Genomic DNA, 57,671 nt, shown 5'->3' with positions numbered 1-57,671 from the left:
AGCCCATCTGCTTTGGAAATCAGCTGGGTAAGGGTCATCCCCTCCTCTAAGGCGAAAATTCCTGGTCGCATCAGTGCACCAGATGCTTGAACTCTATTTTCGAATCTATTCAAAATTTGTCCAACTCTAAATACATCTCCATCCTGAGGCATAAATAATTCGAAATTGACCACATCAACATCTTCTACTTTGAATTCAGCATCTGTTTTCCGGGTCACTGTCAACCTTTCTTTATAAGCTTCAGATTTAAATCCACCTGCGAAGGCTATAATATCTGCTATGGTTTCCCTAGATTTCACTTCGAATAGTCCTTCTCTTCTTACCGGCCCCATGATTTCGACTCTATTTCTCACTGGTGGAACGATTATCACGTCATTATCTCTGAGGGTGATATTTGAAGTATTTTGCCCCTTGATAATAAAATCATAAATATCAATTTCAGTGAGAAGCTTGCTGTCTCTATATACTTGAATATGTCTAAAAGAACCATTTTCGTTTGGTCCTCCTGCTGCAAATAGCGCATTAAAAGGTGAAGAAAATGAAGGTAAAGTATAATTACCCGGTTTATTCAGTTCACCTGCCATTGCAATGTTGACGGTTCGGATATCTCCCAATCTCAATTCCATATAAGTATTCGGGTCACTTCCTGCAAGACCTGAATAGATTTTAGTCAAGGCTAATTTAATTCTTGAAGTTGCAGCTGAGATTGTAGAACCTCCTACCTGAATTGGGCCAACATTAGGAATAAGGATTCTTCCCTCTGGGCTTACTTGTAGGTCATAAGATTGAGAAGAAGCACCATAAATATCAATCAAGAGTTGGTCTCCCCCACCGATAGAATAATTTTGAGGTGTAGGTATATTAAGGCTTGGGTTAAAATTGAGTTCTTTGTTATGAAATAGTGTATAACCAAAGATTTTCTTTTGTAATGGAGTTAGATTTTTATAAGGGTCTTCATACCTATTTTCTTCAAAATCAAACCCGAAGTCTTCATCCATTCCTTCCACTTGTCTGCCCTGAGTCCTTTTCTCTTGAGTATCCTCTTTTGAGAATCTTCTTCCACTTCTAATAGCAGAAATTCGCTGTTGGAGTTTGGAAATTTCACCAGCAGGCATCCCACGTTCGCGAGCCAAAGCGAAAAGCTGTTGTTCGTTCATGCCTGAAGACTCCGATCTCTTTATCAACTCTTCCACTTGAGCATCAGAAAGGTTATCTACTTTAATAGAACCAATATCAGAGATGGATTGAGCTACCACGATACTTTGTATAAAGAAAAACAAAAGTGGGAGGAAGTATTTTTTTAACATAGAATTATTTGATAAGGGCATGGGAAATGATTTGACCACGAATTATTATGATTATGCGAATTTTTTAAAGTCAGGCTATAAGATGGATTAATCAATTAAATATAAGTAAAACTGAGAAACCACCGATGAAATTAATTGAGCTGAAGCTCGGGGATTATACGAAACGGTGACCACGAATTATTCGAATTGTACGAATTTTTAGGAAGTTTGACTTTTGATTTTGGATGCTTCAAGCTAACAATTGAACTAATTGGTTATTTATAAATTATTTGAGCTGAAGCTCGGGGATTATACGAAACGGTGACCACGAATTATTTGAATTGTACGAATTATGGAGGTATTTGATTTTTTGCTCTTGGATGCCCAATGTTTTTGATTGAACTCCTTGGTTTTTTTATTTATTAATTGAGCTGAAGCTCGGGAATTATGCTAAAGTAGACTATTGACTAAATATCTTACTTACAAAACAATCCTTTTATATTCTAATGACAAAGCACCGAAATTTATTAGAATCCCTAACTTAAATCCTGTTGCTTTTAAATAATTGAATATTTGAGAAGTATGTTCAGGTGACAGTTCAGATATCGCTTTCAGTTCCAAAATTATTTTATCGTAGCAAATGAAATCTGCAACAAAATATTTAGAAAGCATTCTATTTTTATAGTCAATTGGAAGTGATGCTTCCCTTAAATATGGAATTTTATATGCAGCAAGTTCAATTTCAAGTGCTTCTTGATATACACTTTCCAAAAATCCCTTACCTAGTTCTTTATGAACTTCCATGGCAGCTCCTATGATGTTGTATGATTCATTTTTATAGATTAAACCCATATTTATATCCGATGAATATCATATTGAGTTTACAAAATATTAAAATAGGTTAATTAGTTAAATTCGAATAATCCGTGGTTAATTTTCAATAAGTGGTAACAGCTTCGCCCGGTCGGTCACAGGAGTGCCTAGCGGGAGGGGCTAATAAGAAACAGGAAGATAGGAAAAAAATCAGTCCTGTATTTGATAGATCAAGAGTGCTTCTGGATCGGTGATATTTTGTTGTATTTTAAAGCTTACTTTTTTATGAATCAAATTCTGAAGTTTGTCTGAGATGGTTTCCAAATACTCTTCATTCAAATCGCAACCTGTAATTTGAACCTCAATGATACCTGAGTCAATACCTCTGGCATAATCGCCTACAAGAGCTACTTGATAAACTTTTCCCATTCTCTCCAAAACTGTTGCCAAGAGTTTGTCAAGGCCTAAATATTTTCTTATCAGGTCTTGGATATTGGAAAAGAAAGGATGGTGAATATTGGCTTGGTAATCGATTTTGTTTTTATCAGCCACTTTAAGCAAATAACCTGCTTCAGACAGGTTATTCAATTCTTTTCTTATGGCGTTCGTAGATTCTCCAAATTCATCGGCAAGACCTCGCAAATGTCCTTGATTTTTAGGGTTGCTAAAAAACTTAATTAAAAGTTTCAGTCTAGTCTTGGAAGTGATCAAAGATTCTAACATGAAAAGATTTCGAATACCGAGTAACAAAAGTACTCGCTTGAATATAAATAGCAAAGGAAATATTTAGATATTTTGGTTATATGGTTATTGGGTTAATTGGTTAATTAGGTTAAAAGAGGTTAAAGGGGAAAGGGTTATTTTTTTGGCCACAAAGAGCGCGAAGAAGCACAAAGGGCTCGAAGTGGTTATTTGGTTATTTGCTTAATTGATGTGCTGTTTGAGAGATTCAGTTAAACAAATAAGCAATTAAACGATTAAACTTTAGTTGGTTATTTGAAAAAAAATAGGGAAAAGGAGAAAGGTTAAGTGTTCTCGCTAAGGGCGGTAAGGAGCAAAGAACGCAAAAGGTTGAATTGAGTTGACTGAGTTAATTAAGTGATTCGTTAACTAAGGGAATTGGGTAATTGAATAACTGAGTAATTGGTTAGAAGGTGTAAGAGATTAAAGGGTTAAAATAGATTAAAGGGAAAAGGGTTATTTTTTTGGCCACAAAGAGCGCGAAGGAACACAAAGGACTCGAAGTGGTTATTTGCTTATTTGGTTATTTGCTTAATTGATGTGCTGTTTGAGAGATTCAGTTAAACAAATAAGCAATTAAACGATTAAACTTTGGTTGGTTATTTGAAAAAGAATAAGGAAAAGGAGAAAGGTTAAGTGTTCTCGCTAAGGGCGGTAAGGGGCAAAGAACGCAAAAGGTTGAATTGAGTTATTGAAGTGATTTGTTAACTAGGGATTGGACAATTGAGTAAATGGGTAATTGGTTAGAAAGTTTAAGAGATTAAAAGGTTAAAAGGGTTAATTGGTTATGTGCTTAACTGATTAGGGACAGGGTTAAATTAGAAAGGAAAAAAGAGATCAAAAATCTTTTAATTACACCGAGATCCGCAGAGGAGGCACAGAGCTTCACCGAGGATAAAGGAAAGATAAAAGCAAAAGTAAGAAGAGTGAAAATAGATGAAATTTCGGATTTTCAGAACGCTCAATCTTGTGCCTCGAAATTATATAGATTTTCGTTTTTGGAGATAAAAAACCGCTTGTAAATTCTATTGAAATTTTTTCAAGAGAATAATTATCTTTGATTTTAAGGCTTGTGTATTAAGGCCAAAAAACTTAAAATCAAATAATCATCCTCAGAATATGAAATTAAAATCTTTACTCTTAACGCTGTTGGTTTGCTTTCAGCTATCAGTGCTTTTTGCGCGGGAAAATCAAGGTTATTATATGCATCCAGATATTCACAGGGATGTAATTGTTTTTGTGGCAGAAGGTGATATTTGGAAAGTAGCAAGTGAAGGTGGTCAAGCTAGTAGGTTAACCACACATCCTGGAGAAGAGCGCTTTCCAAAAATTTCTCCTGATGGAAAATGGGTTGCTTATGCTGCTTCCTATGAAGGACCAACGGAAGTTTATCTGATTCCTATCCAAGGAGGGATTCCGAAAAGATTGACTTATGAGGCCTCCCCATCTGTTCCAACGGCGTGGAAATCCGCCACTGAATTGGCCTATGTGACCAATCAATATGCTACTTTACCTAGACTTCATACAATTACCATTGATATTGAAACGGGAAAAAGTACCACACTACCATTGGAAATGGCTGCGGAAGGGAGTTTCTCGGATGACGGTAACACGTACTTTTTTGTAAGACCAACATTTCATAACAACGTCACCAAGCGTTATGAAGGAGGTACAGCAAGACAGGTTTGGAAATATACAAATGGTGATGAAGAAGCCATTAAACTTACTAAGAATTACAAAGGTGAAGATCATCACCCAACTTATCATGAAGGCCGTGTTTACTTTTTATCTTCCCGAGATGGGATAGTGAATGTTTGGTCTATGAATGTGGATGGTGAAGACTTGAAGCAACATACCCAACAAGAGCACTATGATGTGAGAGAAGCTTCATTTTCAGAAGGGAAAATCGCATATCGAGTTGGTGCTGATATCCATATTTTTGATATTAAAAGTGGTGAAGATCAGAAGTTAGCTGTTTCCTTGAATTCTGACTTTGACCAAATGCGTGAGAAATGGGTTGACAATCCTGAAAGTTACATTACTGGAATTTCTGTAAGTAATGAGGGTGACAAAGTAGCTCTAACAGCTAGAGGGAGATCTTTTATTTTCCCTACAAAGCAAGGAAGAAGAGTGAGATTAGATAGAAAAGATGGCGTTCGCTTGAGAGATGCTACCTTCTCAGTAGACGGTAAGGAAATTTTTGTGTTTTCCGATGAAAGCGGTGAATTTGAAATTCATCAGTACAATGCTTTAGGATTGGATACTGGGAAGAAAATTACCAGTAATGGAAATACACTAAGATTTAACCTTACTCCATCACCTGATGTAAAAAAACTAGCTTTTACTGATTTGAACAAAGACTTATGGGTTTTAGATTTGGCCTCAGGAAAGCAAGTCAAAGCCTCCACAAATCGAGAAGGTGTGAGCGGGTCTTTTGTTTGGTCACCTGACAGCCAATGGATCGCTTTTTCTCAATCTGCATCCAATACTTTTAATCAGATCTTCGCTTTTAAAGTGAGTTCAGAAAAACATATTGCCATTACTTCGGACAGAGCAAACAGCGTCTATCCACAATGGAGCACAGATGGAAACTGGATCTATTTCATGTCTGACAGGAATTTTGAAACGAGGGTAAATTCACCTTGGGGAACAAGACAGCCTGAGCCTTTCTGGGAAAAGCAGATGAAAATCTATCACATTTCTCTCAAAAAAGACTTGGTTTCACCTTTTCATTACAATCATGAATTAAAAAAAGAGGAGAAAAAAGCTGAGGGTGAAGTTCAAGTTGTGATAGAAGAGGAAGGTTTGATGCAGCGATTGAGAGAAGTGCCTGTTCCAGCTGGAAATTACAGCAATTTGGTTTTGACAGACAAGGCACTTTATTACCAAAGTGAGGCAAATGGAGGTGGAAAGAATTCAATCATGATGACGCCATTAAGTTCTAAGGTAGAACAAAAAGTATTTGCTGACAATATTCGTCGATTTGTTACTTCAGCTAATAATAAATACATGTTGATTACTGTTGGAAGCAACCATCATGTAGTGGAGATCAAAACTTCTCCAGTTGGTGATTTGGCAGAGAGCAAATTGGATTTAAGTAATTGGAAATTTTCAATTGATCCCAGAGAAGATTGGAGGCAGTTATACAGAGATGCATGGAGAATGGAGCGAGATTACTATTATGACCCAAACATGCATGGAGTGGATTGGGACAAAATGTACGAAAAATATCTTCCTTTAGCTGAAAGAGTGACGAGTAGAGCTGAACTTTCAGATGTAATTGGAGAATTAATTGGGGAATTGAGTGTGCTACATACAAGTGTTGGTGGCGGAGATTTAAGGAGAGGAGATGAACAGATCAACCTTGGTCTTTTAGGCGCAAGATTTTCCAAAAATGAAATGTTGAAAGGGTTTCAAGTAGATTATATTTATCAAAGTGATCCAGACTATCCGGATGAAATGTCACCACTCTCCCATCCCGACATCCAAATCAATGTTGGAGATGTAATTACTCATGTTGATGGTCAGGAAGTATTGGCTGCTTCTGATATTAATTATTATTTGAGGGATAAGGCTGGGCAGCAAGTTAGACTGAGTTTGGTTTCTGAAAAAGGAGCAAAGCTAGAAGATAGAATTATCATTCCGATGAATTCAAGAGCTGAGTCAAACTTGAGATATAATGATTGGGAATATTCACGAAGACTAGCCGCTGAAGAAGCTTCAGATGGAGCTATTGGATACGTTCACCTGAGAGCAATGACAGGTTCTGATATCAGCCAATGGTACAGAGATTTCTATCCACAGTTCAAAAAATCGGGATTGATCATTGATGTAAGAAATAATAGAGGTGGGAATATCGATAGTTTTATCTTAGAAAAATTGATGCGTGAAGCGTTCTTTTATTGGAAAAACAGAGAAGGAGAACCCTATTGGAACATGCAATATGCTTTCAGAGGTCATCTTGTGTTGTTGGTTGATGAATTTACAGCATCAGACGGGGAAGCTTTTGCCGAAGGTTTTAGAAGGTTGAATTTAGGCAAATCCATCGGAGCGAGAACTTGGGGAGGGGAAGTTTGGCTTTCCGGCTCCAATACCCTTTCTGACAATGGTGTAGCTAGGGCACCTATGATGGGTGTGTATGGAGAAGAGGGCGAGTGGCTGATTGAAGGGGAAGGTTTTATTCCAGATATAGAGGTGATCAATTTACCCAAAGCCACTTTCGAAGGAAAGGATGCTCAATTAGATGCTGCAATCAAGCATTTGAAAGAATTGATCAAAGAAGACCCAAGAACAGTTCCAAGTCCTCCTGCTTATCCTGATAAGTCTTTTAGGAACAACTGAGAGAAAGGATGAAGGCTGAAAAAGGGTTAATTGGTTAATTGGGTTGAATTGGTTCAATGAGGGAAAAGGAAAAAGGAGATTGAATTGGCAACAAAGAGCTCGAAGTGGTTAGTTGCTTATTTGGTTAATTGCTTTAATTGATGTGCTTCTTGAGAGATTCAGTTAAGCAAATAAGCAGTTAAACAATGAAACAACCTTTGATTGTTAGTTAAAAAAAATAGGTAAAAGGTAAAAGTCTATAAAAAACCCCGATGAAACTAGCTGTTTCAACGGGGTTTTATAATTTCAAAAGTGTTATTCTGGATTACTTCCTCATTTTTTTGAAGGCATTGATCAAGCCATTAGTAGAGGAATCGTGGGAAGTAACTTCTTGGTTACCATGAAGCTCTGGAAGGATTGCGTTGGCTAGAACTTTTCCTAGCTCAACTCCCCACTGATCGAAACTCAGGATATTCCAAATCACACCTTGAACAAATATTTTATGTTCGTACATCGCAATAAGTTGCCCAAGTGTATAAGGATTGATTTCATTTACTAAAATGGAATTTGTAGGTCTGTTCCCCTCAAAAACACGGTGGTTGACAATTTTATCAATTTCTTCATTTGACTTTCCTGCTTTTTGCATTTCTGAAAGCACTTCTTCATAAGATTTGCCATTCATTAAAGCCTCAGTTTGTGCAAAGAAATTTGAAAGCAATTTCACATGATGATCTCCAATTGGATTATGGGAATTGGCAGGAGCGATAAAATCACAAGGGATCAAGTGTGTTCCTTGATGAATCAATTGATAAAAGGCATGTTGTCCATTTGTCCCTGGTTCTCCCCAAATGATCGGTCCTGTTGCATAATTCACCTTCTCTCCTGCCCTACTGATATATTTGCCATTGGACTCCATATTTCCTTGTTGGAAGTAAGCAGCGAATCTATGCAAATATTGGTCGTAGGGTAAAATTGCCTCAGAAGTAGCTCCAAGGAAATTAGTATTCCAAATTCCTATCAATGCCAATATCACAGGGATGTTATTTTCAAATTCAGCAGTTCTGAAATGCTTATCCATGGAATGTGCACCTGCCAACAGCTTTTCGAAATTTTCAAACCCAATCGCACAAGCAATTGGTAATCCGATAGCGGACCAAAGTGAGTATCTTCCCCCTACCCAGTCCCAAAAAGCAAACATATTTTTAGTGTCAATTCCAAATTCTGCCACAGACTTGGCATTTGTTGAAAGCGCTACAAAATGTTTGGCAACAGCATTTTCATCTTTTGCTGCTTCTAAAAACCAATTTCTAGCAGTATGCGCATTGGTCATAGTTTCCTGTGTTGTGAAGGTTTTTGAAGCAATAAAAAATAAGGTTGTCTCTGGATCGACCTTTTTTAAAGTTTCAGCTATGTGTGTTCCATCTACATTAGATACAAAATAAATCTCAAGACCTTCCTTTTGATAAGGCTTAAGGGCCTCAGTTACCATCACAGGCCCAAGGTCTGAGCCTCCTATTCCAATGTTTACCAAGGATGTGATAGGTTTCCCGGTATAGCCTAGCCATGTTCCATTCTGGATTTGATCGGCAAAAGCTTTCATTTGCTCCAATACCTTATTGATTTCAGGCATCACATCTTGTCCTTCGAAAAGAACAGGGTTATTGCTCCTATTTCTTAAAGCGGTGTGAAGAACAGCTCTATTTTCTGTCAAATTGATTTTTTCTCCAGAAAACATCTGCTCAATTGCTGACTTTAAGTCAACTTCCCTTGCAAGATCAAAAAGAGAGGTTTTGATAGGATCATTAATTCTATTTTTGGAGTAATCGAGTAGAATATCTTCCAATTGGATGGAATAATCTTTAAACCTATCTGAATTGACAAAAAGTGATTTTATCGTTGTTTGTTCATTGTCTTTTGCAAGTTTGCTCAAGTTTGCCCAAGCTTTAGTTTGTGTGGGGTTGATTTTATTCATAATTTTTGATTTAATAGGATTACAAAAATAGGGTTAAAATTTGAAAGGGTAAAAGTAGAGATTATTCTGGGAAAGAGGAATGCGGTGGATTTAGTTATTTGGTTGATTAGGGGATTGGGTTATTTGGTTATTTGGTTAACTGGTTAACTGGTTATTTGATTATATGAGTTACTTGGGAATTAGGAAAAGGTTAAGCCCGCCCTCCCAAAGTGAGGAAATCACGGCGGGTAGACTTTTAAGTGTTAAAATCGTTAATTGGTAGACTGAGTGATTGGGGAATGGTTAATTAGGTTATTTGCTTATTTGCTTAACTGATTATTTGGTTGATTAGGTTATTGGGGAATTGAGTGTTTATTTGCTAGTTCAAAGGCAAAACCAAATTCAATTCCATTGGAGTTGGTGAATCGATACGATTAATACCCATTTTCCCTCATTGTAATGCTAATCGAGATTTATTCCCATTCGGAAATTTTTCACTGACTTCTACTTCATCTCGACGGCAGTAGAGATCTCTTCTCCTTTAAAAGGAAAGGGGGTTAAAAATAAATTTACACTGTAAAAGTACAAATTGAGATTTCTTCCCATAATTCTATGATGCCAAATACCAGAATTACGATATGAGTCACTCTTAGTACTTTGTACAGTTTAGCTAATACCTGTAAATGCCTTGGTCTCTTTTTTTCTTGAAAAGATTGCGAAGCAGAGATCCAGTTAGCGCACTAAATCCACCCAAAAGAAAGCCCAAAATCCCTGTAGCTACCAACAACAGATTACTTTCTCCAATTCCCATCAATTCAGCCATTTTATCAGGCAGTGACGAGTTTGTTTGAACAGCAATATAAAAGGCTTGAAAAAGCCATACCAATCCAAAGGATAAACCTCCTGCAAAGAAAGAGATCGCTCCATTTCCACCAACTAAATACGCAAGAATAAATACTCCTATCATCAGAATAGGATAGGAAAAGAAAGGTCCTAAAAACAGCATAAATAAAGCTGAAAATACTAATAAGGCTATAAATCGTATCATGATTGAGGTTTCAAGGTGGTTGTAAATAAAACTTGCTGCTGATCGGTAGCTTTTCTTAACTTGAAATCAACATACTCCCCATTAGCCCATTTCTTTAAGAAGGTATCATAGAATTTACTTCCTGGATTACCAGATTGACCACCAGGATAAATCCCGAAAGCGGTAGGCTGCTCTCCGAGTTCAACTACCATTCTCCAGCTTGCTCCATGTCTTTCGGAGGTTGCATTTAAGATGCTAGCTCCTCCACCAGTTTGGATCCCTTGATATGAAAAGGATTTGAAATTCGGAACAAGATGCTGAACAGTTGTATTTTTGAAAGTAGCCCATGTAAGCTCTCCTTTTTCAGATTTTAATTTCTCCACAGCTACAATCATAGAGTCGAGACTTCCCAAAACATGATCAACTGCCGTTTCTAATTTGTCGGTATTTTTTATGTCAAAGAGAGAACTTTCTGGCTCATTTTGAAGCAGTTTGACTGTTTGGTATTTATGTGGAAGCACCACAGGCTTATTTGAATTGATCAATTCTTCCCAAACACTTCTATTCAAATACCTCCACCACAAATCAAAAAGGGTGGGTTGTGTTTGGCTTGGATGAGTATAAAAATCCCATGCAAGTAGTGATTTCAGGTATTCAGATGTTGGATTCCCTTGAGCTATCAATGAATCTGCTTGAATCAAGTTCAACATCACAGGAAGAACTTCAGCAGCATGCAAATGATAGTTATCAAATTGCAACATCATCATATCCTCAATTCGGATATTTTCCATCAGTCTCAACCTTTCATTCAATCTTCTATTTCTATAATGTTCAAAACTATTGTCAAAAACATAATATGGATAAGAAGGATCGACTGAATGCTGATTGGCTGAAGAGACAAATCCTCTTTCAGGATTGAGCGTAGCAGCATTGTGTTCATTTGGGATAAATTCTTTCCATTCCATTCTAGGATCATTTCCATCCATCAAGAATTTACCTTGATCTACCCATTTGAGCGGGAATTTACCTTGAACTTTAATTGCTATATCGCCTTCATTTGAGGCAAAAACAAAATTTTGAGCTGGAGAAGTGTAATGATTTAAAGCTTCAATATAATCGTCATGATTTTGCCCTTTATTCAAAAGTAGAAATGTTTTTTGCTCGTTGGAAGGAAGATGCGCTGTCCATTTGAGTGCAAAATTCACATCCTGACGCTCTGCTCTGAAGTTTTTATCATAGACGATCGGTCCGTGATGCGTGTACACTACTGTATCTATAAAAGTGGCTTGCCCTTTTATCTTAATTTCCTCAATTCTAAATGTACTTTGAATCCATTGGTCATTGTACAAATATTCAATTCTATCAGTTTGCTTGAATTGAATGGCATACCAGTCTCTTGTATCCCTTGTAGCATTTGTAACCCCCCAAGCAATATTTTCATTGAAACCTGAAATAATCCCCAAAGCTCCAGGTAGGGTTGCCCCTTTGACGCTGTATTCTGGAGTAGTGAGCTGCATGGCATACCAAAGCGATGGCAAGTTCAATGCTAAATGTGGATCATTGGCTAAAATTGGTTTCCCACTTTGGGTTTTTGAGCCAGACACCGCCCAATTGTTAGAACCTATTCCAGGTTCAGGTTGCGGCATTGTTTTTACAAAAATATCTTCCTCTGGATAATTGATGCTGTCAGGACGACTTATTTGAAGAGGTTCAAAATCCCATGCCTTTTCTGCTTCTATCACCGGATCATTTTCTTCGGGAAAAAGTGGAAATAACTTATTCAATAACTCTTCTCCTAGCATCTTTCTCAAATTGGTGTACTCCAAATCTCTATCTCCTACAAGCATGTCAGCCATATATTTGAGAAGTAAAATAGATTTGTATGCTGACCAATTTTCAGGTCTATAATTAAGGATTTTATATTCAATAGGCAGTCTTGCTTCAGAGAGCTCGTTGATGTATAAATTCACACCTTCCGCATAGGCATTAAGAAGCTTGAGTGATTCTGGATCGGCAGTTTCAAGATATCGTAATCCTTGTTCCGCTGCGAATGGGAGACCTTTTCTTCTCGTCATTCGGTCAAGATCTAATGCGATCGGACCTACGATTTCAGATACTCTCCCTGCTGCCGCCCTGGTTTGAAATTCCATTTGCCAAAGTCGGTGTTGCGCAGTGACATATCCTTGAGCCCTGTAAAGGTCTTCTTCATTTTCAGCAAAAATATGTGGAATCAAATCTTCATCATAGGTGATGGTGACAGCAGAAATAAGTCCATCGAAAGTGATTTCATCTTCAGCAATTTGGTCCTCAGCAAATGAATTCTGCCAAAACCCATGATTTGGATCAAGTAATTTTCCTAAAGGTGGAATAGAGCCAAACTGGAGTGAAAGAGCTACGCCAAGAGAAAGGGTGATGATCAAGGCAAAAGCAAAACCGATGTATTTCATAAAGCGATTTTAATAAGCTGTCAAGATAGAAAATTTTGAGAAGGAAATAAATAGAGAAAGGGATAATTGGGGAATTGATTTGGCTCGCAAAGGAGTTTAGCTGAGGTGCAATGATTGGGGAATTGGTTAATTGAGTAAATGTATTAAGTTGTTAAAAATTAGAATAGAATAGAGCTAAAGCTTTGTTTACACCGAGTGCCACTGAGGAGGCACAGAGATACACAGAGTTTTTAATTATCGATCAAAGGCTCTGTGAAACTCGGTGACTTCTCTGTGGTTCTCTGTGAAATCAAGCGCTTGCGCCAAAATAATTTATTCCATTTACTTGGAGAGGAATTCTCTTAGGACATAATGGAGAATACCTCCGTTTTTGTAGTATTCGATTTCTATGGCTGAATCCAGTCGGCAAACTACCTCAAATGATGTGGAAAAACCATCTTCTCTTCTTGCATCAACTTGAAGCTTTTTGAGCGGTGATAATCCATCACTTATGCCTTTTATGGTAAAACTTTCTTTACCTGTCAAGCCCAACGAATCAGCTGTTTCTTTGTCAGCATATTGCAATGGTAAAACTCCCATTCCAACTAAGTTGCTCCTGTGAATTCTCTCGTAGCTTTCTGCTAAGACTGCTTTTATTCCCAGCAATGTTGTGCCTTTTGCCGCCCAATCTCTAGAAGATCCACTTCCATACTCCTTACCGGCTAGCACGATAAGTGGTGTGTTATTTTTCTGATATTTTTGGGAGGCATCGTAAACACTCATTTCTTCACCACTAGGAATGAAAGTAGTAAACCCTCCTTCTTTCTGTGAAAGTTGATTTTTGATCCTCACATTGGCAAAGGTTCCTCTTACCATCACTTCATCATTGCCTCTTCTTGATCCATAAGAATTGAAGTCCTTTTTCTCTACTCCTCGATTGATCAAATACTGACCCGCAGGACTATTTTCCGCAAAAGCACCTGCTGGTGAAATGTGGTCTGTTGTGATCGAATGACCCAATTTCAACAATACATTAGCTCCGATAATGTCTTTTGGCTCTTCTACAGAATCAGAAAGTCCTTTGAAAAATGGGGCTTCTTTTATGTAGGTACTTTCAGAAGACCATTGATAAACCTCATCTTGAGGAGCCTGAAGGTTCTTCCATTGCTCATTGCCTTCGAAAATCTCCCCATAGCTTTTCTCAAAATCTGCTGGAGAAAGTACCTTACTCATAACTTCAAAAATCTCATCATTACTTGGCCAGATATCCTTAAGATAAACAGGTTCCAAGTTCGGATCGTAACCTAAAGGTTCACTATTCAAATCCACATCAACTCTTCCAGCAAGCGCATAAGCTACTACCAACATGGGTGACATGAGGTAGTTCATCTTTACTTGTGGGTGAACACGAGCTTCAAAATTTCTATTTCCTGAAAGTACAGAGCTGACCACCAAGTCATTTTCTTCCACTGCTTTTGCAATATGTCTTGGTAATGGTCCGGAGTTTCCAATACAAGAAGTACAACCATATCCCACTACATGAAATCTCAAGGCCTCTAAATCATCCAAGAGTCCTGCAGTTTCCAAATAGTCTGTCACCACCTTAGAGCCTGGAGCGAGTGAAGTTTTCACCCAAGGCTTGACATCCAAACCCCTTTCTCTTGCTTTTCGCGCTACAAGACCAGCTCCAATCATTACTGAAGGGTTGGAAGTGTTGGTACAAGAGGTAATGGCCGCAATAACTATGGAACCATCGTAAAGAGCAAATTTCTCATTGTTCAGTTTAACAACCACTGACTTGAGGCCATTTTTTACTTTGGTTTCATATTCTACAGTAGCAGTGGCGAGATCACTTTCTTTTTTCTCCGAAGGCTGACTTCCTCCTTCACCATACCATCTTCCCTCTTCTCTTTTATCAATAGGAATATATTCTCTGCCATGAACTTCTTTAAGAAGTTCTCCAAATTTCTGCTTAAACTCTCTCACAAGGATCTTATCTTGAGGTCTTTTTGGTCCAGAAACCGTTGGTTCGACGGTACTTAAATCCAATTCAACTACTGAGCTATATTTGATTTTATCTTCTCCTGCTCTCCAAAGCATATTAGACTTTGAATAGTCTTCCACCAATTTGATTTGCTCTTTTTCACGGTTAGTCTTTGCCATGTAGTCTAGCGTCCTATCATCTATAGGGAAATAGGTGACCGTACAGCCAAATTCAGGAGACATATTGGAGATTGTGGCTCTATCAGGAACAGTCAGGTGATCTAAACCAGGCCCAAAAACCTCAACAAATTTACCTACAACACCATGTTGTCTTAATAATTGTGTAATGGTCAAAACCATATCTGTAGCCGTAGTTCCTAGGGGTAATTTTCCGGTGAGTTTCAAACCAACCACTTCTGGCATAATGAAGTAAATTGGCTGGCCAAGAATCGCCGCTTCTGCTTCGATTCCACCAACTCCCCAAGCCACTACGCCGATACCGTTGACCATAGGCGTGTGGGAATCTGTACCAACTAGCGTATCTGGAAAAACATTCCCATCTCTTGCTATGACTCCTTGAGCAAGATATTCTAAATTAACTTGATGACAAATCCCCATACCTGGAGGGACAACTGAAAAGTTATCGAAGGCTTTTTGTGCCCATTTTAAAAATTGATAACGCTCACCATTTCTTTCATACTCAACATCTACATTTTTTTGATAAGAATAGTTAGTTCCAAAATAATCAACTTGAACGGAATGATCAATGACAAGATCTACAGGAATCAATGGATTGATTTTATTGGGATCTTTTCCTTTTCTGACAGCTTCTGCACGAAGAGAAGCGATATCTACTACAGCGGGTACACCAGTAAAATCCTGCATCAAAACCCTTGCAGGCTTAAAAGGAATATCTTTATCGGAAGGGTCTGGCGACCAATTGGCTAAGGTTTCGATGTGTTCTTTGGTAATTGCAAAGTCATCAAAATTCCTCAGGGCATTTTCTAATAAAATTCTAATAGAAAATGGAAGCGTTTCAATACTGTAGCCTGAGTCTTGCATGGATTTTAAGCTCCAATAATTGAACTCTCCCTTGTCTGATTTGATTGTTTTTTTAGAATTAAAAGGATCAAGTGACATATATTAACTTTGATTTAAGTGAATAAATAAATTAAAAATAATACATTTAAAGAACCCAGCAATTGGGTTAATAATTCCAAGCGTGTAGTTTGTTCGCTCAAGTGAGCCTTTAATTTACAAAAATTATACTTTAAAGACCTACCATTTTATTTTCAAAAATTAAAAGTATGAGCATTATTTTAACATCTCTTTCTCTACTCCTTTTGATTTCAGCTCTTTTACCTTTGATTAGGCATGACAATTGGATTTTTAGGATTTTCGAATATCCCAGAGTTCAAAAATTGATTTTAGTGATCTTCTTTCTCATTCTATGGGTAGTTAAGGCAAATGGAAGTTTCGATTTTAATTCATCGTTTTTTATCCTCACCTTACTTTGCTTGACCATCTATTTGATGATCTGTATTTTTCCATTTACCAAGTTTTCACCTAAAATGATTGTAGATTGTAAAAATAAGTCCGCTAAATCGATTCATCTTTTTGTCTTGAATGTCTATCAATATAATAGCGCTTATCAGAAGACCATCGACCTCATTCAAAAAGAAGATCCTGACGTATTTTTTCTTGTTGAAACTGATGCTGCTTGGGCACAAGCCATATCAGTTTTCAAAAGTGAATACCCTTACCAAATCGAAGTTCCAAAGGACAATACTTACGGACTCCTTTTTTATTCTAAATATGAAATCCTTGGAGAATCCGTTCATTATCTCATAGATGAAGAAGTCCCTTCCATAGAACTTGACTTGAAAATCGATGAAACCTCTATGATTCAAATATTTGGAATACATCCTACTCCACCTGTTCCTTCTGAAAACCCAAAAAGTACGGATAGAGATGCAGAAATATTACTTGTTGGGAAGCAAGCAAAAAAGCATCATGGCCCCTGTATAGTCATTGGTGATTTGAATGATGTGGGCTGGTCTTATACCAGTGAGCTCTTTCTAAAAACAAGTGGTCTTTTGGATTTAAGAAGAGGAAGAGGGATGTTTAATACTTTTCATGCCAAGCATTTTTTTATGAGATGGCCTTTGGACCATATTTTTGTTAGCAAACATTTTACTTTGAAATCTATTGATCGCTTGCCTACTGTAGGTTCAGATCATTTCCCTATCAGCACCAAGCTTTGTATACAACCAATCAATGGTAATGAGTCGAAAGAAAACTCTACAGCAGCACAACAGGAGTAGTTACAGCAAAAAGATTTCCTGATTCATTAGATGTTAAATTCTTGGCTATATTTCTACTCTCAACATTCACAGAAAGTTCTACCAAACATTTCATGGGTTGCTTTAAGCCTTGTTTGTCTTCCAAATGTTTTGAAAACTTTTGATTGCTGATGAGTAAGGTGAGGATTTTCAAGTTGAAATTATCTGCATCCAAAGCACTTTGAAATTGATCAGGTAAAAGAATTACCAAACCCAAGGCTTTAAATATCCCTTGTCTCATATAAGTGTGAAATGAGAGTAAATCTCCTTGTCTTAGAAAAATATCAAGGTTTGGCCATCTCCCCTTATCCAATTCAGTTCTGAAACTTGAAACAGTTTCTGAATCAAGAAATAACAATACTACATTTTGAGTTTTTTTGGACTGCTTAGATTTGATATCAAACTCATCCAAAATCATGGGAAGCTTGATATTGTAATTGACAAATAGGATATGCCCTTTTTTTCTATAAGAGAGTGTTCCACTTTTAATTTTTTCTATCAATTCCACCAAAGCAGCGGAGAGGACAGAAATGATAAATGAAAAAAGGACCAATCCAAAGAAGACTTGAACCAATCCAAAGATCAATTGATTGTCTGTTTCGGAGTAGGCATAACTTGAAGGATCAGCGAAGAGTCGATAACTCATGGCCAAATCCCCTAAAACGAAAGACATTCCAAAGATTAGCAGCGAAGAAACCAAAAATATTGCTGCCAACTGTACCCAAACTGAGGAAAATGCAAAGCCATCTAATGTAAAAACTCTAAAGATTTTCCTGAGAATTTTTAAAAATTTACGCCCCATAAATGAAAAGAATAAAGGTTTGGGCAGTTAAGACAGGTATTGATTCAGGATTTTACAAAGTTGTAGAAAATCCTTATTCAACAATTTCATTTCCTTAACAAACAGTTCATAAAAAAACCTTTCCATTGGAAAGGCTTTTTATTTTTGAAAAGAAGATTTAATCAATTGTCTTCTGCTTTGTTCATTCTTTTGAAACCCTTTCTAAAAGGCCAAGTGTATTCCAAGGCTTCTAGACCTCTATTCAAATTCATAGTTGAGCTATCCAAGTTTACAAAAGTACTTTTCAATGTCTTATTGAATTCCGGGTCATTGAGCATCGTTCCAATAGCGTTGTCAGTGCTATTTAATTTATTGGTAACCATATTCAAATTATCCGTCATTTTCTTGGCATTATCTGCAGTAGCTTGAAGGTCTGTTACAGAAGATTGAAGCTTATTATAAAGTTCAGTATCCGTAGCAAGGTCGTTGAACAAAGTCCCTTCCTTATTCAGATTAGCGGAAAATTCACCTAATTCAGCCACCATTCTGTTGCTCTTTACAGAAGTACTTTCCAGATTTAGGAGAATGTTTCTAAAGTTTTCAGCTAAAGTACTATCAGTCAAAACTGCACCAATAACACCTTCTCCTTCAGCTATTTTTCCAGTCAGAATTTTCAAATCATTCGTGATAGAAACCAAATTTTTATTGTTTTCCTGAAGAGTTTCCATCATTTTGTCTGTATCCAATGGCATTTCAGAAATCAACCGATCACCATCTTCTACCATTGGTACTTGTGTGGTTCCCCCATAGATTACAATGATTTTATTCCCAATCAATCCATCAGAACTGATTGTGGCTTTGGAATCCTTACGAATGTACTCTTTGGATTTGTCTTCCACATTCATTTCGATTTCTACTTGAGAATCTCCATAGAAATTGATTTTTCTAACTGTACCAATTTTCACACCTGAAAACCAAACATTGTTGCCTGTTTGTAGACCAGCAACATCGTCAAATACAGCTTTCAGGCTTGTGGTTTTTACAAACCTTTTTTGCTGCCCTCCCAAGGTCAAGATACCTGTAACTAAGATGGCAATTCCAATTAAGACGAATACACCAACCAGAACTGTTTTTTTATTATCGTTTCTCATTATTTGATGAAATTATAGTCGTAGAATGATTTAATTTTTGGATCGGAGGCATTGGTAAAGACTTCATCGAATGTTCCTACCGCTTCGAACTGTCCATCTATAAGAACGGCCATTCGATCTCCAGTGACTTTAGCGCAAGTCAAGTCATGGGTAATTACAATAGAAGAAGTATTGTATTCTTCTCTTACTTGATTGATGAGATTATTGATGTCGATACATGTGGTTGGATCCAATCCGGCAGTTGGCTCATCATAGAGCATGATTTCTGGCTCAAGGATCAATGTTCTGGCTACACCAATTCTCTTTTTTTGCCCACCAGATAATTCTGCTGGCATTTGGTTGATTGTATTTGGAAGCCCTACAGAATCTAGTAATCCTTCGACTTTGAGGTTAATTTCTTTTCTGGTAAGTCCTTTTATATTTCTAGTAAGTGGAAATTCTAAGTTTTCCCTTACCGTCATACTATCATATAAGGCTGAAGCCTGAAAAGCGAAACCTATTTTTAATCTCAGTTTGTTTAATTCTTTTAAGCTCAAGTTGGCTGTGTCCTTGCCCAAAATCCTGATGTTTCCTTCATCCTGTCTTAGCAATCCTACCATCAATTTAATCAAGACCGATTTCCCACTCCCTGATTTCCCTAAAACAACGAGGTTTTCACTTTTGAAAAGATCAAGATCTACACCTTTGAGAACATGATTATCTTCAAAAGACTTTTTAAGACCTCTTATTTCGACGACTTTCTCTGTGTAATCACTATGCATATCTGATGGCGTTTACAATTTGAAGTGCGAGAAGTTCTTCTATAAAGATCAAAAACATGGACATCACCACAGAGGCGTTGGCAGCTTTACCTACACCTTCTGTTCCATTTGAAGAATTATAACCTTTGTAGCAACCCACGATTCCGATGGTGAAACCAAAGACAAGAGACTTAATCAGAGAAGAAAAAACATCCAAAAAAGAAATTGCTTCAAATACCTGAACAAAGAAAGTTGACAAACTGACAAGTTCATTTTGATTGACATTGATAAATGAACCCATCAAGGCAACAAAATCTACATAAAGCACGAGGATAGGAATCATTAGTGTGGTTGCGATAGTCCTAGTGACTACAAGATATTTGAATGGATTGATGGCAGATACTTCCATTGCATCAATCTGTTCGGTAACTTTCATAGAACCGATTTCTGCACCGATGCTAGAGCCTACTTTACCTGCTGCGATCAAGGCAGTAACTAATGGTCCCATAGCACGAATGATAGCAATCGAAATCAAAGCCGGAAGCCATGAAGCAGCTCCAAATTCTGATAAGGAAGGCCGCGATTGATTTGTAAAAACTATCCCGACAATGAAACCTGTCAAGGAAATCAGCGGTAGTGATCTGTAACCAATTTCATAGCATTGACGAAGGATCTCTCTAAACTCATAAGGGGGAAACCAAACCTCTTGGAAAAACCGCTTTACAAAGTTGAACGCATCTGCTAAACCAACGAAAAACTTGTCTATTTTTTTTGAGATTATGGGACTGTTTTTTTCAGTAATTTCTGACATAAGATTTTTAAACTAAAGCACGAAAGTAATCATTTAAAATCAAACCAAATTTATTGATTGAGCAACTGTTCTATAACATCAATTTGCAATGGTTTGATAAGAAATCCTGACACTGATTCAAACTCTTTACTTTTAGCATAATCATCTGGATCCATAGATGAACTAAGCATGTTCACATTTATATTTATTTTCTTAGATGCGAGTCTTTCTAGGAATTCCCAGCCACTCATCTCGGGCATGTTGATATCTAATAGAAGAAGGTCTGCAGAATTTGTTTCGAGCCAATCTAATGCCAGAAAAGGATCTGAAAAGAAAATTAGTTCCAATTCAGGTTTTATCCTGATCATATTTTTCTTGTTGATCATGTGCTGGATTTTATCGTCATCCACAAAAATAATTTTACTTATGTTTTCCATTTTTTAAAAAAGAGTTTTGTTGAAAATCTATTGCCAACCCTTATCCTAAAGTTTATACGGTGAAAATCAAATTACAGATCTAAGTAGACTTTGTATCATCATTTAAATTCAAAATTAAGATTTTATCCATCTAAGGGCATAATTTTAGAAGAAAAACATTATTAGACTTATCTAAATTATTTAGGGTGATATAATTTAGTTAAGACTAAAAATATCATAATCAATTTAATTTCAATTATTTAAATTATTTCATCAAAATTTTAATTGATACATTTCTGTTCCTTATGATTCTTAGGTTTTCAATGGCATCAATTCCCTTAGACAACAGAAATAGCTCATTAAAAAGGACTAATTATTAGTTCTCCATCCTTCAATACTTTAATAATCTACCTATATTTTGACATAAAATCAAGTATTCATTTGATTTGAAAACAGCCTTCCCTCCTACCTATTTGAAATATGTATTTTGAAAAACAACAGCTGTAAAGAGAATAATTTTAAGCTTGAATTTTAAAAATTTCTCTATCTTGGAGGGTTCAAATCAGACACAACATGAATCAAAACCAAGAGCAAAAACCAATAGGATTGAGAGATAAGATCCTTCATGTTTTACTTTTTTTTAGAGATAGATTTGATCTTCACGAGGGCAAAGAAGACGAGCTTGAGACCATAGATTATGTCAAAAAGAATATAGAATTTAGAGGTGCTAATCTTTGGATTTTGATCTTTGCCATCTTCGTAGCATCTGTAGGATTGAATGTAAATTCTACAGCAGTCATCATAGGTGCCATGTTAATTTCGCCCTTGATGGGTCCGATTATGGGGATAGGAATGGCTGCAGGAATTAATGATTTTGAGTTGCTCAAAAGATCTCTGAAAAATCTAGGAATTGCAGTTTTGATCAGTATTCTTACAAGTACAATTTACTTCTCATTCACTCCGCTGATCGATGCCCAATCAGAACTTTTGGCCAGAACAGAACCTAGTATTTGGGATGTACTCATAGCACTATTTGGAGGGTTAGCGGGTATCGTCGCAGGCTCGAGAAAAGAGAAAAGCAATGCCATTCCTGGGGTGGCTATTGCGACCGCTTTGATGCCTCCACTTTGTACCGCGGGCTATGGCCTGGCAACGGGGAATCTCTATTATTTCTTTGGAGCATTTTACCTCTTTTTTATCAATTCAGTATTTATCAGTTTGTCCACTTACCTGATCGTTCGCTTTATGAAATTCCCTAAGAAAGAATTTCTCGACCGAGATCGTGAAAAAACTGTAAAAAGATACATCACTATATTCACTTTATTGACAGTGGTGCCAAGCATCTACTTGGCATATAATATCGTGACAAGAACATTTTGGGAGAAAAATGCCAAGCAGTTTATCACCATGGAAATGGATTTCCCCAGAGCGCAAATCATTGCTAGTACTTATTTGTATGATGCAGATAGCAGCAGCATAGAAATCTCTATGGTAGGTCAGCGGATTGATGATGAAGAGATAGCTAGACTTCAAAACAAACTCAAGGCATATAGTCTTACTAAAACTTATTTGAAGATTAAGCAAAGTGGAGATGGTACACCTGACCTCAATTTGTTGCGTTCAGATGTACTCAAGGATCTTTATGAAAGAAATGAATTGCTAATCCAAAATAAAGATCAAAAGATTTCCTTTTTGGAAAATGAGCTTTCACAATATACAGAGTCAAGCAAACAGGTTTTAGATTTAGCAAATGAGGCGAAAATCAACCATTCGAGCTTGGTGAGTTTTTCTTTGAATAGGGCTATTATTGCTGATGTTTTGGAAAATAAACAGGATACTATATTGATGGCTTATGCCAAATTCCGTCAACGCCCTAGCGCTCAAGAAAGAAAAAGATTTGAAGATTGGCTAAAAATCAGGACAAAAGCAGATACGGTTTCTTTGATTATTCAGTAGAGGGAATTTTAGATTGTAGATCTAAGATTTGAGATTTGAGAACTTTGAATGTAGATTTAAGTAGGACATACAACATTAATAAAAAGCACATGAAAAAGCTGATTTCTATTTTATCAATTTCAATCCTAATGATAGGGTTTTCAGTTAATTCATTTGCTCAGAAGGCAGAGTATGATTCGGCTTTAGCTTCTAAACTTGGTGCAGATGATTATGGAATGAAGCGCTATGTAATGGCCTTTTTACTAGCGGGGGATCGTGTTCAAGAATACGCTCCTGAAGAACGAGCAGAAATTCAAAAAGGTCACATGGCCAATATCACCAAATTGGCTAATGAAGGTAAATTGGTAGTCGCTGGCCCATTTATCAATGGAGGAGAAAAGAGAGGTGTCTTTATATTTGATGTTGCAACAAAGGAAGAGGCTGAAGCTTTGACCAATACCGACCCTGCTGTAAAAGCAGGTGTCTTGAAAATGGAATTGGTCGAATGGTATGGTAGTGCAGCATTAATGATGCTGACAGAAATTTATCCAAAGCTTCAAAAGAAGGATTTTTAAAGATTTCCAGTAATGGCGCCCCGAATGTAAAAATTTCAATTAAACGAATAATTGCCAACCATCTACTGTCAACTGCAGCTGGAAAGAAACTGAAAACATTATTTTTGGCAAACTCAGATCAGAAGCAGACTCACGTTTATTTTTTTTCAGAATTTCTATTATTTGTCTTAGCAATTTTTTTAAATACAAAATATCAAACGTTTGCATAAATTATTTACTTCAAAAATGCCTTAATATTCTTTAAAAAGCTTTTTTAGGTAATTTCTAAGCGCTAATTTCGAAAGACAGCTAAGCCTTTTAGCTGATTTTACTCTGAAATAACCCTATTGATATGAAAAAGTTAGTAAACATTATTCTTCTCTTCAGCCTGAGTTTTTTGGCTATGGGACAACAAATCAGTTCTCCAAATGGAGAGCTACAATTGGATTTTGAATTGAAAGAAGGAGTTCCTTATTATTCTTTAAATTACAAGAACAAACCTATAATTCTTCCAAGTAAACTAGGGCTTGAACTAAAAGGAAAGTCTGACTTTACAAGTGGATTCGTCATCTCTAATGCTGACAAAAGAGAATTTGATGAAACTTGGGAGCCTGTGTGGGGCGAAGAAAAAAGTATCAGAAATCATTATAACGAAATGACTTTGACCCTGCATCAAGATGCTGAGCATGACCATAGAACTTTGGTCATAAGATTTAGGCTTTTTGATGATGGACTAGGATTCAGATACGAATTTCCTTCACAGCCTAATTTGGCACATTTCATTATTTCAGATGAAAAAACACAATTCGCTATGGCGGGAGACCATACTGCTTTTTGGATTCCTGGCGACTATGATACACAGGAATATGACTACGTAGAGTCAAAGCTATCCGAAATTAGAACTTTGATGACGCAAGCCATCACTGCCAATGTTTCACAGACTTCCTTCTCTCCTACTGGAGTTCAGACTTCATTGATGATGAAAACAAAAGATGGTTTGTATATCAATTTGCATGAAGCTGCCTTAATTGATTATGCGACGATGCACTTGAATTTGGATGATGAAAAGATGATTTTTGAATCCTGGTTAACTCCCAATGCAAATGGAGACAAAGTGTACTTACAAAGTCCGTCTGTCAGTCCTTGGAGGACAATAATCGTTTCAGATGATGCAAGAGATATATTAGCATCAAGAATCACCTACAACCTCAACGAGCCTAATAAAATTGAAGATACTTCTTGGATCAAGCCGATGAAATATGTTGGTGTTTGGTGGGAAATGATCACAGGAAAAAGCAGTTGGGCTTATACAGATGAATTCCCTGCTGTAAAATTAGGAGTTACGGACTACAGTAAAGCCAAGCCAAATGGGAAACATGGTGCAACTACTGCCAATGTCAAAAGATATATAGATTTTGCTGCTGAACATGGTTTTGATGGGGTTTTGGTAGAAGGTTGGAATATCGGGTGGGAAGATTGGTTTGGCAATGCCAAAGATTATGTCTTTGATTTCGTCACTCCGTATCCTGATTTTGATCTAGAAGGTGTGAGAGATTATGCGAAAGTAAAAGGTGTAGAAATGATCATGCATCACGAAACTTCCTCCTCTGTCCGAAACTATGAAAGACAAATAGACAAGGCTTACCAATTCATGAAAGACAATGGCTACAATGCCGTCAAAAGTGGCTATGTGGGTACCATTCTCCCTTTTGGAGACAATCATTACAGTCAGTGGCAAGTTAATCACTATCAATATGCAATAGAAAAAGCAGCTGAATATCAAATCATGGTGAATGCCCACGAGGCTGTTAGACCAACAGGTATCGGAAGAACATTTCCTAATCTGATTGCGAATGAATCTGCTAGAGGAACAGAATATCAGGCTTTTGGAGGGTCGAAACCAAATCATGTGACCGTATTGCCATTTACAAGACAGATTGGAGGACCGATGGATTATACGCCAGGGATTTTCGAAATGGATGTCAGTAAGCTTAATCCTGATAATAATTCTTGGGTGAACAGCACGATTGCCAATCAACTTGCACTATATGTGACAATGTATAGCCCATTACAAATGGCCGCAGATTTACCAGAAAACTATGAAAGGTTTATGGATGCCTTCCAATTCATCAAAGATGTAGGTTTGGACTGGGAAAAAAGCGTTTATTTGGAAGCTGAGCCAGGTTATTATCTCACCATTGCAAGAAAAGAAAAAGGAACTGGAAATTGGTTTTTGGGAAATGTCAATGGAAATGAAGGAAGAACTGTAGAGATCAAATTTGATTTTCTTGAAGCTGGGAAGAAATATGAAGCCATTATTTATTCAGACACTAAAGATGCGCATTACAGAAATAATCCTCAGGCTTATGAAATCAAAAAGATAAAATTGACCAGTAAGTCTAAGCTTTCTCAATACAGTGCTCCAGGAGGAGGATTTGCGATCAGTATTATGGAAGTGCAGTAAGCTTATCTGACTCTAAATACTACTGTAAAACCAAATTTAGGCAAGATCAAGACGTCAACGGTCGACAGTCAACAGCAGATTCAATTAATATGAAAAGTTTTATTTTAATTGTTAAAGGTAGGCAAGTAGAAAATCATGTTTGAATTAAGATGAAGGCGGAATTCAGGTTGATTCCGCCTTTTGCTTTACCGTCCACCATATTTTTAACCTTATTCTGTATTAATCACTTTTCGTTTGGATTCGAATGCGTATTTTAGCTATATAAAATATTTATATGGCTAAATCCTCGAAATTAACCCTTTTATTCCTCTTCTTCTGCCCAATACTTCTGCTAGCCAAGATAGATACGATTGAGGTGTTCAGTAAAGCAATGAATAAATCCCTCAAAGCAACTGTGGTGTTACCGAGCGATAGTGAAGTTAAAGATAAGGATTACCCATCTGTTTATGTCCTTCATGGAGCATGGGGTGGTTATCTGGATTGGCATAAAAATGTCACCAAACCCAACCTCCTTCAAAATCTCGCTGATCAATATCAAATGATTTTGATTACTCCTGGTGTGGCTCCTTTTTCCTATTATTATGATAGCCCATTAATGGATTCTGTCCAATACGAAACTTACATCAGCAAAGAATTAATCCCTTTTGTTGATCAGAATTATCCAACCAAAAAAGACAAAAATGCGAGAGGAATCACTGGTTTGTCGATGGGAGGACATGGTGCGATGATGATTGCGGCCAAACATCCTGATCTATTTTCTGCAGCTGGGTCGATGAGTGGCGTGATGAATATTGATGTGAGAACTTGGATTGGAAATGAAAGTACACAAGAGGAGCGGAGGAAAAGTCAAAGAGAAATGCTTGGAAACATCAATTATGATTATCCTTATAGCCCTTATACTGCTGTGGGACTGATTTCAGAGATGAAAGAAAATAAGATTGCACTTTTGATAGATTGCGGTATTGATGATTTTCTGATAGAGACAAATAGGCAACTTCATCAACTTCTCTTAGAAAATGGCACTCCACATGAATATACAGAGCGCCCGGGTGCACATACTTGGGAATATTGGACAGAGGCACTTCCTTTCCATATCTTATTTATTCATCAGGCTTTTGAGAAAAAGAAATGATTAAAAGCTGTGATTTCAATAATTTCAAATAGAAATTCTTACCACCCAAAGCCAATTTCTTCCTTCTTCATTTGAATCAGCTTTTGAATTCGGATCAAATGGTTATTTTAGCTTTTCAAGATGTACTCAGCACCCAAATCTAAAATTAGAGAAATAACCTAATCACCAAGTTCAAAAGATCTTTATTACTGCTTATTAGCTTAGTTTACTTTGTACATACGAATGCACAAACAGAATTAAGTAAGTGGGAATCTTATGCCCAAAATACAGAAATCATCAGAGACCAATATGGAGTCCCGCACATCTATGGTAAAACAGATGCTGATGCAGTGTTTGGGATGATCTATGCTCAATGTGAAGATGATTTCAATCGGGTAGAAACCAATTACATCAATGCGATGGGTAGAATGGCTGAAGTAGAAGGAATCAGTCAACTCTATGTAGACTTGAGAATGAAACTCTACATCGATCCTGAAGTAGTCAAAAAAGAATATGAAAATAGCCCAAAATGGCTCAAAGATCTAATGGATGCTTGGGCAGCCGGAATCAATTATTATCTTCATACACATCCAGAAGTTAAGCCAAAGCTTTTGACGAAGTTCGAACCTTGGATGGCGCTTACTTTTAGTGAAGGCAGTATTGGTGGTGATATTGAGACCATTTCGCCCAATGGATTAAAAGCATTTTATGATAACAAAGCGCACGCGTTTTTAACTTACACCGAAAGAGATTGGGAAGAAGAACCAAAAGGCTCCAATGGTTTTGCGATCGCTCCCAAACTAACTCAGTCTGGCAATGCCATGCTGATGATCAATCCACATACTTCTTTCTATTTTAGACCTGAAGTCCACATGGTCAGTGAAGAAGGGCTCAATGCTTATGGGGCTGTAACTTGGGGACAATTTTTCATCTACCAAGGCTTCAATGAATATAATGGCTGGATGCATACCTCGGCCAAGGCTGATGCCATTGATCATTTCGCCTTGACTGTAGAAAAGAAAAATGGTAAGTATCATTACAAATTTGGCGATGATTGGAGACCATTCACCGAAAAGAAAATCACTATCAAGTATAAAGATGAAAATAACTTGGCTCAAGAGGAATTTACTGCATTTTACTCCCACCACGGCCCTGTCATTCGAGAAGAAGATGGGAAATGGGTCGCAATTGCATTGATGGTTGAGCATGAAAAAGCACTTACTCAATCCTATAAAAGAACAAAAACAAAAAACCACGAGGAGTTCAAAGCAAATATGAACTTGAAAACAAACTCCTCCAATAGTACTGTTTATGCCGATAGAGATGGTAACATCGCATACTACCATGGCAATTTTATACCGAAAAGAGATCCACAGTTTGATTGGAGAAATGTAGTAGATGGTAGTAACCCAGCTACTGACTGGCAAGGGCTACACGAAATTGAGGAAATGATCTTTATCTATAATCCGGAAAATGGCTGGATTCAACATTGCAATTCGGACCCTTTCAATGCACTAGGAGTAGATAGCCCAAAAAGAACTGACTATCCAGCTTATGTCGCTTGGGATACTGAAAATGCTCGTGGACTGAATGCGGTAAGAATTCTTTCAGAGGCGAAGGACCTAACTTTAGAAAGATTGATCAAAGATGTGGCATACGAACCTACCCTGATGGCATTCAAACCAATGATTCCAGCGCTCGCTCAAGCATTTCGTAAGCTTCCTAACTCTGATCCAAGAAAAGAAAAATTGAAAGAGCCAATTGGGATTTTAGCAAACTGGGATTTGAAGACGGGCATTCATTCTGTCGGAACCTCTTTGGCTATTTTCTGGGGGAATCAACTGATGGCAGAAGGTCGAAGAATGGATAGAGCATGGGATACTTATATTTTTGATTTCTTAGCGACAGAAACGAGCGACGAACAGAAGCTATCAGCATTTGAAAAAGCTGTAGAAAAATTGACAGAAGACTTTGGCTCTTGGAATACCCCTTGGGGAGAAATCAACAGATTCCAACGTGTTACCAATGAAATACAAGGTAAATTCTATGATGATTTACCGAGTTTACCTGTTGGATACAACTCTTCGCTTTGGGGTTCTCTAGCGGCTTATGGCAGTAGGGCTTACCCTAATACGAAAAAATGGTATGGAAATGTAGGAAATAGTTTTGTGGCAGCTGTTGAATTTGGAGAAAAAGTTAGAGCTAAATCCCTTCTAGCAGGTGGCCAAAGTGGCAATCCTTTCTCCCCTCACTTTGTAGATCAAGCAGAAATGTATAGCAAAGGTGAATTCAAAGAAGTCAGCTACTATAGAGAAGATGTACTGAATAATGCAAGGGCTATTTATAAGCCAGGTTTTTGAGGAATAATAGTTGGTTGAGTTATTTGGGAATTGAGTTACTAGTTGATTGAGTGATTAAGTGATTGAGTTATTTGGATATTGCCTGAAATCAAAGTATTTGAATCCGAGTCAAAATCAATGAAAAGACTATCACTGGGGCTTTTGATGTGGAAATGGACTGATTAAAAATTTATTCTATCCCACTTTGAAGAATAAAATTTAGTGGATCGATAACTTTTATTTTTGAAGCAAAAAAATCTTTTGAGTTGGTCGTTATAATTACTTCAGCATTGCAACTTAATGCAGAGGCATATTGCAATCCATCTTCGTAATCTGGCCAAAAATTGTAAGAAATTCCCTTAAGAGTTTCAGGTTCGAACCTACCAATTTCTAATAATTCTAGATAGGCATAGGCCCTATTTGAGGCAATTTTGGCACTCGCATATTTCTTTTCTAAAAAATATAATAACTGATAAAAAGTTACAATACTTATCAAACCTCTAAACTTATCATCTTGAATATTTTGAAAAATAAGATCTATAGCTTTTTGCAGAATGGGCTCCGCATCACAAGAGTGAAATGAAAGAAGCACGTTGGTATCTAAAAAAATTCTTTTCATCATACTTACATTTGACGTTTTCTTCTTTTAGACAAATGTTTTTCAATTTCATTTTCACTTGGTCTCAGACCAGCATCCTTAAGTGATTTTAATCTATCAGATAAAATCAATTCTCTTTCATTAAATTTTTTCAATGAAAGTAGATACTTCTCCACTAATGAACTCACACTGGTATTGTTATCTTTTGCAAATGATTTAGCCCAGTCGATTACTTCCTGATTGTCAATACTTAAAGTTAATTTGGACATACGTGTCAATGTTTGAATTATCCACAACAATATACGTGCAATAATTTAAAATCAAAAACTCAAGGCCAGCGATTTGGCACTGTATGAAAGTTCAAAACTCTATTGGCTTCTTCGATGACGGCAGGATGTTTTTGTGCATTCCAAATTTGATCACGCGCATATTTCCCTGATTTTTCCAAGTCCACAATTGGAAAAGGATAATCAACTCCTAGCCTGAAACCCATCATTTCTTGCTCAATGCTAGTAATTTTCCAAGGCTCGTGAAGTAAACTAGAAGGAAGCTTTCGCAACTCTGGAACCCATTTTTTTATAAACACACCATCTGCATCATGATCCTCAGATTGTTTCACAGGATTATAAATTCGAACTGTATTGATGCCTGTTACACCAGCTTGCATCTGAAGCTGAGGATAGTGGATTCCTGGTTCGAAATCCAGAAATTGTCTAGCCAAAAAGTCCTTCCCTACTCTCCAATCCTGAAATAAATGATGAGTCAAAAAAGAGACAACCATAGCTCTCATGCGAAAATTGAGATAGCCTGTTTCTTTGAGGCAACGGACACAAGCATCCACCAATGGATAGCCAGTCATGCCTTCTTCCCAGGCCTTGACTTTCTTTTTATCTAAGGGTTTTGCGAGATGTTCAAATCCTGTATTTACATGCTCCTTCTCCATTCTACATTCCATCTCAAACTTCTGAATGAAATGGCAGTGCCAGCGTAACCTTGACTGGAAATTAGTCAGGTTCCTTTTCTGAAACCCTTCTTTCTTCCTCTTTTCCGCAGCTTGGTAAACCTGACGGATTGATAGGTTCCCCCATGCGATATACGGTGATAAGCGACTACAACCCTTTCTACTCAATTCTGGCTTGGAAATATGCTTATTATAATTTTTAGCCCGCTCAGCAAAAAACGACTCGAAATATTTATAAGCAGTACTTTCTCCTCCTTTTTGCATCATTGGATGGATTATTTTCCAAGATTCTGGAATGATTTTATTGAGAAGTTGATCTTCAAATGATTTGGATAAAGTATAAAACTTCCCATTCTTCAAATCTGGATTCTGAAGAGGCATACTCATTTGTGCATACCACTCCTGCGACCAGTTTTTTCGATTTCTTCTTCCTCTTTTTACTCCTTGCTGTAGAGATTCTTTCCAGATAATATTATTCTCTTTAAAAAAACGCTTCATTCTTAAATCTCGGTCAAAAGTAACTTTTATATCTGTTTCAATATGAGAAAAGACAGTATGTACCCGATAGACTTTTACCAATTTTTCAAAAAAATCTAAAGGGTCAGCAAAATAAAAATGAACTTTAGTGTCCAAAGAAACCAATTGCTGATTGATATCTTGAAGGCTTTGATAGACAAAACGCCAATGCCTTTCATCACTTTGAGGAGCGGACACAAGTTCAGGTTCGAAAAAATAAACCATAATCACGGGCAATGCTGAATCTATGGCATTTTTTAAAGGTTCGTGATCTTTTAACCTTAAATCTCTTTTGAACCAAATTACATTAACTTCCTGCATAAACTGAAAACATTTATGACCATGCAAGGTTTGAAAAATATGAATAAAACTACGACACTAAAAGACGAAGAAATTGATAGGATTGTAGAAATGGCTTGGGAAGACCGAACTTCTTTTGATGCTATCGAAAGGCAATTTGGGATCCCAGAAAAAGAAGTCATCAAAATCATGCGAAGAGAAATGAAAGCTTCTTCATTTAGGATGTGGAGAGCCCGTGTGCAAGGAAGAAAAACAAAGCATGCTAGCAAGGCAACTGAAGATGTCAATCACTTCAAATGCAGTCGTCAAAAAGTCATTACTTTGAATAAAATCAGCAAAAGAAAAGCCCGATAGATACTACCGAGCTATTCTCAATCAATCTACTTTCAATCAATAAATATCTTAAACTATATCATAAGGCCAGCCCATGATTCCATCGGCAAGATTATTTACATGTTCAAAGCCATTTTTTGCCATAAGAGAACAAGCTTGACCGCTTCGATTACCACTTCGACAATACAAATAGTATTTTTTATCCTTGGGTAAGTTCTGGATTTGATTGATAAATCCGGAACCCATGATATCGATGTTTCTCGCACCTTTGATTTTTCCTGACTGAAATTCCCCAGCGCTTCTCACATCGATCAAAACTGCATCTGAAGCAGTAATACCTTTTTTGAAGTCTTCTGAGTTAAGGTCTGTATAGTTTTTTGGTTGTGTTCTAAAGAAATTAAACATAGCTATTTGTTATATTTTACCTTACAAAGGTACAGTACAAATCAAATAGCTACAGTAACCTTTATCACTTAGCTCCAACGGTTTATTTACTCGAGAAAAATTTCTTTTTCAGATGTATAAACATCAATCTTAAAAGCAAAAAGAAAGGAATACCATGAAAGAAAAAGTCAAACCAATCCATCATTTCCATCCCTTTGGCACCACCTAGAATCCACTTTATTTTTCCAAATAAATGTGGCTCAGGCACAAAGGGAGCTAAACCCAAAGTAAGACATAGGAGAATGACAAATCTCCAATTATTGATTGTAGTTTTCATTTTTCTTTTGAATAAAAGGGTAAGTAACCTGAGACCAAAATGATTTTGGGAATGTTTCCATACCATCAAAACCCAGTGGTTCATCCTTGCCTTCATTTGGAATGTAAGCAGTTCCAAACAAATAATCCCAAACACTCAAGGTCAATCCATAATTAACACCATTTCTACCTTCCGGAAGCTTCTTGGCATGATGCCAAATATGCATGATCGGATTATTGAGAATATATTTCAATGGGCCATAAGTAATCCTTAAATTCGCGTGATTGAGATGACCTATGGCGGTGGTAAATATGTGGACTATAAAGAAATCAACCAAACCAAAGCCAATCATCGCTAAAGGTATATATTGGACTGACTTATATATGATCGTCTCCATCCAATGAAACCTCAGATGGGCAGCAAATCCCATCTCTTCGACCGAATGGTGCACCTTATGAAACTCCCAAAGTGCAGGATATCTATGCAAGGCTCTGTGAACATTCCACTGTATGAAGTCTGCCAACACAAAAAGCAATAAAAACTGCACCCAAACTGGCCAAGTCTCTACATGCAAAGCAACGATATTTTCTAATCCAAAAATGCCTAGAAAATCATTGAATGCTTCTACAGCTATATTTGAAATGGCATTGTAAGCAATCAATGAAAAAAGAAAGAAGTTGAAAAACATATAAAAACCATCTAGCCAAAAATCTTTTCTCAAAGCACCTTGCTTTTCTCTCCAAGGAAAAATAATTTCTGCCAACCAAACCAATAAAGATAAGCCTATCAACCACCAAAAATAATTGGTCCAGGAAGGAAATAGAATTTCATTTTTCAGATAATCAAAGTATCCAAAATAAGCATCTTGTATGATTTTTATATATTTTTCCATAAGTATTGATTCTTTCCTGAAAAAGAGGGCAACCCATCAGGCAGCCCTCAATCAAAATCCATAAACCACAAACTGTCTTTATTGATTGTATTCTTTGATAGCAGAACCCATATCAATTATTTTTGTTCCTTTGAGGATTTGATGTAAGATACTACTTCCGGAGGCAGACCTATATCCAGTACCACAATGTACTACTATCGGTTTGTTTGTCGGTAGTTCACTGGCTCTTTCCATTAATTCAGGCAAGGGGATATTAATAGCATTTTCGAATACTTTCTTTTGATCCACTTCCCCTTTATTTCTAATGTCTAATATTGTAAAAGCATCCGGATTCTTGTCAAAACTCTCTTTATCAAATGTTGGCATACTTTCTCCAGAAGCTTCAGAATATACAAATGCTCCTTTGATAAAAGGTTCATAACCTATTTTTGCTGTCTTCGAAATCAACTCTTTCAATTCTATTTCTGAAGCTGCTACGAGATAGAATTCCTTTGATGGAGGAATAATACTTCCCAACCATGTTTCGAATTTTGCTCCATTCATGATGTTTATGGCATCAGGAATATGGTTTGTTTTGAAATCAGCTTGATTTCTTCCATCAATTACAACTACACCATTTTTTGGTGTTGAGTTTGCTTCTAGAACCTTGACATTTCCGATTACTTTTTGATAGGCATCTGCTCCTTTGCGATTTAGCTCTACACTGTAAGGGAAATATTTTGGAATAAAAGGCTGGTCTTCTAACAAGATAGCAACAAACTCTTCTTCAGTCATAGGCTGCAATGCATAATTAGAAAGCTTTTCTTGACCAATGGTACTCACTTTTTCCTTACTCAAAGACTTTCCGCAAAGTGATCCAGCTCCATGTGCAGGATATACCAATACTTCATCATCCAACTTCATCAATTTCTCCCTGGTACTATGATACATCATTTTAGCCAATTCCGTACGCTGTGCTTGGATACTCCCCGCTGCTTCTCGCAAATCTGGCCTTCCCACATCACCAATGAACATGGTGTCTCCTGTAAATACAGCAATATCAACCCCATCTTCTTCCAAAATTATTGATATACCATCAGGCGAATGACCAGGAGTAAACAAGGCTTTGAGTCTCACACCGTCGGCTAATTCTATCACATCTCCCTCATCAAATGACGTAAAATCATAATGTACATTGACCAATTCACTGATATAGATTGGAACATGGAGGGTCTGCTGAATTTCCAAATGGGAACTTACAAAATCCGCATGTGGGTGAGTCTCTATAACACCAACGATCTCAGCATCTTTCTCTTTTGCAAAATCATAATATTGCTGAGGATCTCTTCCTGGATCGATCAAAATCACTTTTTCATCAACATATATTGCATAGCTAAAATGTGCAAGTCCATCATCTTCAAATTGCTTGATTTCGGATTTTTGAGGTGATCTTGCTTGAATAAGATTTTCAAATTGCGCAATGGAATGAAAGTTGACCATCATTCCCAAAAGCAATACAAATATTGTCCTTGTGTATTTTTTCATATTTATGCTTTATTTCCAATTTGGGTTTATCAGAGTTACTCCAAATTCATACTCAAATTTAATAGTTTCAAAAGAGTTAGATTGTGATCAAAGTTACACTTTTTCGAACTTCAATTACCGTAAATTGTAATCAAAAAAATGAAAGATTTTTGGAATCAAAAATTCGATAAAACCCCTTTACTCTACGGAGAACTTCCTAATGTGTATTTTAAAGAAAAACTTAAAGAACTCAAACCAGAAAAAATCTTCTTGCCAGGAGATGGAGAGGGAAGAAATGGAGTTTATGCAGCATCTTTAGGCTGGAGAGTAGTCGCACTTGATCAAAGTGAGGTAGCCAAAGCAAATGCACTTCAACTTGCGGATAAAAAGCAGGTCTCTATAGATTACTTGATCATGGATATACAAGAATTTTCCTGCGAGGAGCAGTTTGACACCATAGCGATGATCTATTTTCACTTACCTATTTCCATACTAAAAAGCATACATGATCAACTCAATAAATGTCTCAAAAAAGGAGGTAATATTATCATAGAAGGGTTTGGTAGAAGGCAATTAGATTATAATTCTGGAGGTCCAAAAGACAAAAACATGCTCTATGACTTAGAAGAATTAAAATCATCATTTCCTGATTTTATATGGAAAGAACAGTTTGATGGTATCTTAGATTTAAAAGAAGGTAAAGGACACGATGGACCAGCACATGTAATCAGATTATTTGGTACAAAAATTTGAAATATATAGTTGCTTAATGTAGTGGTTCTTCCACTTAAACTTTCTTATCTTAGAAGTCTAACTTCTGACAGACATGAAAATTCTCGTTCCTACTGACTTTTCTGAAAACGCTAATAATGCACTCACTTTTGCTAAACACATGGCAAAATCTCAAGGTGAGGTCCAAATAACTTTATTATTTGCTTTTTATGCTGTATATGACTTTGCTTCTAATGTAGCTCAAATCGTAGATAGTATAGAATCTGACGCCAAAAAAGCAATGAAAAGAGCTGTAGAATTAGCTTTAGATGAAGGACTTCAGATTGATTATAAAATTCTCCAAGGCACAGTATCATCGACAATTACTTCAATGGCTTATCGAGAAGATTATGATTTAATTATTATGGGAACGCAAGGTGCAAACGGTATAAATAAAACTCTTTTTGGGTCAAACACTGCTCATGTTATTAAAGAGAGTCAGGTTCCTGTAATCTCAGTCCCAAACGAAGCAAAATGGGAGCATATTTCCAAAATTGTAGTTGGGTCCGAACTTGATCAAGCAGAAAGCAAATTTTACAAAAAATTACTTAAAATAACGAGTAAATTACTTTTTCCCTACGAGTTTGTCCACGTAGATTTTGATAGAAATCAGGAGTTTCAGCCAAATTTTGAAGCTTTAGAAAATCAACTAAGAGCCTTTTCTTCAAGTATTTCATTTATTACAAAAACTATTCAAGCTGATGCTGTATTGACAGGAATAGAAGAAAGTTTAAGCAATAAATATGATGCTTTGCTGGTCATGTTTTACAAAAAGAAATCTTTTTTTGAATACTTATTTGATGAAAGCGACTCTGTCAAAATGCTCTATCATACTCACCTTCCTCTTTTGATACTTAAATGATTTTAAATTTACAGCTTATAGTTTATCATATATTAATTTAGTTCATATTTTGTTTTTTGTATTATGAAATAAGACAATTGTATCTTATTTTTTTATAATATAAAGTTTCTGATTTCAGAATTATAACTCTTATTTTTAGCACTTTGAATGGAAGAATTCTTCAAAGATTTGATTAATGAACCCTCCGATGGAATCTCAAAATATATACAAATGTCACTTACCTGACTGGTTATTGATGTCAGGTTTGTTTTATGTCGTGATTACCGACATGGAAGGCAAGTATTTATATGTAAATGATTTTTTCAGTAAACGATTCACAAACTATGACGATTCTTATGATAAAAAATACTTTACTGATACGGTTGTTGTAGAGGACGTTCAAAAAGCTATTGAAACTGCAAGAGCGTGCATATTGAATCCCAACCAAGCCTACCTGGTAGATCTTAAAAAACCACTTGGTAAGGGAAAAAGTACTATAAACAGTCGGTGGACTTTTTCACTCTTAACAAAGGACGATGGAACGCCAATAGGAATCTTTTCAATTGGGTATGAAATAAGTGATAAAGAAGAAGTGAGCAGCGATCTTGCCATTAAACTTTGTGATCTATCGCTTGTTTTTAAAAACAGTGCTGATGCTTTTTTGCTCCTTGACAGCAATCAAAAAATACTTTCTTACAATAAATCAGCGCAAAAGTTTTTGGGTTTAAAATTCATGCTTGAAGAAGATGTTTTATGAAATGTGTTTGCCAAAATATTGAAGGAGAAATGCTGAAAACAATTGACTTAGCATCAAAAAATCAACAAATCGGTACTTTCAAGGCATATAACAAAGATTTAGATCTTTATTTTTATGGGATAAGTGTCCCTATAGAAGGCGGGAGCTTTGTGATTTTTAGAGAAAATACAAAGGATCAAAAGTCGAAAATCAAACTTCAAGACTCTGAGAACAAGCTAAAAGCTATATTAGACAGTACACCTGATTGTATTGTTTTAATTGATAGAAATTTTAAAGTCTTGGCGATGAACAAAGTTGCTGTAGAATTTTGCTTAGATGCGCATAAAAAAACAATGAATGAAGGGGATGATTTTAGAAGCTTCATTTTTATGGAAATAGCGGGAGAATTTCATCATCTGTTCAGTAAAGCGCTAAAAGGTGGAATATCAAAATTTGAAAAAGAAGTTGAAGTTTCAAGTAAAAAGAAAAAATAGCTTGAGTTTACACTTTACCCTGTCTATGACACCAAAAATGAAATAATTGGTGTCAGCCAATTGGTCAAGGACATTACAGAATCAAAGAAAAATCAAGAGGAAATTGAAATTCAATACAATAAATTAAAAAAAATAGCATGGGTTCAATCCCATGAAGTCAGAAGACCATTAGCTAATCTAATGGGGCTTGTTCAAGTCTTAAAAGAAGAAAGAGGAACTTTAGATACAAATCAAATCAATGATTTTTTTGCAGGCATAATTGTAGAAGCAGAAAAGCTAGACGAGAAAATTAGAGAAATTACAAAAGCAACTGAACAGCAAAAGGAAGAGTAGTTATTAAATTCTTTCTTTGACCCAATTCACAATATCATTCATAATAGACTCTTTTTCTATTTCATTGAGTAATTCATGATAAAGGTTAGGGTATTTTAATAATGTTTTATCTTCCACTCGTGCATTTTTGTAAAGCATGTCGCTACCAAGCGGGTTTGTGAGCTGATCATCAGAGCCATGGAGAATTAAAACAGGAGCTTTAAATTGATTTGATTTTTCTCCAATTTCTCGCATCATTCTCAAGAGTTCATAGCCAGTTCGGGCAGGTATCGCATCAGAATAGACCAAAGGATCTTCATCATACTTTCTTACCTCTTCAAGATCGTGAGAAATAAGTTTACTATCTAATTTGAGCACTTTGAGTTTTGGAGCAAGCTTACTGATTAAAGAGGAAATTGCGATCAAAATTTTAGAAATATTATCAGCTGGTTTTAATGCTGCCGCACTTAAGATAACCCCTGCTGCATCAGGTTGGTAATCTATTACATATTTCGAAACGAGCCCGCCTCCCATACTATGACCAAAAATAAATGCGGGTAAACCTTTATAATATGATTTAACCTTTCCAAATAAGGCATCGATATCTTTAAGATAATCTTCATAATTTGAAAAATAGGCGCTAGGTTTCGGCAAGGATGATTTGCCATGACCTCTTCCATCAAAAGTGAATACGGCAATTCCTTCTCGAACCAACCTCTCAGCAAAATGCAAGTACCTACTACTATGTTCTCCTAAACCATGGACCAACAATACAGCCGCTTTGGGCTCTTCAGGCATCCAAGCTTGCAAGTATAGTTCAATATTGTCATGGGTTGTGTAAGCTGTTTCGAAGTGCTTCATATGAGTACGGGTTTATGATTTAAGATTGAGTTTAGATTGTAGAGTTTAGATTTTAGATTTGGCTAAAGCCCTTTTTGAATCTTGAAATTTATATTTCCTCCAGCTAAAGCGAGAGACAATTGAAATGAAGAAATCTTTTTTTAATCAATAGTCAATTTAATCAATTGGGATGGTGCTTTAGCCCATCCTTTAGAGTTCAATAAAGCTAGCTTATGGCTTTAGCCAAACTATTTTCCTCCCATTAAAATCTACCTTCTAAAATCTAAAATTCTAAGGAATCCATTTGACATCTTTAAAATTCGGTTTCCTTTTTTCCAAAAATGCATTTCTTCCTTCTTTGGCTTCATCTGTCATATAAGCTAAACGGGTAGCTTCCCCAGCAAATACTTGCTGTCCTACCATTCCATCATCTGTAAGATTAAATGCAAATTTGAGCATTTTGATTGAAGTTGGAGACTTAGCTAAAATTTCCTGAGCCCATTCGTAAGCTGTATTTTCTAATTCATCGTGAGGGATGACCGCATTGACCATACCCATTTCATAAGCTTCCTGTGCCGAGTAGTTTCTTCCTAAGAAAAATATTTCTCTCGCTCTTTTCTGACCAACCATTTTTGCCAAATAGGCAGATCCATAGCCACCGTCAAAGCTCGTCACATCAGCATCCGTTTGCTTGAAAATCGCATGTTCCTTACTCGCTAAAGTCAAATCACAGACTACGTGCAAAGAGTGGCCTCCTCCTACTGCCCAGCCTGGTACAACAGCAATGACCACTTTTGGCATGAATCTGATCAAACGCTGAACTTCCAGGATATTTAACCTGTGATAGCCATCTTCACCCACATATCCCTGATGCCCTCTCGCACGCTGATCTCCTCCTGAGCAAAAAGCATAACCTCCATCCTTTGGTGAAGGGCCTTCACCAGAAAGAAGGACTACACCTATAGAAGTATCTTCCATCGCGTCATAAAATGCGTCATATAATTCACTTGTGGTTTTTGGACGAAAAGCATTTCGCACCTCAGGTCTATTAAAAGCAATTCTAGCTACTCCGTTACATTTTTTGTAAGTGATATCTTCGTATTCCTTTGCAGTTATCCAATCGATAGTCATGATTTTTCCTTTTTTTATTTTCATGCAAGATAACAGGCTTGCTTGAATTTTGTTGAATTTTGAGAAAGGCATTATCTTGTGGCAATCAAAAATTATGGGCAGCTTCATCTACAACAATCAGAATTATACATTTGAGCAAATAAAGACTGGAAATTGGTTTATTAAAGACGACTATATTGATCAAACTTTCACTTTTTGTAAAAATTGGCTGAATGATCAGGAAGAATTCGAACTCCAAACTTCAGGATCTACAGGAACTCCGAAAAAAATCAATATCAGCAGATCTCAAATGGAAGTTTCAGCCCTTGCTACTCAATCTTTTTTCAAAATTGAACCTGATTCAAAACTCTTGGTTTGTCTGAATACTCGCATGATCGGTGGCAAAATGATGCTGGTCAGAGGGATGAAATGGAATGCGAATATTTATTTGACCAAACCCGAGGTGAATCCACTTTTACTTTTTGATGAAAATCAAAAAATTGATTTCTGTGCCATGGTTCCAATGCAAATAGAAGCCTGTCTCTCTGATAAAGAAACTGCTAAAAAACTCTCCAACATCAAAATCCTTATCATTGGAGGAGCCCCTTCTTCAGCTGATTTGATTGATAGAATCATTCAATCAAAAATCAATGCCTATCAAACTTATGGCATGACTGAGACCGTTTCCCATATTGCTTTAGCAAAAATTGAGGGGAGCGAATTAGTCTATAGAACACTACCTGACGTAAGAATTGGAACTGATGATGAAAATAGATTATGGGTTGAAGCTCCAATGGCTAAGGAAAAACGCTTGCAGACAAATGACTTAGTTCAGTTAATTGATACGCATTCCTTTAAATGGATTGGGAGAGCTGATTTTACTATCAATTCAGGCGGGATAAAAATCCAAGCGGAAAGTTTAGAAGCTCAATTGGGTAAGTATATCCACCCGATTTATGGAAATGTTTCATTTTTTGTCATTGGACAAAAAGATCAAAAGTTGGGAGAAAAGGTAGTTTTATTTATTGAGACCTCCTCAAAAGAGGAAAAAAAGGCGCAAGAATTGCTAACTAATCTTAAAGAAAACTTACAAAAATACCATTGTCCGAAAAACATCTATTTCTTACCTGAATTTGTCAAAACTGACTCAGGAAAAATTAACCGAACAAAAACTTCTCAAATATGCTTTTGAATTTATTGCTGACTCTTTTTCTTATGTTTGGAACTAACACTTCAAATGATCATCAAGAACTTACTTTAACGGTCAACAACATTCCCAATTCAAATGGGGTGATTAGAGTATTGCTTTTTCAAGGACCTGAGGGTTTCCCAGATCAACCTAAACTGGCTTTTCAAAATGCGTCGATTAAAATCCTTAATAATACAGCCACTCACACCTTCAAAAATCTACCAAATGGGACTTATGCCATTTCACTTTTTCACGACAGCCAAAATACGGGGAAACTGAGAACAAATACGTTTGGAATCCCTAAAGATGGCTATGGTTTTTCAAACAATGCAGCGAGTCTTGTAGGTGCCCCAAGTTTTGAAAAAGCCGCTTTTAAACTTACCAAAGATGTAAAACACATCAATATTAAATTGAGATAATATTACCTTTACAGGAAAATTCACCCTTATGATTTTATTAGATTACCCATTTGTTTCTGATTTTCAATTGGAGGAATATATTCGAGGGGAAGAATATGCTTTTGATTGCTATTTCGACAAAAATGGCGATCCTGTTATCCTAAATATCCTTCATCATGTCTTTATCTCCGAAAAAGATGTCAGTGACCGCTGGTATTACAGTTCGGAGGAAGTCATCAATCAACTTCATGATCCACTGAATTTGGAGTATTTGGGTTTATGTTTACCGAAACAAGCAAAGAGAATGAAAAGGAATTGAGGGATATACTACATGATGATCTGGGGAAGTATATTAAATTTAAAAATTGAATAATTAAATAATCGATACTCGATAAGCCTTCGCGAGCATAAAAAAACACCTTTCAATGGTCGCGAAGGCTTTATCAGCCGTGATTTTCAGCTTTTATAAAACTCTCTTACAAAAGCTAAAAGTTGATTGTCAGTCATTTTGTCTGCATTTTGGACTGAAACCCATTTGCCATTCAATGATTTGTTTTCTGATATTCTATTCTTGAATTGTTCCTTAGCCTTTCCAGGACCAAAAAGAAGGATATCATCGAACTTCCCTATTTTATCTACTAGCATTTTATAATATTCATTGAGTTCATTTTGGGTGATGTTGTTTTTTCTGTACTCGTTATTAGAGAGGTGATTCGGATTTGAAGAAAACCTTGAAGTATCATTCTCTTCGCCTTCCTCACGCTTTATTCTTTCGTGGGGGGAAATGAGTGTTTCTATAAACATAGCCTCACCTTCTTCGAAACCTATAAAATGGGCTTTGGACTGATCCAACCAAATTCCGACGGACTTAAAATTCTTGTTTTCCATAGTGCGTTATTTTGTGATTTATTAAGAATTAATTTAAAAACTATGAGAATCAAACAAAAGGAAATGATGCAAATGGTAAGAATTCTTGATAAGCTTAAAGATGAGATATCAATTCTTATTTGAAATATATTGAGATGATGGATTCTTAATTAAAGATTCAGAATATGCAAAAATTAGGTCTAAATTTGTATCAATGGATGAATCGCAAGCTACAAGAGTCAACAAATATCTCAGTGAAGTGGGTTTTTGCTCCAGAAGAGGTGCTGACAAACTAATCGAACAAGGAAAAGTAACCATCAATGACAAAGTTCCTGAGATGGGAACGAAGGTTTTTCCAGGTGATGAAGTTCGGGTTGATGGAAAATTGATCAGTCCTCCAAAAGATGATTTTGTATATATCGCATTCAATAAACCTGTGGGAATAGTCTGTACAACTGATATCAAAGCAGAAAAGGATAATATCATAGAATACATCAATCATCCTAAAAGAATATTTCCAATCGGAAGATTAGACAAGCCAAGCGAAGGGCTTATTTTCTTGACCAGTGATGGAGATATCGTCAATAAAATCCTAAGAGCGGGAAATAATCACGAAAAAGAATATATCGTCACTGTCAATAAGCCAATTACTTTTGAGTTTTTGGAAAAGATGAGAAATGGAGTTCCAATTTTAGACACGATTACCAAAAAGTGTGAAGTGAAAAAAATCGGAAAAAATAAGTTCAATATTATCCTTACCCAAGGCCTCAACAGACAGATTCGTAGAATGTGTGAGTATTTGGGTTACGAGGTTACAAGACTTAAGCGTGTTCGAATTATGAACGTACATCTTGATATTCCTGTGGGAGTTTGGCGGGATTTGAGCAAATCAGAGATGGAAGAAATCAATCGGATGGTTGCTAATTCTTCTAAAACTTTTGATGGGGAATAGATATGAGACAATAGACTCGAGACTAGATAAAATAAAAGCTAACAATACTATTAATCATAAAGAAATTAGAAATCAAGTAACTGGTTAAAGAATTTATAACCACTATTTCAACCCGATAACCTAATCAACCAATTCCTATTTAACCTTACAGAAAATGCATTTAAAAACAGAAGACCTAACGAGAATTGAAATAGATTTTGACTCTGGGAGTACCCCTCCTCCTTTTAGTCATATTTTTAAACTGAAAATCAGTTTTGAAAAAACTTTTCTCAATACACAGCTTGATCTAGAATACACACATCGAGAAGATTTGAGTGATGAAGAGATATTGGATGAGGGTTTTTCTTTAGAAGACAATTATAACTATGTGGGTGAATTACATCAAGCATGGGAAAAACCTTTGAAATCATTATACGCTTCCTCAAAATGGTCAAACAAGAAACTAGATGAAGAAGAAGGAGGTCTAAGGCTGCTGGCAAAAGACCTACATGGTAAAATCACAAGAACAGTCCCTTTAAATCAAGAGGAATGGCAATATATGGCACAGGAAATCATTCAGGCCATTTATGAAACGAGTAAAAAAGAAGCCCCTTTGATCATTAATTTTCTTAAGATCGATCATGAAGAAACTTTGGAAATTGCTTTGACCATGAAATTTTCTATTAGAAAAGCGCTCGCGACTATCAATGGGAAGGAGAAAGAACTGAATTGGGAAAAAACAAAAGAATTATTATCCTATGTTTTTTTACCTGATTATGACTATGACAAGGCTAGGGAAGGCAAACCAAGTAAAAGAGGAACTTACATAGACTGCGGTGATGGTTTTTGGCATGAATTTGGGAAAGGTATCTATAACATTGATTCTTCTTATGATGCCGTTTCGAAAATCAAGGAAGGATTTTTAAAACTATAACCAACTATTATATATTATGAAAAATCTAAAATCGATTAAAAGTATTTTTGCTCAAATCTTGGGTACGGTATTTTTGTTTAGCTGTGCTAGCTGGAACAATACTGAAAAGGGAGTTGCAATCGGCGGTGGTACGGGTGGCGCGATAGGTGCTGTCATTGGAAATAAAAGTGGCCAAGCTGGTAAAGGTGCAGCAATAGGTGCAGTGGTTGGTGGAGCAGCCGGTGCTGCTATTGGTATTTATATGGATAAGCAAGCTAAAAAAATCGAAGATGAAGTAAAAGATGCTGAAGTAGAGAGGGTTGGAGAATCTATTAAGCTAACTTTCGATTCAGGGATTTTATTTGGTTTTGATTCCTATTCATTGACTCCAGAAGCACAAGAAAATATCATGAAGTTTGCTGAAATTTTGAAAGAATATCCTGATACAGATCTTTCAATCGAAGGTCATACAGATAATAGAGGTGCTTATGAATATAACTTAGGATTATCTGAAAGAAGAGCTGCATCAGTAAAAAACTACTTAAAAATGCAAGGTATCGACGATACCAGAATGGTAACCATAGGGTATTCTTTTGACAAACCAGTAGCGACAAATGAAACTGACGAAGGGAGAGCCAAAAATCGAAGAGTTGAGATTTTGATTACTGCCAATGACGAATTGGTAGAAAAAGCAGAAAAAGGAGAGATTGAAAATTAATCCACCTTGTTTACAGATAAAAGAAAAAAGCCAGCGAAAGTTGGCTTTTTTTATTTCTTCATCTCTTTAAGTTTCTGCAACAAATTATCAAAATCTTGACTTTGATCCCATATCGCAAGTATTTTTAAATATTGATCTTCCATTTCAAAAACTAACGAAAACCGATTAACAAAAACAAGTCTTACATTCTCTATTTCCGTTGCTTTTGAAGCAAAGGGATTTTTTACTAATTAGTCTACTTTGTTACTAATTTTATTGAAAATCTGTTTAGAGAATTTATCCGACTTATTTCTATCCGTCCAGTATTCTAGTATATTAAAAAGTTGATCTTCAGCTGTTCGAGCCCAAATAACTGTTAGCTTTTTCTTTCTAACCATGTATTAACTTTTATTTCAAGTTCTTCATGGGAGATAGCTTTCCCTTCCTCAATATCCTGAAAACTCATTCTTAACAATTCTTTTTGTACATCTGAAAAAATGATTTTTTCATCAGAACTAGCGGTATTGGATAAAAAAATATCCAATTCTTTCAAGAATGTCTCATTTTTGATCAAAAGTATCTTTTCTATCAATTGATCCTTAATTTTATCTATTGTTTCCATAGTTCCTAAAAGTACAAATTATATGAATGAGAACCCAGTATAAACAGCATTAGGAATGGTGTCAGCTTTTTTTCATCTTAACAATTTCAGTTTTCAGATCTAAAATCATTTTGGAAAGATCTTCATTGGTGATGGGGTTATTTCGGTCTTTGGGATTGGGGAAATCTGTGCTGATAAATGCTCGTGCTTCCCATACTTCCATTACATCCTCGCCTTTTATTTCATAAGGTTTGTAATGTTCGTTGTCCGATACTAAAAATAATTTGCCATTTTCAGACAGGTAGTTAAAAACACGTTTGTAAACTACCCCTTCTGTTGTAGTGACCAAAATATATGTCTTGCCACTTTTGATATCCTTCAATTGCTCTACATATCCACCTATAATTAAAGTTCCTGGCACCAAGGGCAACATACTATCGCCAGCAATCTCAAATGCTCTGTAAGTTTGATTTGTTGATAGATTTGGTAATCTGAATTGAGGCAATGATTCCATGTATTCTGGATCTGCAAAACCATTGAGGTAGCCTGCCGAGGCTTTTTGCCCTACCATGGTAATATTTTCTTGATCATCTTCATTGACAGCAATTGTAAGAATCTTAGTTGACCTATTCTGCACAGCCTTCCTCCCATTTTCCTGAATATCATGATAAAGCAATTCGTCCATAGTCACATCAAATAATTCTGCAATCACGGTCAAGGAAGCTAATTTCGGCTCCGAACGACCATCTTCATATGCAGAGATCATTGTTCGCTGCACACCGAGTTTCTCGCAAAGTTCAGCTTGCGTGATATTTTGGGACGTACGCAGGAATTTGATGTTTTTAGACAAGAACATAAGCGGTAAGATTAAGCTGAATAAAGATAGAAATTATGATCGTCTTTGAGCGGCTGCTTTACTGAAAATGGATTTGCCATTCTGCGCTGCTCCATCCTACTTTTGATTTCTTCCAAGATTTCTCCTACAGATTTTGGTTCATTGACCAACAAATATCCGTACTGTGGCTTTTGCTCATCTTCAATAAAAAATTTTACTTGACAATTCCCTGATGGTAAGGTCTTTTGTGTGAGGCTGATTTTTGTGATGTCTTCCATAGCTTTATTGATTTAACAAGAGCTAAGATAATAATGTTATTTTAAATAACATCTATATGTTTATTAAATAAACCTTATAATGACAGTATTTGTCCTAAAAATAGAATGAGACGTGAGATACAAGATACTTGTTCGCTGTGGTTGATGAGATAATTGTCCGTACTGGTTATAAAGTGGAAAGGTTGATTGAGTTATTTGTTAATTCCATCCTAGTAGACAAGTATGGAATCGAGGAACTGGGTTTTTGATTAGGAGTATAAAACGAAGAGTATAAAGCTATAAAAGTGTAAACAACATTATGTTTTATTAGATAAAAGGAGTTTCTCTTTTGTAAAAAGCTGAAGTGTCTCAAAAAAAAGCCTTCAAAACAGCTGTTTTGAAGGCTTTTAGAATTATCTAATTTATATCCGCTTTCACAGCAGTTGCTACTTAGGATATTTTTTGAAGTTCATTTCAATCAGCTGTGGTCAGATGACTGTTGACGATTATTCTCATAATTATCTTTGATATATTCACCTATTGGTGTCATTTCGAATAATCATTTATCTAAATTTTCATTTGAGCATGGCCAACTTCGCTGCTAAATCTCCTTCTGCTTCTTTTGGATCTTCCTTTTTATCTTTTGATTTGATCTTTCCTCGCTCGGCAAAAGGGTCAGACTTCATACTCAAACCTATTCGCTTCCTCTGAATATCGACTTCCATCACAGTGACCTCCACTTTTTGGTTTACAGTCACCACTTCGTTGGGATCATTGATGAATTTGTCTGCCAAATGGCTCAAATGCACCAAGCCATCTTGATGAACCCCGATATCTACAAATGCACCAAACTTAGTGATATTCGTGATGATTCCAGGCAGCTTCATGCCGACTTTCAAGTCTTTCATTTCATTCACACCTTCCTGAAAACTGAATAATTCAAATCCTTCTCTTGGGTCACGTCCGGGTTTCGAGAGTTCTTCCATGATATCCTGAAGTGTAGGTAAACCCACTGTCTCAGAAACATAGTTTTTCAAAATAATTTTTGATCTCAATTCCTCCGAACTCATCAAATCAGTAAGCTTTACACCAATATCTTTGGCCATTTTTTCAACCAATTCATATCTTTCGGGATGCACTGCTGAGGAATCCAATGGGTTTTTGGCATTTCTGATTCTCAAGAATCCTGCTGCTTGCTCGTAAGCTTTCTCACCCAATCTTGGGACTTTCTTGATTTCTGACCTGCTTTTGAATGGCCCATTTTCTGTTCGATATGCCACAATATTCTGTGCCAATACAGGCCCCAAACCAGAGACATAGGTCAACAATTGTTTTGAAGCTGTGTTGATTTCTACACCGACACCATTCACACAACTCATGACTGTATCATCCAAAGAATTTTTCAAAGCAGCTTGATCTACATCGTGCTGATACTGTCCTACTCCGATGGATTTGGCATCGATTTTAACCAATTCTGCCAAAGGATCCATCAATCTTCGACCAATCGAAACTGCTCCCCTGACGGTCAAATCCTGATCAGGAAACTCTTCTCTCGCCACATCTGAAGCTGAATAGATGGAAGCTCCACTTTCATTGACCATCGTGACGATGACACTTTTTGGTAATCCTATGGCTTTTACAAAAGCTTCGGTTTCGCGACTTGCGGTTCCATTACCAATAGCAATAGCTTGAATTTGGTGTTTTTCAACCAAATGTTTGATTGTTGCTGCTGATTCAGCTGTACGTCTTTGGGGTTCATTAGGATAGATGGCATCAAAACTTAGTAATTGTCCTTGTGGACCTAAGCAAACCGTCTTGCAACCTGTCCTAAAACCAGGATCAATGGCCATCACTGATTTTTCTCCCAAAGGTGCTGCAAGCAAAAGTTGTCTCAAATTCTCCGCAAAAACTTTGATCGCATCTTCATCTGCTTTCTTTTTGGTAAATAGTCTAACCTCTGTTTCCATTGAAGGCTTTAAGAGTCTTTTATAACAATCCCTAATCGCCAAACGCACTTGCTCAACAGAGGTGTTTGCTGCATCTTCCAAAATCATTTTCTCCATCAAAGCAATGGCAGACAATTCCTCAGGACAAGAATCCAACATCAAGAAAAGTTCTTTCTCTCCCCTTCTCATGGCCAACACTCGATGTGAAGGCGCTGTTTTTACTGGTTCTGACCAATCGAAATAGTCCTTATATTTGATCGCCTCAGCTTCTTTTCCTGGTAAAACTTTAGAAACAAATGTCCCTTCATTGATAAAGAGATCACGCATTTTTTTTCTTAATTCCACATTCTCATTGATCCATTCTGCGATGATATCCCTTGCACCTTGAAGTGCTTCTTCTATGGAGGGAACTTCTTTACTATCATCTACATACTTCCCAGCTTCTGCATCAAGATCGATTGATTGCTGTTCAAAGATTAAGGTTGCTAGAGGCTCAAGACCTTTTTCCTTAGCGATTGTTGCTTTGGTCCTTCTTTTAGGTTTATATGGTAAATACAAATCTTCCAACAATGACATGGTCTCCGCTGCATTGATTTTCTTTTCAAGCTCTTCTGTGAGTTTACCTTGTTCCTTGATTGATTTGAGGATTGCTTCCCTCCTTTTATCCAAGTCCCTCAACTGCTGTGTTCTGTCTCGAATTGCAGCAACTTGTACTTCGTCCAGACTCCCTGTCACCTCTTTTCTATATCGGGAAATAAAAGGCACTGTCGCCCCCTCGTCTAACAAAGCAATTGTATCCGTTACCTGTTTAAGTTTGATGTTGAGCTCTCCAGCTATTTTCAAATAATGATCTATATTCATACCCAAAATTCTTATTCAATTATGGTTCGCAATTTATGTTATTAAGCCATGTAATCTAAAAAGAATCCACACTTATTGTGTCAATGGTCACTAAGGTATTGGAAATGTGTGGGTAAATTTACGTTCTGAATTTATGGGAAAATGTTCAAAGAATGTTTTGTAAATATATAGGCAAGGTCAAATTGTCAACGGACAACAGTCGATGGTCCACTGTTGATAGAAATGATTTGAATTGATTGTTTTTACGAGGTAAAAGAAGCGCAAACAGAGAAAAAATATAATTGTTGATCTTTATTATTTGTAAAAACTAGGTTTGTTATTTTGTACACTGATAACTGATTATCTGATAATCATTAACTATTAAAAAATTATGGCTAATAAATTTGATTGGAAAAAAGAATTGAAAAGCTGGGGATTAATGCTTTCCGTTTTTGCTTTTCTTTATTTTACTGGGTTGATGACACCAATCATGGGTGGCATTCAATCTGTTTTGCTTTCTACAGGATTAATCAAGCCCAAAATCACTTTGGTCAACAAGGAGAACTTGGATTTTGACTATAGAGGAACATTCACTACTCCCGAAGGATCTATTATAGATTTGGAAGCCTATAGAGGAAAGACTGTTTTTATCAACCTTTGGGCAACTTGGTGTCCTCCCTGCCGAGCAGAAATGCCACATATTTCTGAAATGTATAAGAAAGTCAAAGACTCTGAAAATTTAGAATTTTTGATGATTGCGCTAGACAAGGACTTTGAAAAAAGCAAGAAGCTTGTGGATGACAAAGGTTGGAGTTTCCCAATCGTGCATGCGAGTCATGGTCTCAACAATTCCCTTCAATCTCAATCCATCCCCACCACACTTGTTATTAATCCTGAAGGGAAAATTGTTTTCTATCAAGAAGGAATGAGTAATTTTGATACGGAGGAGTTTAGGGATTTTTTGAGGGGATTGTAGATTTTAGAGGGTAGATTTTAGATTTAGGAGGCTCTCGCAAAGGATTCAAAGGTGCAGAGTTGCGCTGAGGAAAAGGTATAGACGTGAGATTTGAGACGTGAGACACGAGACGTAAGATTTGAGACGTGAGATGTGAGACTTGAGACGTGAGATGTAAGACATAAGACTCAAGAAGCATTAAAGTCATTAATTACATGTGAGAAGGTTTGAAGTCTCAAAATCACGAAGTGATTTAACCTCGATTAACTTAGCCGTGGCGGAGCCCCGCATCGCAATTCGGGAAATTTGAAAAGATGATTAAAATTCGTTTTTTTCAACCTTTTCAGGGTTGAGTTTCATCAAATCAAATTCAAAAAATATATCAAGTAAATACAGAATGATATCAGATTTGAGACCTCAACTTTTGCGGACTTTGCACCTCGGCGTTCTTAGCGAGAGACATTTACTAAACTAGAACTTGCTATGTCCACAACCTTACAACTTTATAACCTCCTAGTAAGGATCAACATCCACAACCACCCGCACACTCCTAAATTCTTTGTTGGCGTAAATTTCTTCTAAAATCAGCTGCAAATCATGTTTGAAGACCGCTTGGGCATTTCCTGATTTGTCTAGTTTGACTAGGCTTTCGAAGATGTATTGATTTTTAATTTTTCCTATCAGAGCCTTTTCTGGACCAAGCATGATTTTTTTGACTTGAATATCATTCAATAAATTATGCAAGTATCGTGCAGCCTTTTCTACAAGATTTTTATCTTTATGGCGACTCGAAATTTTGATCAATTTGACAAAAGGTGGATAGTAGAACTTTTGTCTCTCGGTCATGTCTTCGATATAAAACTTCTTGTAGTTTCCGTTGACGATTTTCTCATAAATATGATGGTCGGGCTGCCTTGTCTGCACAATGACAGTTCCTTTCTTTTCCCTTCTCCCTGCCCTTCCTGCTACTTGTGTAATTTGCTGAAAAGCTCTTTCTCCAGCTCTAAAATCTGGGAAAAACAAAATCCTGTCCGCATCCAATATGCCCACAACAGTTACTTTTTCAAAGTCCAGACCTTTGGTAATCATCTGTGTGCCAACCAGAATATCGATATTTCCAGCACCAAATTCTTCCAACAGCCTTTGATAGCCATATTTGCTCCTGGTGGTATCCAAATCCATCCGTGCTACTCGCGCCTCGGGAAACAAAAGCGTAAGACTTTCTTCTATCCTCTCAGTCCCAAGACCAACTGCCACGAGCTTCACACTGCCACAAGCATGGCAAGCTTTGGGTACTTTCTCCTTAAAACCACAATAATGACACCGCAATTCTTCAGCGAATTGATGGTAAGTCAAGGTAACATCACAATGCTCACATTCTGGTGAAACACCACAGTCTTCACAAACTAGATAAGGTGAATACCCTCTTCTATTTTGGAAAATCAAAACCTGTTCTTGATTATTCAAAGCTTCTTGAATTTTCTCGCGCATCAGACGAGTCATTTCCAATTTGAGCAGGTTCTTCTTTTTGTCTTTGAGAATATCAGCAATATGATAAGCAGGCAATTGTGCCTCTCCATACCGCCTATCTAATTGCACATAACCGTATTTATTTGTTCGTGCATTATAAAAACTCTCAAAAGATGGCGTAGCAGAGCCCAAAAGCGTCTTTGCTTGATGCAGCCATGCTAGCATAATCGCTGCATCACGAGCTTGAAATCTTGGTGCTGGATCATATTGCTTGAAAGACGCTTCGTGTTCTTCATCCACAATCACCAAACCCAAGCTGTCGAAAGGAAGAAAAATAGATGATCTGACACCAATCACCAGCGGAAACTTCCCACTAATGACGCCATTCCAAACCTCCACACGCTCGTTGTCAGAGAACTTAGAATGGTAAACACCCATTTTGCTTCCAAAGACTTTCTTTAATCTCCCCACAAGGTGTGTTGTCAAGGCGATCTCCGGAAGTAGTAACAGTACTTGACTTCCACTTTCTAAAGCCTCTTTGATCAACTGAATGTAGATTTCCGTCTTTCCGCTTCCTGTGATTCCATGAAGCAAAGCCACATGTTTTTCTTCAAAATATTCCTTGATTTGATTTATTGCAGTAGTTTGTTCCTCTGAAAGCACAATCTCATCTTTGCTTTCAGTGACTTCTTCGAAACGGCTTACAATTAGCTTGTATTCCTCCAAAACATTGTTTTTCATCAAAGTTTTGAGTGAGCTTAATGACAGTCCAGCTTCAGTAAATGCTTTTTTGTCCAAGCCTTTCAGGTTTAACTCAGGTTTTTGGTAAACAGGGATTTCTTGTAGATATTTTAGCAAAACCTCCTCTTGCTTAGGTTTGGAAGCTATTTCTTGAAAAAGTTTCTCCAAAGCCTTTTTGTCCCCTGCATATTCCTGGGTGAGCCTAATTCTCGTTTCCACTTTAGGGGAATACTTATCTTTCACTTTTTCAAAAACAAGAATTGCTTCCTTGATCACCAAACTTTTGATGATACCGTGAATGCTTTTGACTCCCAACAGGCGCTCGCAATCTTCATAAGTCAGTTCCTCTTGACTTGCCAAAGCCTGTAAAATCACTTCTTCTCTTGCGTCAAGGGGATACATCGACGTTTCCGAATCATAAGCTGGATTGAGTTGGATTTTACTTTCACTGCTCAACTTCAATCCTGAAGGCAAAGCCGCATTCATTGCTTCTCCGATGTGGCAACAATAATATTCAGCCATCCATGCCCAAAACTTGATTTGCAGTGGATTGACCATGGCGTAGGTATCCAACACATCTAAGATAGGCTTGGCTTCATATTCCTTAGGAGGCTTTTGGTGTACCTTGCCTATGATGCCCGTAAGAACCTTTTTAGATCCAAACTGAACCATCACCCGATATCCAATTCCAATTTCCTCAGCAAGACTTCGAGGAATCTTGTAGGTAAACATTTTGGGAATAGGCACAGGCAAAATCACATCCGCATAGAGCCGTGATTTTTCATCTTGAGGTTCGTAAGTATCACCGAATAAGCTTTCCAAAAATCTATTGTTTTATCAATTTCAAATATGGGTCATTCAAAAAAGACCTTTGGACAAATATAAGAGAATGATGTTAGATATGAGATTTGAGATGTGAGAAATGGTCAGGTTAATTGAGGGGAATAGGTGATTGGGGGAATAGTTAATTGGTGGAATAAGTGATTGGGGGGAATAGATGATTGAGTGGAATAGTTGATTGGGTGGAATAGTTGATTGGGTGATTGGTTAAAAAGGTATAGTGATTTTTTATTGCACCGAGTATCGCAGAGAAGTCACCGAGCTTCACAGAGGAAGTTATTAAAGGAATAATAATGAAATTGTGCGATTGATTAGGTTTATATGTTGCAGTATTGTTAATCGTTAAATTTTATAAGGGAACGCAGTTAAATGGGTTTTAAAGAATTGATTTTTTTGAGATGTGATTTATTGTAGATAAGAATCAGCGAGGGGATTATTATTTTAAGTGAGGATCTCTCATTCCCGAATGGGAATGAACCTCGATTACCTGTCCACCTTTGGTGGAACACCGCATCGCAATGCGGGGAAAATAGAATGACAAGAACGGTCACAAACAACTCCTAAGGAGTTGAATTTCATTTTTTGTATTGGATATCCTGTTATTCGGGGAGTACTTTATCTTTGTACTTGGCACAGCTTACTTTGTACAATGAAAAAGAAATTGTACTGATCATCAAAAAGTTGTCTTAGAAAAGTTATATTATTGGAATAATTATATGTTTTCTTGGTTTTTCGCCAAAAGTCGGCGAATGGTCGGGAGGGATACGGGACACGGTCGGGAGACGGTCGGCACACAGACGGGTAAAAGTGGGGTATTTTTCAGTATAAATATGAATATTTTATATTAAATTGTATTATTTTTATTTTACAAAAAAGCATTAATACGCTATCCTCTATATCATCATTTTCAATTCTGAATAACAGGAAAATCATCATTAAAAATTACGGGGTCTAGTCACGGGGTCTAACTATCCCCTACTTTACCCCAGCTTTGATACTACTTTGATGCTACTTTGGTACCTACTTTGGTACTAGTGAGAGGGAGATTTGAGAATAAGCGATTGTGAGGTTAAGGGAATCGCTTATTCTTGTGATTTATCTTATTTAATTGGTCTAGACAGATAAAATTTCCTGTAACGAACCTATGCTTTATTCAATATCCCCATAATTCCTCTAAACCCATCTAATGCAGCTTCTACATCTTCAATGATTTCTTCTGCTAGTACATCTGGGTCAGGAAGATTATCTAAATCGGCTAAACTCTTGTCCTTTAGCCAGAAGATATCCAAATTGGTTTTGTCTCGGGCAATAATTTCTTCATAGCTAAATTTTCTCCATCTTCCATCAGGGCTGGAATCGGAATAGGTTTCTGTTCTCTTATTTCTATTAGATGGATTGTAGCATTTGATGAAATCTTCCAAATCCTCCAATTTCATCGTGCCTTTCTTAAGCGTATGGTGAATATTGGTTCGGTAATCAAATATCCAAACTTCCTTAGTCCAAGCCTCTTTGGATGCGGGTTTGTTGTCAAAGAAGAGCACATTTGCCTTTACTCCATTTGCATAGAAAATTCCTGTTGGAAGCCTGAGAATGGTGTGCAATTCGGTTGTCTTAAGCAATTCTTTTCTAACCGTCTCTCCCGCGCCCCCTTCAAAAAGGACATTATCTGGCAAAACCACCGCAGCTTCACCATTAACCTTGAGTAAAGTACGGATATGTTGTAGGAAATTAAGCTGCTTGTTTGATGTGCTTGCCCAAAAATCTTGGCGGTTGTAGCTGAGATCTTGCTTTTCCTGTTCCCCTTCCTCATTGGTGATGGTCATGGAGCTTTTTTTACCAAAAGGAGGATTGGCCAAAACATAATCTACTCTAAAGCCCTCGTCAGCGATCAGAGCGTCATTAGGTGAAATGAAAGTATCTCCATCAATTTCCCCAATACTATGTAGAAACATATTCATGAGACAAAGTCTTCTGGTACTAGCTACAATTTCATTTCCTGAAAAAGTGCTGTTTTTCAGAAAGTGCTTCTGATCCCTGTCCAGCTGATGATGTGAGGTGATGTAATCATAAGCAGCCAAAAAGAATCCTCCAGTGCCGCAACTTGGATCATGTATCGTCTTTCCAGGCTTGGGGGCAAGACATTCCACCATTGCTCTGATTAGCGCCCTTGGTGTAAAGTATTGTCCAGCACCAGATTTGGTATCGGCGGCATTCTTTTCCAAAAGCCCCTCGTAGATATCACCCTTAATATCCGCACCAACCAATGTCCAGTTTTCCTTAGCAATCATGTCAATCACTCGAAGTAACTTGGCAGGGTCTTGAATTTTATTTTGCGACTTGGTGAAAATCTGTCCTAGAATCCCCCTTTCAGTACCCAAAGAGCGCAGCATCTGTGCGTAATAAGCTTCCAATTCAGCCCCTCGTTTTTTGGAGAGGGTCTCCCAATTGCAGTAATCACCATCAGGAATTTCTTTCCCTTCTGTGTCTTTGATGCGTGGAAATTGAATGTTTTTGGAATATGGAGGCTTGGACATTTCATCTGCCATCTTTAGGAAAAGGAGATAAGTGATTTGTTCCAAATAATCCCCATAACCTACCCCATCGTCACGGAGCACATTGGCAAAATTCCAAACTTTTGATATTAATGCGGATTCTGTCATTATAATTTCCAGATTTTTACAGCTAATTCAGCTAATTCTTTTCCTCTTTTTTCCATATGATAAAACTTAAAATCCCTCATTTCAGCTAATTCTTTCGTAATTAGCAATTCAGATGACTTATAACTACCTTTTTTCTTTGCAAAAGGATTATTGGATGCAGAAATATTCAGTGAGCTAGCAAGAAGAGTCATGTTTCCAATACGATTGACATATTTTTTATGATTTATTCTTGCCTTTTCACCTAAATAACTTTCCCAATCTCCAAATTCAGCCTTAGATGTTTTGGTGTCTATTGTCTGAGGAATAATATGTTCAACATGCACATCTTCTGGGCCATTTATAGAAATTTCAGTGGTTCCTTTCCTTAAAAAATATTCAATTTTTGTAAGTACATATCTAGCGCGCCCAATTACTCGTTGCTTTAATTCATGCCTTGGAAAGTTATCAAGAAATTCATCATCAGAGGGTGTATCTTCTTTTAAAATTTCTTTGATTTCATCTACATGATTATCATCAAATGATATCCTAAGAAGCTTAGCAAAGATATCATCATTATAAGCGGTGCTTTGACTAGTTACGTGTCTTCTTAGCATGGTGACCCCAATAAGATCTAAAACCTTATAAACATCCTTCTTAGGAAGCTCCATTTGGAGATAATGCATTAGAAAAATATAGGAAGGAAATGATCTAATATCTTGAAGGTCTGCAATTCTTTGATTGATCTTTTTATCAGAAAACTTTAGATTCCAAATTTTAGAATAACAGGAAGCCGCTTTAAGAATAGATTTAAGGTAATTTAAAATATCAATTCGTTCTATATGATCATATTCTGTTGGCTCATCATGACTTTCAGAAATTTCATCATATAGCTCGGAATCATCATCGAACTCAGCCGTTTCTATAGTTCCGTAATTATATCGAAACTCGCCAAGTTTATCTACTTCTTGAACTTTCTTGAAGTAATCTTTTTTAAATTCCTCAACAAGTTTTGAACTTGAAATCTTTCTTGTATAAAGACCACACACATATTGTCTGAAAAAATCATCAGTTGGAATCCCATCCAATTGAATTATCAATTCAGACCAAACTTCTCGTGCTCCATTCAATTTATCTTCACTAATTTTTGCTGCGTGACCAAGGATAAAATTCTTCAAAATATCTGTGGCAGAAAGCTGTAATCCTCTATTATTAATGGTCTCAAAAAGCTTATATGCATCTTGGGCTTGCATTACATCTAAACGGATGATTTTTGCTGTATGAATTAACTTTGATAGAAAAGTATCTAACCAAACTTCTCCTTCATCTTTGATTGCATCTTCAATAAAATCATCGAAAAATGTATAAGCATCAAATAAATTCCTGTTTTTCACCTTTTCTAAGTCACCTTTCAAAAGATTTAAGTAATCAGGATTATCTAATTCACCTAATTCTAATTTTGGTCTATTTGAAGACTT

49 protein-coding genes (2 of these 49 cut by a window edge) are annotated in these 57,671 nt (G+C 36.7%); 20 read left to right on the top strand and 29 right to left on the bottom strand.

From position 1 onward, the window contains the following. From BELBA_RS11570 to BELBA_RS11560, 3 genes are all read right to left on the bottom strand, one after another. Positions 1 to 1,307, bottom strand: partial view of an SLBB domain-containing protein gene (locus BELBA_RS11570; protein WP_014772883.1) — the 5' portion only. Its footprint begins 1,288 nt before the window's first position; only the first 1,307 of its 2,595 coding nucleotides appear in the window; its start codon is at positions 1,305 to 1,307; its stop codon lies off the left edge, out of view. Positions 1,308 to 1,766: 459 nt separating this feature from the next. Next, the gene (locus tag BELBA_RS11565; RefSeq protein WP_014772882.1) at positions 1,767 to 2,138 is read right to left on the bottom strand and encodes a GxxExxY protein; all 372 of its coding nucleotides are present in this window, start codon (positions 2,136 to 2,138) and stop codon (positions 1,767 to 1,769) included. Between the two features lie 171 nt (positions 2,139 to 2,309). Further along, a complete protein-coding gene (locus BELBA_RS11560) occupies positions 2,310 to 2,822 on the bottom strand; it encodes a helix-turn-helix domain-containing protein (protein WP_041779336.1) in 513 nt (170 codons plus the stop codon). Positions 2,823 to 3,959: 1,137 nt separating this feature from the next. Here BELBA_RS11560 and BELBA_RS11555 point away from each other — a divergent pair. Continuing rightward, positions 3,960 to 7,181: a S41 family peptidase gene (locus BELBA_RS11555; protein WP_014772880.1), complete on the top strand. Its 3,222-nt coding sequence runs from the start codon at positions 3,960 to 3,962 to the stop codon at positions 7,179 to 7,181. A gap of 304 nt (positions 7,182 to 7,485) precedes the next feature. On the opposite strand, the gene pgi is transcribed toward BELBA_RS11555, so the two are convergent. The 4 genes from pgi to acnA form a co-directional block, all read right to left on the bottom strand. Beyond that, a complete protein-coding gene (pgi, locus tag BELBA_RS11550) occupies positions 7,486 to 9,132 on the bottom strand; it encodes a glucose-6-phosphate isomerase (RefSeq protein WP_014772879.1) in 1,647 nt (548 codons plus the stop codon). Between the two features lie 649 nt (positions 9,133 to 9,781). Further along, on the bottom strand, positions 9,782 to 10,159 hold the full coding sequence (locus BELBA_RS11545; RefSeq protein ID WP_014772878.1) for a hypothetical protein: 378 nt from the start codon (positions 10,157 to 10,159) through the stop codon (positions 9,782 to 9,784). Continuing rightward, a complete protein-coding gene (locus BELBA_RS11540; protein WP_014772877.1) occupies positions 10,156 to 12,585 on the bottom strand; it encodes a penicillin acylase family protein in 2,430 nt (809 codons plus the stop codon). The genes BELBA_RS11545 and BELBA_RS11540 overlap by 4 nt, the downstream gene beginning before the upstream one ends. Before the next feature lie 321 nt (positions 12,586 to 12,906). Next, the gene (gene acnA / locus BELBA_RS11535; RefSeq protein WP_014772876.1) at positions 12,907 to 15,687 is read right to left on the bottom strand and encodes an aconitate hydratase AcnA; all 2,781 of its coding nucleotides are present in this window, start codon (positions 15,685 to 15,687) and stop codon (positions 12,907 to 12,909) included. Positions 15,688 to 15,854: 167 nt separating this feature from the next. Here acnA and BELBA_RS11530 point away from each other — a divergent pair, with 167 nt between their 5' ends. Next, a complete protein-coding gene (locus BELBA_RS11530; RefSeq protein ID WP_014772875.1) occupies positions 15,855 to 16,871 on the top strand; it encodes an endonuclease/exonuclease/phosphatase family protein in 1,017 nt (338 codons plus the stop codon). Here the strand turns inward: BELBA_RS11530 and BELBA_RS11525 are convergent. From BELBA_RS11525 to BELBA_RS11505, 5 genes are all read right to left on the bottom strand, one after another. Further along, complete coding sequence (locus tag BELBA_RS11525; protein ID WP_014772874.1) at positions 16,849 to 17,691, bottom strand: hypothetical protein; 843 nt, start codon at positions 17,689 to 17,691, stop codon at positions 16,849 to 16,851. The genes BELBA_RS11530 and BELBA_RS11525 overlap by 23 nt on opposite strands. Positions 17,692 to 17,852: 161 nt before the next feature. Further along, positions 17,853 to 18,821 (bottom strand): MlaD family protein, encoded by a 969-nt coding sequence (locus tag BELBA_RS11520; protein ID WP_014772872.1) that lies wholly within the window; start codon positions 18,819 to 18,821, stop codon positions 17,853 to 17,855. Next, complete coding sequence (locus BELBA_RS11515; RefSeq protein ID WP_014772871.1) at positions 18,821 to 19,582, bottom strand: ABC transporter ATP-binding protein; 762 nt, start codon at positions 19,580 to 19,582, stop codon at positions 18,821 to 18,823. Before BELBA_RS11515 ends, BELBA_RS11520 begins: the two co-directional genes overlap by 1 nt. After that, positions 19,575 to 20,372, bottom strand: coding sequence for an MlaE family ABC transporter permease (locus BELBA_RS11510; RefSeq protein WP_014772870.1), 798 nt, complete (start codon positions 20,370 to 20,372; stop codon positions 19,575 to 19,577). Before BELBA_RS11510 ends, BELBA_RS11515 begins: the two co-directional genes overlap by 8 nt. A gap of 50 nt (positions 20,373 to 20,422) precedes the next feature. After that, positions 20,423 to 20,788, bottom strand: coding sequence for a response regulator (locus tag BELBA_RS11505; protein ID WP_014772869.1), 366 nt, complete (start codon positions 20,786 to 20,788; stop codon positions 20,423 to 20,425). 552 nt (positions 20,789 to 21,340) lie between these two features. Between BELBA_RS11505 and BELBA_RS11500 the strand changes: the two genes are divergently transcribed. From BELBA_RS11500 to BELBA_RS11480, 5 genes are all read left to right on the top strand, one after another. Further along, a complete protein-coding gene (locus tag BELBA_RS11500) occupies positions 21,341 to 22,723 on the top strand; it encodes a TIGR00341 family protein (RefSeq protein ID WP_014772868.1) in 1,383 nt (460 codons plus the stop codon). 89 nt (positions 22,724 to 22,812) lie between these two features. Further along, complete coding sequence (locus BELBA_RS11495) at positions 22,813 to 23,277, top strand: YciI family protein (protein WP_014772867.1); 465 nt, start codon at positions 22,813 to 22,815, stop codon at positions 23,275 to 23,277. 331 nt (positions 23,278 to 23,608) lie between these two features. Then, entirely contained in the window at positions 23,609 to 25,720 is a 2,112-nt protein-coding gene (locus BELBA_RS11490) for a glycoside hydrolase family 97 protein (RefSeq protein WP_014772865.1), read from the top strand. 274 nt (positions 25,721 to 25,994) lie between these two features. Continuing rightward, on the top strand, positions 25,995 to 26,852 hold the full coding sequence (locus BELBA_RS11485; RefSeq protein ID WP_014772864.1) for an alpha/beta hydrolase: 858 nt from the start codon (positions 25,995 to 25,997) through the stop codon (positions 26,850 to 26,852). Between the two features lie 161 nt (positions 26,853 to 27,013). Then, complete coding sequence (locus BELBA_RS11480) at positions 27,014 to 29,191, top strand: penicillin acylase family protein (RefSeq protein WP_041779335.1); 2,178 nt, start codon at positions 27,014 to 27,016, stop codon at positions 29,189 to 29,191. A 169-nt stretch (positions 29,192 to 29,360) separates the two neighbouring features. Here BELBA_RS11480 and BELBA_RS19085 read toward each other — a convergent pair whose 3' ends face one another. The 3 genes from BELBA_RS19085 to BELBA_RS11465 are packed head-to-tail and all read right to left on the bottom strand — an operon-like array spanning position 29,361 to position 31,566. Then, on the bottom strand, positions 29,361 to 29,792 hold the full coding sequence (locus tag BELBA_RS19085; RefSeq protein WP_052307627.1) for a type II toxin-antitoxin system VapC family toxin: 432 nt from the start codon (positions 29,790 to 29,792) through the stop codon (positions 29,361 to 29,363). Positions 29,793 to 29,794: 2 nt separating this feature from the next. Further along, positions 29,795 to 30,037 (bottom strand): DUF6364 family protein, encoded by a 243-nt coding sequence (locus BELBA_RS11470; RefSeq protein ID WP_014772861.1) that lies wholly within the window; start codon positions 30,035 to 30,037, stop codon positions 29,795 to 29,797. A gap of 59 nt (positions 30,038 to 30,096) precedes the next feature. Further along, the gene (locus tag BELBA_RS11465) at positions 30,097 to 31,566 is read right to left on the bottom strand and encodes a cryptochrome/deoxyribodipyrimidine photo-lyase family protein (RefSeq protein WP_014772860.1); all 1,470 of its coding nucleotides are present in this window, start codon (positions 31,564 to 31,566) and stop codon (positions 30,097 to 30,099) included. 15 nt (positions 31,567 to 31,581) lie between these two features. Between BELBA_RS11465 and BELBA_RS11460 the strand changes: the two genes are divergently transcribed. After that, positions 31,582 to 31,899 carry a TIGR03643 family protein gene (locus BELBA_RS11460; RefSeq protein WP_014772859.1) on the top strand — a complete coding sequence of 106 codons (318 nt, stop codon included), beginning with the start codon at positions 31,582 to 31,584 and terminating at the stop codon, positions 31,897 to 31,899. A gap of 48 nt (positions 31,900 to 31,947) precedes the next feature. Here the strand turns inward: BELBA_RS11460 and BELBA_RS11455 are convergent, their stop codons facing one another. The 4 genes from BELBA_RS11455 to BELBA_RS11440 form a co-directional block, all read right to left on the bottom strand. Continuing rightward, positions 31,948 to 32,283, bottom strand: coding sequence for a rhodanese-like domain-containing protein (locus tag BELBA_RS11455; protein WP_014772858.1), 336 nt, complete (start codon positions 32,281 to 32,283; stop codon positions 31,948 to 31,950). 82 nt (positions 32,284 to 32,365) lie between these two features. Further along, positions 32,366 to 32,599, bottom strand: a complete 234-nt coding sequence (locus BELBA_RS11450; RefSeq protein ID WP_014772857.1) for a hypothetical protein — start codon at positions 32,597 to 32,599, stop codon at positions 32,366 to 32,368. Next, positions 32,580 to 33,470: a sterol desaturase family protein gene (locus BELBA_RS11445; RefSeq protein ID WP_014772856.1), complete on the bottom strand. Its 891-nt coding sequence runs from the start codon at positions 33,468 to 33,470 to the stop codon at positions 32,580 to 32,582. The genes BELBA_RS11450 and BELBA_RS11445 overlap by 20 nt, the downstream gene beginning before the upstream one ends. A 78-nt stretch (positions 33,471 to 33,548) precedes the next feature. Continuing rightward, on the bottom strand, positions 33,549 to 34,994 hold the full coding sequence (locus tag BELBA_RS11440; RefSeq protein ID WP_014772855.1) for an MBL fold metallo-hydrolase: 1,446 nt from the start codon (positions 34,992 to 34,994) through the stop codon (positions 33,549 to 33,551). Positions 34,995 to 35,132: 138 nt separating this feature from the next. On the opposite strand from BELBA_RS11440, the gene BELBA_RS11435 reads away from it, so the two are divergent. The 5 genes from BELBA_RS11435 to BELBA_RS11415 all read left to right on the top strand — a co-directional run bounded on the left by BELBA_RS11435 (position 35,133) and on the right by BELBA_RS11415 (position 38,148). Then, positions 35,133 to 35,726: a class I SAM-dependent methyltransferase gene (locus tag BELBA_RS11435; protein ID WP_014772854.1), complete on the top strand. Its 594-nt coding sequence runs from the start codon at positions 35,133 to 35,135 to the stop codon at positions 35,724 to 35,726. A gap of 73 nt (positions 35,727 to 35,799) precedes the next feature. After that, positions 35,800 to 36,606 carry a universal stress protein gene (locus tag BELBA_RS11430; RefSeq protein ID WP_014772853.1) on the top strand — a complete coding sequence of 269 codons (807 nt, stop codon included), beginning with the start codon at positions 35,800 to 35,802 and terminating at the stop codon, positions 36,604 to 36,606. A 187-nt stretch (positions 36,607 to 36,793) separates the two neighbouring features. Then, positions 36,794 to 37,342, top strand: a complete 549-nt coding sequence (locus tag BELBA_RS11425) for a PAS domain-containing protein (RefSeq protein ID WP_014772852.1) — start codon at positions 36,794 to 36,796, stop codon at positions 37,340 to 37,342. 29 nt (positions 37,343 to 37,371) lie between these two features. Next, positions 37,372 to 37,815 (top strand): PAS domain-containing protein, encoded by a 444-nt coding sequence (locus BELBA_RS11420; protein ID WP_157466084.1) that lies wholly within the window; start codon positions 37,372 to 37,374, stop codon positions 37,813 to 37,815. Positions 37,816 to 37,875: 60 nt separating this feature from the next. Next, on the top strand, positions 37,876 to 38,148 hold the full coding sequence (locus BELBA_RS11415) for a histidine kinase dimerization/phospho-acceptor domain-containing protein (RefSeq protein ID WP_041779332.1): 273 nt from the start codon (positions 37,876 to 37,878) through the stop codon (positions 38,146 to 38,148). A gap of 3 nt (positions 38,149 to 38,151) precedes the next feature. On the opposite strand, the gene BELBA_RS11410 is transcribed toward BELBA_RS11415, so the two are convergent. Both BELBA_RS11410 and BELBA_RS11405 read right to left on the bottom strand, forming a co-directional pair. Next, complete coding sequence (locus BELBA_RS11410; protein WP_014772851.1) at positions 38,152 to 38,988, bottom strand: alpha/beta hydrolase; 837 nt, start codon at positions 38,986 to 38,988, stop codon at positions 38,152 to 38,154. 270 nt (positions 38,989 to 39,258) lie between these two features. Beyond that, positions 39,259 to 40,098: a 1,4-dihydroxy-2-naphthoyl-CoA synthase gene (locus BELBA_RS11405; RefSeq protein WP_014772850.1), complete on the bottom strand. Its 840-nt coding sequence runs from the start codon at positions 40,096 to 40,098 to the stop codon at positions 39,259 to 39,261. Positions 40,099 to 40,192: 94 nt separating this feature from the next. On the opposite strand from BELBA_RS11405, the gene BELBA_RS11400 reads away from it, so the two are divergent. Genes BELBA_RS11400 through BELBA_RS11390 form a run of 3 tightly spaced genes read left to right on the top strand, consistent with a single transcriptional unit; the run spans position 40,193 to position 41,983 of the window. After that, positions 40,193 to 41,269, top strand: a complete 1,077-nt coding sequence (locus tag BELBA_RS11400; RefSeq protein WP_014772849.1) for an AMP-binding protein — start codon at positions 40,193 to 40,195, stop codon at positions 41,267 to 41,269. Between the two features lie 23 nt (positions 41,270 to 41,292). Continuing rightward, the gene (locus BELBA_RS11395) at positions 41,293 to 41,685 is read left to right on the top strand and encodes a DUF2141 domain-containing protein (RefSeq protein WP_245531055.1); all 393 of its coding nucleotides are present in this window, start codon (positions 41,293 to 41,295) and stop codon (positions 41,683 to 41,685) included. Between the two features lie 28 nt (positions 41,686 to 41,713). After that, a complete protein-coding gene (locus BELBA_RS11390) occupies positions 41,714 to 41,983 on the top strand; it encodes an ATP-grasp domain-containing protein (protein WP_041779331.1) in 270 nt (89 codons plus the stop codon). Between the two features lie 137 nt (positions 41,984 to 42,120). On the opposite strand, the gene BELBA_RS11385 is transcribed toward BELBA_RS11390, so the two are convergent. Beyond that, on the bottom strand, positions 42,121 to 42,552 hold the full coding sequence (locus BELBA_RS11385) for a hypothetical protein (RefSeq protein WP_014772847.1): 432 nt from the start codon (positions 42,550 to 42,552) through the stop codon (positions 42,121 to 42,123). 193 nt (positions 42,553 to 42,745) lie between these two features. Here BELBA_RS11385 and rluF point away from each other — a divergent pair, with 193 nt between their 5' ends. The 3 genes from rluF to BELBA_RS11370 all read left to right on the top strand — a co-directional run bounded on the left by rluF (position 42,746) and on the right by BELBA_RS11370 (position 45,093). Then, a complete protein-coding gene (gene rluF, locus BELBA_RS11380) occupies positions 42,746 to 43,483 on the top strand; it encodes a 23S rRNA pseudouridine(2604) synthase RluF (RefSeq protein ID WP_014772846.1) in 738 nt (245 codons plus the stop codon). Between the two features lie 154 nt (positions 43,484 to 43,637). Beyond that, positions 43,638 to 44,396, top strand: a complete 759-nt coding sequence (locus BELBA_RS11375) for a hypothetical protein (protein ID WP_014772845.1) — start codon at positions 43,638 to 43,640, stop codon at positions 44,394 to 44,396. A 16-nt stretch (positions 44,397 to 44,412) separates the two neighbouring features. Next, on the top strand, positions 44,413 to 45,093 hold the full coding sequence (locus BELBA_RS11370; protein ID WP_014772844.1) for a YiaD family glycine zipper/OmpA-like lipoprotein: 681 nt from the start codon (positions 44,413 to 44,415) through the stop codon (positions 45,091 to 45,093). Positions 45,094 to 45,448: 355 nt separating this feature from the next. Here the strand turns inward: BELBA_RS11370 and BELBA_RS11365 are convergent, their stop codons facing one another. The 4 genes from BELBA_RS11365 to BELBA_RS11350 all read right to left on the bottom strand — a co-directional run bounded on the left by BELBA_RS11365 (position 45,449) and on the right by BELBA_RS11350 (position 49,572). After that, positions 45,449 to 45,694: a hypothetical protein gene (locus BELBA_RS11365; RefSeq protein ID WP_014772843.1), complete on the bottom strand. Its 246-nt coding sequence runs from the start codon at positions 45,692 to 45,694 to the stop codon at positions 45,449 to 45,451. Between the two features lie 61 nt (positions 45,695 to 45,755). Continuing rightward, a complete protein-coding gene (locus BELBA_RS11360; RefSeq protein WP_014772842.1) occupies positions 45,756 to 46,529 on the bottom strand; it encodes an XRE family transcriptional regulator in 774 nt (257 codons plus the stop codon). Positions 46,530 to 46,540: 11 nt separating this feature from the next. Then, complete coding sequence (locus BELBA_RS11355; RefSeq protein WP_014772841.1) at positions 46,541 to 46,786, bottom strand: hypothetical protein; 246 nt, start codon at positions 46,784 to 46,786, stop codon at positions 46,541 to 46,543. A gap of 554 nt (positions 46,787 to 47,340) precedes the next feature. After that, positions 47,341 to 49,572 (bottom strand): Tex family protein, encoded by a 2,232-nt coding sequence (locus BELBA_RS11350; protein ID WP_014772840.1) that lies wholly within the window; start codon positions 49,570 to 49,572, stop codon positions 47,341 to 47,343. A 370-nt stretch (positions 49,573 to 49,942) separates the two neighbouring features. Between BELBA_RS11350 and BELBA_RS11345 the strand changes: the two genes are divergently transcribed. Then, positions 49,943 to 50,527: a TlpA family protein disulfide reductase gene (locus BELBA_RS11345; protein ID WP_014772839.1), complete on the top strand. Its 585-nt coding sequence runs from the start codon at positions 49,943 to 49,945 to the stop codon at positions 50,525 to 50,527. Between the two features lie 492 nt (positions 50,528 to 51,019). Here the strand turns inward: BELBA_RS11345 and priA are convergent, their stop codons facing one another. The 3 genes from priA to BELBA_RS11330 form a co-directional block, all read right to left on the bottom strand. Further along, positions 51,020 to 53,539: a replication restart helicase PriA gene (priA, locus tag BELBA_RS11340; RefSeq protein ID WP_014772838.1), complete on the bottom strand. Its 2,520-nt coding sequence runs from the start codon at positions 53,537 to 53,539 to the stop codon at positions 51,020 to 51,022. 1,160 nt (positions 53,540 to 54,699) lie between these two features. Continuing rightward, positions 54,700 to 56,217 (bottom strand): class I SAM-dependent DNA methyltransferase, encoded by a 1,518-nt coding sequence (locus tag BELBA_RS11335; RefSeq protein ID WP_014772836.1) that lies wholly within the window; start codon positions 56,215 to 56,217, stop codon positions 54,700 to 54,702. Continuing rightward, positions 56,217 to 57,671: the 3' portion of a DUF262 domain-containing protein gene (locus BELBA_RS11330; protein ID WP_014772835.1), read on the bottom strand. The gene runs 348 nt beyond the window's last position; the window shows 1,455 of its 1,803 coding nt (coding positions 349–1,803); the start codon falls outside the window, past its right edge — the gene reads right to left on this strand; its stop codon occupies positions 56,217 to 56,219. The genes BELBA_RS11335 and BELBA_RS11330 overlap by 1 nt, the downstream gene beginning before the upstream one ends.

The organism is Belliella baltica DSM 15883 (assembly GCF_000265405.1).
In the GTDB taxonomy this organism is placed as follows: Bacteria; Bacteroidota; Bacteroidia; order Cytophagales; family Cyclobacteriaceae; genus Belliella; species Belliella baltica.
This window is presented reverse-complemented; position numbering and strand designations above follow the sequence as displayed.

Coding starts and splice junctions, on each gene's coding strand:
- BELBA_RS11435 (WP_014772854.1), top strand. CDS start 35,133: ATGAAAGATTTTTGGAATCAAAAATTCGATAAAACCCCTTTACTCTAC.
- BELBA_RS11430 (WP_014772853.1), top strand. CDS start 35,800: ATGAAAATTCTCGTTCCTACTGACTTTTCTGAAAACGCTAATAATGCA.
- BELBA_RS11520 (WP_014772872.1), bottom strand. CDS start 18,821: ATGAGAAACGATAATAAAAAAACAGTTCTGGTTGGTGTATTCGTCTTA.
- BELBA_RS11355 (WP_014772841.1), bottom strand. CDS start 46,786: ATGGAAGACATCACAAAAATCAGCCTCACACAAAAGACCTTACCATCA.
- BELBA_RS11465 (WP_014772860.1), bottom strand. CDS start 31,566: ATGCAGGAAGTTAATGTAATTTGGTTCAAAAGAGATTTAAGGTTAAAA.
- BELBA_RS11565 (WP_014772882.1), bottom strand. CDS start 2,138: ATGGGTTTAATCTATAAAAATGAATCATACAACATCATAGGAGCTGCC.
- BELBA_RS11545 (WP_014772878.1), bottom strand. CDS start 10,159: ATGATACGATTTATAGCCTTATTAGTATTTTCAGCTTTATTTATGCTG.
- BELBA_RS11390 (WP_041779331.1), top strand. CDS start 41,714: ATGATTTTATTAGATTACCCATTTGTTTCTGATTTTCAATTGGAGGAA.
- BELBA_RS11560 (WP_041779336.1), bottom strand. CDS start 2,822: ATGTTAGAATCTTTGATCACTTCCAAGACTAGACTGAAACTTTTAATT.
- BELBA_RS11525 (WP_014772874.1), bottom strand. CDS start 17,691: ATGGGGCGTAAATTTTTAAAAATTCTCAGGAAAATCTTTAGAGTTTTT.
- BELBA_RS11540 (WP_014772877.1), bottom strand. CDS start 12,585: ATGAAATACATCGGTTTTGCTTTTGCCTTGATCATCACCCTTTCTCTT.
- rluF (WP_014772846.1), top strand. CDS start 42,746: ATGGATGAATCGCAAGCTACAAGAGTCAACAAATATCTCAGTGAAGTG.
- acnA (WP_014772876.1), bottom strand. CDS start 15,687: ATGTCACTTGATCCTTTTAATTCTAAAAAAACAATCAAATCAGACAAG.
- BELBA_RS11385 (WP_014772847.1), bottom strand. CDS start 42,552: ATGGAAAACAAGAATTTTAAGTCCGTCGGAATTTGGTTGGATCAGTCC.
- BELBA_RS11400 (WP_014772849.1), top strand. CDS start 40,193: ATGGGCAGCTTCATCTACAACAATCAGAATTATACATTTGAGCAAATA.
- BELBA_RS11420 (WP_157466084.1), top strand. CDS start 37,372: ATGCTGAAAACAATTGACTTAGCATCAAAAAATCAACAAATCGGTACT.
- BELBA_RS11490 (WP_014772865.1), top strand. CDS start 23,609: ATGAAAAAGTTAGTAAACATTATTCTTCTCTTCAGCCTGAGTTTTTTG.
- BELBA_RS11345 (WP_014772839.1), top strand. CDS start 49,943: ATGGCTAATAAATTTGATTGGAAAAAAGAATTGAAAAGCTGGGGATTA.
- BELBA_RS11530 (WP_014772875.1), top strand. CDS start 15,855: ATGAGCATTATTTTAACATCTCTTTCTCTACTCCTTTTGATTTCAGCT.
- BELBA_RS11350 (WP_014772840.1), bottom strand. CDS start 49,572: ATGAATATAGATCATTATTTGAAAATAGCTGGAGAGCTCAACATCAAA.
- BELBA_RS11470 (WP_014772861.1), bottom strand. CDS start 30,037: ATGTCCAAATTAACTTTAAGTATTGACAATCAGGAAGTAATCGACTGG.
- BELBA_RS11365 (WP_014772843.1), bottom strand. CDS start 45,694: ATGGAAACAATAGATAAAATTAAGGATCAATTGATAGAAAAGATACTT.
- BELBA_RS11425 (WP_014772852.1), top strand. CDS start 36,794: ATGGAATCTCAAAATATATACAAATGTCACTTACCTGACTGGTTATTG.
- BELBA_RS11455 (WP_014772858.1), bottom strand. CDS start 32,283: ATGTTTAATTTCTTTAGAACACAACCAAAAAACTATACAGACCTTAAC.
- BELBA_RS11410 (WP_014772851.1), bottom strand. CDS start 38,988: ATGAAGCACTTCGAAACAGCTTACACAACCCATGACAATATTGAACTA.
- BELBA_RS11335 (WP_014772836.1), bottom strand. CDS start 56,217: ATGACAGAATCCGCATTAATATCAAAAGTTTGGAATTTTGCCAATGTG.
- BELBA_RS11395 (WP_245531055.1), top strand. CDS start 41,293: ATGTTTGGAACTAACACTTCAAATGATCATCAAGAACTTACTTTAACG.
- BELBA_RS11510 (WP_014772870.1), bottom strand. CDS start 20,372: ATGTCAGAAATTACTGAAAAAAACAGTCCCATAATCTCAAAAAAAATA.
- BELBA_RS11555 (WP_014772880.1), top strand. CDS start 3,960: ATGAAATTAAAATCTTTACTCTTAACGCTGTTGGTTTGCTTTCAGCTA.
- BELBA_RS11460 (WP_014772859.1), top strand. CDS start 31,582: ATGACCATGCAAGGTTTGAAAAATATGAATAAAACTACGACACTAAAA.
- BELBA_RS11360 (WP_014772842.1), bottom strand. CDS start 46,529: ATGTTCTTGTCTAAAAACATCAAATTCCTGCGTACGTCCCAAAATATC.
- BELBA_RS11375 (WP_014772845.1), top strand. CDS start 43,638: ATGCATTTAAAAACAGAAGACCTAACGAGAATTGAAATAGATTTTGAC.
- BELBA_RS19085 (WP_052307627.1), bottom strand. CDS start 29,792: ATGATGAAAAGAATTTTTTTAGATACCAACGTGCTTCTTTCATTTCAC.
- BELBA_RS11445 (WP_014772856.1), bottom strand. CDS start 33,470: ATGGAAAAATATATAAAAATCATACAAGATGCTTATTTTGGATACTTT.
- pgi (WP_014772879.1), bottom strand. CDS start 9,132: ATGAATAAAATCAACCCCACACAAACTAAAGCTTGGGCAAACTTGAGC.
- BELBA_RS11500 (WP_014772868.1), top strand. CDS start 21,341: ATGAATCAAAACCAAGAGCAAAAACCAATAGGATTGAGAGATAAGATC.
- BELBA_RS11485 (WP_014772864.1), top strand. CDS start 25,995: ATGGCTAAATCCTCGAAATTAACCCTTTTATTCCTCTTCTTCTGCCCA.
- BELBA_RS11405 (WP_014772850.1), bottom strand. CDS start 40,098: ATGACTATCGATTGGATAACTGCAAAGGAATACGAAGATATCACTTAC.
- BELBA_RS11505 (WP_014772869.1), bottom strand. CDS start 20,788: ATGGAAAACATAAGTAAAATTATTTTTGTGGATGACGATAAAATCCAG.
- BELBA_RS11450 (WP_014772857.1), bottom strand. CDS start 32,599: ATGAAAACTACAATCAATAATTGGAGATTTGTCATTCTCCTATGTCTT.
- BELBA_RS11515 (WP_014772871.1), bottom strand. CDS start 19,582: ATGCATAGTGATTACACAGAGAAAGTCGTCGAAATAAGAGGTCTTAAA.
- BELBA_RS11495 (WP_014772867.1), top strand. CDS start 22,813: ATGAAAAAGCTGATTTCTATTTTATCAATTTCAATCCTAATGATAGGG.
- BELBA_RS11370 (WP_014772844.1), top strand. CDS start 44,413: ATGAAAAATCTAAAATCGATTAAAAGTATTTTTGCTCAAATCTTGGGT.
- BELBA_RS11440 (WP_014772855.1), bottom strand. CDS start 34,994: ATGAAAAAATACACAAGGACAATATTTGTATTGCTTTTGGGAATGATG.